The organism is Legionella antarctica (genome assembly GCF_011764505.1).
Taxonomy (GTDB): domain Bacteria; phylum Pseudomonadota; class Gammaproteobacteria; order Legionellales; family Legionellaceae; genus Legionella; species Legionella antarctica.
On record NZ_AP022839.1, the window covers coordinates 3,615,686 to 3,673,356 of the forward strand.

The window sequence follows — 57,671 nt, forward strand, 5'->3', positions numbered from 1 at the left end:
GTGAAGACGATATCGACCCCTCATTCTTGAATAATGGGCTAACTGGATAGTTTTCTTGTAGCGCTTCCTCTGTTGGGAGTTAGTGAATCAAATGCTCGGCGGGGCGCCCCACTGCACCGTATCTATTTGTAGCTTAAGGCTTAATACGTCACACAGTGAAAGGCCAGCCCTATCGTTGGATTACCTTTACCCAATTCAGGGTAACGAATATTCCAAACATGCCAGGAAGGTACCTTGTTGTCACGTAACTGTTGAATTTTCTTGCACTATTCATTGGGAGAATTGCCAAAAAAAGTGTATAATTGCTCTTTTTGTTACACAATTACTGGTCAGCCATGAATCTAGAAAAGTTATATGATGTCATTGTAGTAGGTGGTGGACATGCGGGTACCGAAGCAGCTCTTGCTGCGGCTCGTATGGGGGTACAAACCCTATTACTCACACATAATATGGACTTGCTCGGTCAAATGTCCTGTAACCCTGCCATTGGCGGAATCGGTAAAGGGCACTTGGTTAAGGAAATTGATGCTTTGGATGGAGCGATGGCCAAAGCCGCTGATCTGGCAGGGATTCAGTTTCGCATCCTTAATGCCTCAAAAGGCCCTGCCGTACGCGCAACCCGTGCCCAGGCTGACAGAGTCCTCTATCGTCAAGCCATTAGATCGCAATTACAAGCACAGACAAATCTTGATATTTTTCAACAAGCTGTAGATGACCTACACATTGAAAACGGTCGTGTTACTGGTGTCGTAACTCAGATGGGATTTACCCTGAGAGCACGAGCCGTGGTCCTTACTGTTGGTACCTTCCTTGGTGGTAAAATTCACGTAGGCATGAATCAATTTGCCGGGGGGCGAGCAGGTGATCCCCCCTCCATTGCTCTTGCAAACAGTTTGCGCGATCTGGAATTACCTGTAGGTCGTTTAAAAACGGGAACTCCTCCACGAATCGATAAACGCAGCCTGGATTTCAGCCAGATGACCGTACAACCAGGAGACACACCCCTACCTGTATTTTCCTACATGGGTACAGTCACTGATCATCCTCTGCAAGTGCCCTGCCATATTACCCATACAACTGAAGCCACTCATGATATTATCCGTACTAATCTGCATCAATCGCCTATGTATGCTGGCGCAATCGAGGGAGTAGGTCCACGTTATTGTCCCTCTATAGAAGATAAAGTAGTTCGATTTGCTGATAAGCTTTCCCACCAAATCTTCGTAGAGCCTGAGGGCTTAACTACAGAAGAAATTTACCCTAATGGTATATCTACGAGTCTGCCTTTTGATGTGCAAGTACAATTTGTACGCACCATCAAGGGTTTTGAAAACGCTCATATAACCAGACCAGGCTATGCCATAGAATACGATTATTTTGACCCACGCGGACTTACCTCCTTTTTACAAACCAAAACCATTCTTAATTTATTTTTTGCCGGACAAATAAATGGCACCACAGGATATGAAGAAGCAGCAGCGCAAGGGATCATTGCTGGAATGAACGCAGCATTACAAGTTCAAGAAAAACAGTTATGGTCTCCACGTCGCGATGAAGCATACATAGGGGTACTAATTGATGATTTAATTACCTGTGGTACCCAGGAACCATATAGAATGTTTACTTCTCGCGCTGAATATCGATTGTTATTGCGTGAAGATAACGCCGATCTGCGCTTAACAGCTAAAGGAAGAGAATTAGGCTTGGTAGGTGACGCGCGATGGAGTATGTTTTCAACCAAACGTGAGGCGATAGAAGCAACCCAGTCGCTACTGCACAATTCCTGGGTCCGAGTCGGTCACAATGATGCATTTAAAGATATTCTTGCCAATCCAATGTTGCATGATAATCGGGCTTCAGAATTTTTAAAACGTCCCGAAATTAACTACCAACATTTATTGATGCTTAACGACTTGAATCTGCCTGATTTACCCCTTGATGTTACCGAGCAGGTAGAAATTCAAACTAAATACGCTGGCTACATAGACCGCCAACAACAAGACATTGAAAAATTGCAAAAATACGAAAATACCCTGTTGCCTGAAAGCCTGGAGTACTCCCAAGTGACTGGCTTATCCAGCGAAGTGATGCAAAAATTAACTAAAATTAAACCAACCACTTTGGCTCAGGCAGGTCGAATTTCAGGAGTAACACCTGCAGCTTTGTCTTTGCTTTTAGTCCATTTAAAAAAAAATCGGCTTAACGCATGAGTGATGAAAGAAACATTAAATTGCTCTTAAGGCAAGGACTGGAACAATTTGAGCTGACCGCGCTTTGTGAACCGCTATTAAACTATTTACTCTTACTCAATAAATGGAATGCAGCTTATAATCTCACCGCAGTTCGTCAGCTGGATTCTATGGTCAGTAAACACATCCTGGACAGCCTGGCTATTGTACGATGGCTTAAAGGCACTAGAATTCTGGATGTAGGAACAGGGGCTGGATTACCAGGAATTCCTCTGGCTATTGCCAAACCAGACCTTCAGCTTGTCTTATTGGACAGTAATGGAAAAAAAATTCGCTTCCTTAATGAAGTCAAACGTCAACTTAACTTAAAAAACCTTGAAGTTGTACAATTTCGAGTCGAAAACTACCACCCAGCCCAAGGTTTTGATACAGTAATAAGTCGAGCATTTAGCAGTCTTGAACAAATGATTCATTGGACCAAACATCTTATCGTCAAAAATGGAATGTGGTTAGCAATGAAAGGGCGTTATCCTGATACTGAATTGAATATGATCCATCAACCATGTCGTGTCGAAAGTTATACCGTTGAAGGTGTTGAGGGTGAGCGCTGCTGTGTCCTGATCGATAACCCAACTAAGGAATAATTATGGCGAAAGTCATAGCCATTGCTAATCAAAAAGGGGGCGTGGGCAAAACCACTACTGCCATTAATTTAGCTGCATCCCTTGCAGCAAATCGTCAACGAGTATTGCTCATTGATTTAGATCCCCAAGGCAATGCAACAATGGGTAGTGGGGTTGATAAAAATCAACTGGTACATACTACCAACGATGTGTTACTTCGTGATTGCCTTGCTGAACAGGCTTGTCTTTCCACCACCTGCGGCTATGATTTGATCCCCGGAAATAGCGATTTGACTGTTGCCGAAGTCAGTTTGATGGAACGCAATCATCGCGAAACTTTTTTATATAAGGCGCTGCAGCCATTACAAAATATCTATGATTTTATTCTGGTTGATTGCCCTCCGGCGTTAAACACTCTGACCATTAACGCTTTTGTTGCTGCTGACTCCGTTTTAATTCCCATGCAGTGTGAGTACTATGCCCTGGAAGGTTTGGCGGCCCTCTTATCGACCATCGAACAGGTTAAATCCTCAGTGAATCCGCGTTTAACTATTGAAGGGGTTCTACGCACCATGTACGATGCCCGAAACCGGCTGTGTGCGGATGTATCCAAACAACTGTTAGAGCATTTCCCGGCAAAAGTATATCGAACAGTGATACCCCGGAATGTCAGACTGGCTGAAGCGCCCAGCCATGGATTACCGGCTTTGCATTATGATAAAACATCACCAGGTGCCGCCGCTTATATGGTGCTGGCTTCTGAAGTAATCAGTAAACAAACAGTAGCAGGCTAATTAGGGGTAATTATGACAGTAAAACGCAGTGGTTTAGGCCGTAATTTATCCGCCTTATTGAGTCAATCTGGCAGTACTTTATTAAATGAAAAACCTCAGACAGATCCTCTTAATTTAGCTGTTGGTTGTTTGCAGCCAGGCAAATACCAACCGCGTGGTGAAATGGAGGAGGCCCCTTTACATGAGCTTGCCCAATCCATCAAAAAACAAGGTTTGTTACAGCCTCTTTTAGTAAGGGAGCTAGACAGTGGCCGCTATGAAATCATAGCTGGTGAACGGCGCTGGCGGGCCAGTCAAATGGCAGGTCTTACCGAAGTCCCGGTAATTGTAAAACAAGTTGATGATGAAACAGCGATGGCCATGGCCTTGGTTGAAAATTTGCAGCGAGAAGATTTAAATGCCATGGATCAAGCACGTGCCATGCACCGCCTTACCAGTGAATTTGCGCTGACTCATCAACAGGTTGCTGATCTTCTTTGTAAATCCAGAACCGCTGTAAGCAATTTCTTACGCTTGCTTACCTTGGCACCAGCGGTAAAAAAACTTCTGGAGCACGGTGATTTGGATATGGGGCATGCTCGGGCGCTGCTGATGCTCGAAGAGGAGCAACAAAGCCAGGTAGCCTTGTTAGTTATAGCCAAGAATCTGTCAGTTCGTGAAACCGAAAAATTAGTAGAACGGGTAAAAGCGGGTAGAATTGAAGAATCGCCTGATGAGGAACCAACCCCTCTTTATCACGATAAATTAAGTACTTTGGCGCAACAGCTCCAAACTAAAGTAAGATTAAAACCAGGAAAGGCTGGCAAAGGATCACTTGTTATTCATTATGATAATACTGATATCTTACAGAAGATTATTGACCAACTAATGAATTAATCAGGTCATCCAGGCATCAGCTATAGATCTCTCCAATACTCGAAATGACGACAAAATCAGCTTGATTGAATCATGGGTTGCATTTAATGTGAATCCAATCGTAAGCACTATGCATGTGTACATGTGCACATTATGCATGTATAATTGCACACTAAGATCAAATATAAACCATATAAATGAGTTAAACCCAATGAAATATAAAATAAAAGAAGTTCGTTTCACTCATACATTTTATCATGCAACAGCAGAAGCTAATGTTGCCTCTATTCTTGAAAGAGGCTTATTAATATCACAGCGTGGAACAAATCCCTTCGGTTTAGATTACGATATCGATTATAAAAAAATATATGGTTCAGAAAAGGCGATGCAACACGACAAACCACCATCGATTCATCTTACTGAGGATTTTAAAATTGCAATAGATTATCAACAACGAATTCAGCAAAGTCATAATCAACCCGCCCTTATTTTAAAAATCACTACAGATTCCAGAAAGGACATCCTAAAGCCTGATAGTGAAGATGCTAAAGCTTATATTTGTCTTAACAATATTGAACGAGAGCGTATATCTGTTTCAGATAACCAAAACTCTTTAGCGAATGACAGTGATGCAAGTGAATACCCCGATGAAGAAGAAGTTTTGGACAATTGCAGCTCTACTATGAGCTTTTAATAGTTAACAATTTTTCTCTTGATCAATTTGTTTTTGCTAGCTTGTTGAATCTTTTAAACCCGCAGAATTTCACTCAAAAAAGTGTATTTCCTTGCACTTAAATCTTTCTCCTGAAACTAATTAGTCATTCTTGAGCTAGAATTATATAAAGGGATAGATTAAAACTAATTAGATTCTTCTTTAAATTAGGGATAATTTAACTCTCCAATAGAATAGTGAAATTAAGAGAGCTTATAGTTGTAATTAGATCGCGGAGGTTGTCGTGTTAATTCAACCGGTTCAACCTGTGATGGTAACTATCAAAATTGGTGAGAATAAGTATGAATGCCAAATGATCAGTTTATCTGAAACTGAGTTAGAATTAAGCAGCTCTGAATATTTAGAAAAAGAAACCCAGGTATTATTTTTTGCTAAATATTTTCGGGGCAATGCAACCATACGGGAAATTAATTTTGCTCAATATTGCTTTACCTACAAAATGGATATAGAGAAGATTCAATTTCAGCCAGGATTAATTATCAATACCCGGCTGTAAAAAATAATTATAGCCAATATACAAATAGAAATAAGAACAGCCAGACCACATCTACAAAATGCCAGTACCAAGCCACACCTTCAAATGCAAAATGCCGCTCAGGAGTAAAATGACCGCGTTTGCAACGAATTAAAATAACGATCAGCATGATTGTACCAAGGGTAACATGCAATCCGTGAAAACCTGTGAGCATAAAAAAAGTCGTACCATAGATGCCTGCCGCAAGGGTTAGGTTCATATCAATATAAGCTTCATGATACTCATAGGCTTGTAAAGTCAAAAAAAGCACCCCCAAGGCAATAGTTAATGACATACCAACTAATAATTGAGTGCGTTTATTTAATTTTAAAGCCCAGTGTGCCCAAGTAATGGTGACCCCTGATGTCAATAAGATCACGGTATTGATCGCAGCTAAGCCCCATGCGCCCATAGCCTCATGAGCGCCGGCAAAAACCTGATTATTTGGATTATCTAATAAAGGCCACGCCGCTTTAAATTCAGGCCATAAGGTGATGTGAGTCATGGGATGAATTTCCCCGCCCAATAGGGGTATCGACCAAAATCGGCTGAAAAACAGGGCACCAAAAAAAGCCCCGAAAAAACAAACTTCAGAAAAAATAAACCAGCACATTCCCCAGCGAAATGATTTATCGACCTGAAGATCATATAGACCTTTACCATTTTCATAAATAACCTGGCCAAACCAGCCAAACATCATGCCGATAAGAATACATAGACCTAATGTAAAAATATAAGGTCCATACCAGTCATTATGAAGCCAGGAAGCAGCCCCTACTAACGTAGTGGTTAATCCCAATGATCCAACCAAAGGCCAATGACTAGGCTTGGGGACATAATAAGTACCTTGCGCTCCCATTGTGTTTTAATCTCCTGTGTCAATAATACATTCAGCTCGTTGCTTTAATTACTTACTCTGCTGCTCACATCAAATAAGGTATAAGACAAGGTTACGGTATTTACGTTTGCTGGCAAAGCCGTATCCAGGTGAAATAATAAAGGCATATTCATTGCTTCATGCCCATTTAATGTTTGTTGAGTAAAACAAAAGCACTCGGTTTTTTTTAAATACTTGGCTGCTATTCCTGGTGTCACGCTGGGAATGGCTTGAACTGTCATGCGATGGTCCGTTTTATTTTCGGCATAAAATGCCAACTTAACGATTTCACCAGGATGTACCTTGATTTTTTTGGTTTTTGGATAAAAAGCCCAAGGGACGCCACTATTGTTAGTCGCAACAAACTCAACCATAACCTCTCGATCTGCCGCAACAGTAACTTTGCTTGCGTCATACGCAATGGCCTCAGGATTCGTTTTACCATTAATACCTAAAGTCTTACACAAGCTATTGTAAATGGGAACTAATGCAAAGCCGAAAGCAAACATTCCCAGTACAATCAGTGACAATATAAGTAGCAGTTTCTGCTGTTTTTTTTCAATACTCATCAACTTCCGCCTTTAGTCAATAACAGGTGGCGTTGTGAAGGTGTGATAGGGTGGGGGTGAAGGTAAGGTCCACTCAAGACCATGTGATCCTTCCCAAACCTTATCTGTTACCAAATCTTTGTTTGTTCCTCTTTTTCTTACGGTTGCTATTACATTATATAAAAACAAGAGCTGCGAAAAGCCAAAGATAAAGGCACCTATCGATATCATCACGTTAAAATTTGTAAATTGTAAGGCATAATCAGGAATTCTTCGTGGCATTCCAGCAAGGCCTAAAAAATGCATGGGGAAGAAAGTGATGTTTACGGAGATAACCGATAACCAAAAATGCCATTTGCCCACTGTTTCGCTGTACATATGTCCAGTCCATTTAGGCAACCAGTAATAGGTCGCTGCCATTAGGGAAAATATAACCCCGGGAACGAGTACATAATGGAAATGGCCAACTACAAAATAACTGTCTTGATATTGATAATCTGCAGGAACCAGAGCAAGCATCAAACCTGTAAAACCACCAATGGTAAATAAAAACACAAAAGCCACAGCAAATAACATTGGGGTTTCAAAGGTCATAGCACCTTTAAACATAGTACTTACCCAGTTAAATACTTTAATCCCGGTAGGTACGGCAATCAACATCGTGGTGTACATGAAGAACAACTCAGCGCCAAGCGGTACTCCCGTTGTAAACATATGATGCACCCATACAACAAACGACAGGATAGCGATACTAACAGTCGCATAAACCATAAAATGATAACCAAATAGCGGTTTGCGGCAAAAAGTAGGAATGATTTCTGAAATAACTCCGAATGCAGGAAGAACTAAAACATACACTTCAGGATGGCCGAAGAACCAGAATATATGCTGGAACAATATAGGATCACCGCCCCCAGCTGCATTAAAGAAACTGGTACCAAAATGTCTATCAGCTAACATCATGGTTACTGCACCCGCTAGTACCGGCATAATGGCAATCAGTAAAAAAGCAGTGATAAGCCAAGTCCATACGAACATGGGCATTTTCATTAACGTCATGCCAGGGGCTCTTAGATTGAGTATGGTCGCAATGATATTAATTGAACCCATAATGGATGAAAGTCCCATCATATGAATAGAAAAAATCATAAAATCAGTGCTGGGTGGAGCATAGGTCGTTGACAACGGTGCATACATAGTCCAACCAAAGTTTGGACCTCCACCTGCATGAAACATAGTCGAAAACAACAGGCAAAATGCAAAAGGTAAAATCCAGAAGCTCCAGTTGTTTAGGCGTGGTAACGCCATATCAGGAGCACCTATCATCATAGGTATCTGCCAATTGGCCATCCCGGTAAATGCAGGCATCACCACGCCAAAGAGCATCACCAACCCATGCAGGGTAGTCATCTGATTAAAGAAGTTAGGATCGATAAAGCGATGCCCTGGTTGAAATAGCTCAACTCGGATGACTAAAGCCATAGCTCCAGCTACGAAGAAACTGATCATTGCTAACCATAAGTAAAGGCTTCCAATGTCTTTATGGTTCGTTGTAAATAGCCAACGCTTTGCAAAGCCCCAAAAACCTTTACCTTGTTCCGGACCATGATCATCATGGGACTCGTCTGTATGTGATAATGCGTGATTCATTGCAAACCTCCAGCTTTAACTTTATTAACCAGGGTTGGTTGTTGATTCGTACTTTGTCTCAAAGCAGCAACCTCCTCAGGTTGAATCTCATCTTCTGTATCATTGCCCCAGGCATTACGCTCATAAGTCGTAATTGCTGCAATTTCCTCATCTGTTAATTGATCTTTATAGGCTTGCATTGCAGATCCGGGGATTCCATTAAGGATTAAATCGATATGACGGGAGATAGGTCTGCCCACTGCTACAGAACTGCTTCTAAGCGCAGGATACATGGGTGGAAGGCCCATACCATCTGCCTTATGGCAGGCAATGCACAATTGTTCATATTTCTGTTTACCTAGGCTCATCAAGTCATAACGGGTCAATATTTTTGGGGTGACTGGCAGGCGTTCTGATTGTCCAATTTGTTCATCCGGTTTCGTTTGATGGGCAACCCATTGCTCAAACTCATCCTGGCTTACTGCCTCTACCACTATAGGCATAAATCCATGATTAATTCCGCAAAGCTCAGCACATTGGCCTCGATATATACCCGGTTTTTCAATGTTTGCCCAAGCTTCATACATGAATCCTGGAATTGCATCACGTTTAATTCCTAATTCCGGAACCCACCAGGAATGAATCACATCGTTTGAGGTCACCAGAAAACGAATTTTTTTATTAACTGGCAGAACCAAAGGTTTATCTACCTCCAGTAAATACCACGGACCTTTTTCCTGTTTATTTTGAATTTGAGCATAAGGGGTCGATAGATTGCTAAAAAAACTGATCCCCTCATTCAAATATTGGTATTGCCATCGCCATTGGTGGCCCACTATTTTGATAGTGACTTCAGATTGGTTGCTATCATCCATACGAATCAATACTCTGGTCGCAGGTACAGCGAGCCCTACCAGGATTAAGAAGGGGATAATAGACCAGACAATTTCCAATCTTGGGTTATCGTGAAATGTTGCGGGTTTATATCCTTTGGATTTTCTATGATGCACTAGGGAATAAATCATCACACCAAACACAACAATACCTATAATGGCACATACCACCATACCGACCATGTGCAGATAGTACATATCCTTACTTAAAGGAGTTACTCCTTTATGCATATTTAACTGCCAGTAATCCGCAGCAGCCAGCACTGATTGTGTGGCAAACAAAGCACAAAGGATTACCACTAATTTACAGATCTTTAACCTGTTTAACATCCCAATCCCTCTTCTCTTCAAGAAGTCAGGTCAACCTGACTCATGTTTAATCGATTGAATAATTTTATGTTTTTACCACAAGGAGTAATTTCCTTCAGTTTTAGACTTATTTATTATGTACTTAATGGCTTCAATGATTTCATTAGTAGTACATTTATCACAGCCTCCATTTTTTGGATGGTCTTTTCCCTTAATTGTATTTTCGATCAAGACATCCATATTTTTGGCAATTAAAGGCTTCCATACCGCTTTATCACCAATCTTGGGCGCACTGCCAGATTTACCCTCATTATGGCAAACAGCACAATTTTCATTATAAATATTAATACCACTGGCAGGGAATTTTACTTCGCCTCCTGACGATAGGTCTCTCCATTGAGAACGAGTCAGCGACTCGTTAAGAATGTAGTCTACGGCAGAAATAATATCGTTATCAGAACAGGTGACACAGGCTCCTTTAATTGGCATGGAGTTAAATCCATGAATCACATGCCGATATAATCCGGTTAGACCGCTGCTTTTGAGACGCATATACCAGTTTGCTGAATTACCGATGAGTGGCGCACTCATTTCGCCATTTTGATGGCAAATGACGCAAACTTTAGTATAAACCTGTCTGCCGCGAGACAACGAAGGAGCCTTATTTGAGGGTTCAATTGCTAAAGGATCTGGAGTCGTAACAGTCTTGATATAGGTTGCAATAGCAAGCAAATCAGCATCATTTAAGTGGCTTAAACTGTCACGATTTACTTCCGCCATGGGTCCCGCTACCGGTCCAGCATTATTCAGTAACTCACTATTTTTGAATACATTAGCAATTTGCTCATGAGTTGCGGGTTCCAGGCCAAATTTGGTGATATTGGGGGCCCAGTACCCATCAACAAAAGCTCCAGTTAGATAATATTGAGTTTTTGGTCCACCAAAGACATTAAGTGGCGTATGGCACATGCTGCAATGCCCTAATCCATCAACGATATATTTTCCACGGTTCCACTCAGGAGATTGATCCGCCTCATATTTTATTTCGGTATTTTCGGGGAAGAAGAATAGCAAGTTCCACCCCCATAGAGTAAATCGGGCACCAGGTACCCCAAAAGGGAATGGCAAGGATTTGTTCTTTAATTTTACAGGAGGAATACTCATAAAATAGGCGTATAAAGCACGCGCATCATCATCAGTAATTTTAGAAAAGTAGATATATGGAAATACTGGGAAATAATTTCTTCCTTGTGGATCGCGCCCCTCTTTAAGTGCCCTGATAAAATCTTGCTCTGTCCAGTTACCTATTCCAGTCTCTTTATCCGGTGTAATGTTAGGACTATAAAATGTTCCAAAAGGAGTGGCTATAGGCAATCCTCCAGCATAAGCAGGTGTACCACTTTTCAAGTCAGTATGGCAGGCTATACAGTCACCCATCTTTGCCAAATACTCTCCACGCTGAATCAATTCTGGCGGTATCCCTTTTACAGCAGCCGTAGGAGGATAGGTTGGCGTTACAGGAGTCGTATGAGGACTCATTGGAGAATTGGTATTGACGGCTGGTTCAACGGGCTTGGTGCTCACGTTTTCAGCATATAAAGTTTGACTAATAACACTGAGCATTGCCAAAGCGACGGTGACAATCAACTTTTTTCTTAACAAAGAGCCCACGCTCCCTCCTATTTGTTCTTATTTTTTACTTTTCTCTTGAGGAGACAGAATAATTGTCACATTTTATACTCCACAATAGATAAGTTGCAATGTTATTCAAGGTTTTACTTATAAATATACCGTTTTGGTAAATATGCTTTATCCGGAGGGCAACGACTATGAAAATTATTCCTAACAGATTAAAACTATCGCTGATATAATGCACTTCTAATCAGTTCAAGAGAGATAACCATGGCGTTCACACCTGCAGTTGAATTAACGAAGTTACAGCAAGAAAACAGATATGTAACCCTTATTGATGGTAAAAAAATACTCTTCATTTGGCATAAGGAACAGGTCTATGCTATTGAATCTCAGTGTCCTCATTTAAAATTACCTTTAGCGAAAGGGAAAATTACCGACAATGGCTCCATAATATGCCCATTTCACAAGAGCGAATTTAATTTAACTAATGGTGAGAGTTTATGCTGGTCCACATGGCCTCCTGTTGTAGGCAACCTATTGGGTAAAATTAGTAAGGAAAAAAACCTTAAAGTTTATCCTACACAAATTGAAAATGGACAAATCTTAGTTGAACTAAGTTAAGTATTTTTTGTGGATATCTAACTAATGGCGACAACTAATGAATAAAGTATGTTCTATATGTCACATTAATGCCATACTGGTTTATATATGTTATCCTTAACGCTTAGCTCATTTGATTCGTTTTTTTATGCCTATCTACTTTAATGGACTGATTCTTGGCTTATCCTTAATAATGGCTTTAGGCCCACAAAACATCTTTATTATTAAGCAAGGTGCAAGAAGAAATCATGCTGCTTTATCTGCAGCAATCTGTTTTATTTGTGACATTATTTTAGTCGGAGCCAGTGTGGCCGGGTTACATCAACTCCTGTTAAAGCATCCTGCTCTGAAAATCTGGATGGTTTTGTTAGGCTCTGCATTTCTGCTCTATTACGCGATAAAAACTTTGCGTAGCGCTTTTTCGGGGGAGCAGCCCGAAGCAGCCCCTTCCCATCAACCCCATAATAGAATCCAGGTTATTCTTTTTGCGTTGGGGTTTAGTTTGCTAAATCCTCACGCCATTATTGATACTCTGGTTATTATTGGCAGTGGAAGCAGCCAATTTCCAGATCATCAACTTGTTTTTTTACTGGGCGTCATTACTTCAAGCCTGCTCTGGTTCAGTTCTTTATTTTTTACTACACGTTACTTTGCAAATATTTTAACTAAAGCAAAGATATGGCAAAGCATTGAATTATTCAGTGGTTTATTGATGGCTTTTATAGGCATTCGACTAGCGTTGAGTACGATATAAACTTTACTTTTTAATCGTCATGATTATTTTATAAATCCACAACATCTATATTGATTCAACGAATCATACAAGTAAATTTATATCAATTGTAGATAGAGACAATAGTAACCTGGCTCGAGATTAAAATAGATTAAAATAGAAAGGGCCAATCAGTGTGTCGCCAATTGACCCAGTGGAATGACACATAGCAAGTCCAACCTCGCAAAGCCAATATCTCATAAGTTACCCATCAGTGTCAACATTTTTACCATATTTGCCTTTGTGCATGATAGATATTTTTTTATATCCGGAGATAATTGCAGATGGACTATTTACACATAGTAGATTGTTGTTCTAATTTTCTTCGGTTACACTGCTTTTATTTATGATGTCAGGTAATTATGTTTTACGGGGATACTATCCAAGATACAAGGCAATTGTTTTTCACCAGTTGGGATAAATATCAACACAAGAAACCACTATTGCCCTTAGAAAATGAAATTGTCCAAGTGATACTGGCCCATCCTGAATACCATATGATTATTGAAAATACCAATAAATTTCAACAACATACCTATTATCCTGAACTAGGTGAAACAAACCCTTTTCTTCATATGGGGCTACATCTTGCAGTCAGAGAACAAGTAGCAACAAACCGTCCTGCCGGAATTAATACGATCTACAAAAACTTAGTGAGCAAATATACTGACTCATTAACAGTTGAACATTTAATCATGGATCAGTTGGCTGAATGCTTATGGCTTGCTCAAAAAAATAACGTCCCTCCTGACGAACAACATTATTTGAATACTTTAGCTGCTTTATATAAACAGTACCCATCTGAAGAATAACGAATAGGAGCATTTCAAACCCTGAGGAAACCATTTAACTAAAGTACTACATGAACAACCTGATAGCATTCGCTGCTAGCATTACCAGTCAGGATCTGCATAGATCTAGTCTATAATTAAAAAAAATGAATTGAGCAGATACTATGGATGAACACAAATACGATTTTCGCATTCTCATCATTGACGATAATATTGAAATTCATAAAGATTTTTTAAAGATTTTAACAATCAACGCCAGCACGGAGCTGGATGATATTGCACAAAAATTATTTGATACACCAACTGTTGAGAATAATAATCCTGCTTTACCTCAATTTAGAATCGATACAGCAACACAAGGGCAAGAAGGCGTGGCTCTTATTGCCAAAGCAATAGAGGAAAACGAACCTTATGCTTTAGCCTTTGTGGATATCCGTATGCCTCCGGGGTGGGATGGTATTGAAACGGTTAAAAATATTTGGGCAATTGATATCGATGTTCATGCAGTGATTTGTACCGCATATTCCGATTACAGCTGGGAAGATACTATTGCAGAATTAGGTCACAGCGATAATTTTCTCATTTTAAAAAAGCCCTTTGATCATATTGCAGTTAGACAATTAGCCTATGCTTTGACTCGGAAATGGAAACTTATACGTGAATCTCGCATTTATACTAAATCACTAGAACTGGCAGTTGAACAACGTACCGAAGAATTAAAATATCAAGTGACACACGATGCGCTAACAGGATTAGCAAATAGAGTGCTGTTATACGACAGGATGCAACAAGCTATTGCAGCGCATAAACGCCACCATATCGGTTTTGCTGTTTTATTTTTTGATTTAGATCGCTTCAAGCTAGTAAATGATAGCTTAGGTCATACTGCAGGTGACGAATTGCTGGTGTGTATAGCCAAGCGGTTGTTACACGCGGTGCGTGCTTTTGATACCCTATCCAGATTAGGTGGTGATGAATTTGTATTGATTGTTACTGAATTAAAAGATTTAAATTACATACAAACAGTGGCTAATAAAATTCTTAATACTTTCAAAGAGCCTTTAATCATTGCGGATCATACTTTTAATCTGACCAGTAGCATGGGAATAGCTATTTATCCTCAGGATGGAACAGATATAGATGTACTTTTAGGTAACGCAGATGCGGCAATGTATCATGCCAAGAAATTAGGGGGAGCTCAATTTCAATTTTATTCACAGCAGATGAATGAAAAAATCCTGGAGCAGCTTGAACTTGAATCTCAATTATACCAGGCAGTAGCTAATCAAGAATTCTCTATATGGTATCAGCCGCAACTCCATATTCAAAATCGCCGGTTAGAAGCTGTTGAAGCATTAATCCGCTGGAATCATCCTCAAAGAGGACTGTTATTGCCTATTGATTTTATTCCGCTTGCCGAACGAATAGGTTTAATGATTTCTATAGGGGATTGGGTCATAAAGGAAGCTTGCTTACAAAATAAAAGATGGCAGGAACAGGGCATACCACCACTACGGCTATCTGTTAATATATCGGCTCAGCAATTAGCCCAAAGTGATTTCGTTGAAAAAATAAAAAATATTCTCTCAGAAACAGAATTAGCCCCACAATACTTAGAGTTGGAAATAAGTGAGAGTACAATCATTAGCGATACTATTATAGAAAAAATTAGTGTTTTAAAAGCGTTTGGCATTGAAATTGCGCTAGATGGTTTTGGTACAGGCTACTCTAATTTACGCCGCTTACCGAGTCTTTCATTAAACCGATTAAAAATTGACAGTTCATTTATTCATAATATCCAATGCAATCGCAGCAACGAAGTCATTATTCATGCCATTATTGCTATGGCTCATAGTTTAAATTTAGAAGTCATTGCAGAAGGCGTAGAAACCCAAAAACAACTTGATTTTCTAAAAGAGAACGATTGTACACAAATACAGGGTTTATATTTTAGTAAACCTCTGCCGGCTGAAGAGTTAACGAAGTTATTAAAAAATCCTTCGGCAGTTGACAATATATTAAAAAATTTAAGGAAGGAATAACATGCGAAAGCTATGGATGGTAATTATTATCCTTTTAATTATTTCTATATTGGTAGGAATATATGCATTTACTACGCCTAAAATAACGAGTTTACCCACTTATTTTACTTATAAAGGTGAGCAAGCGGCCTTAAATAATTTACATTCCAGTCAAAAAATGACAGCACATACTACAAAAAAATGGGATGGTATAATGTTTGACCTAGTCAAATCCCATAAATTAGGCGATGCAACAGCTTCGCGAATATATGCTTATCTCTACACCGCTCAGCGTGATGCTGCGTTCTTGTCTCATAACAATAAACATCGTTTTATGGGCAGCCTTGATCCTATCTCTGCTGAGGTTCTATGTCTGTTTTTTCCAAAAAATTGCCCGCACATTAAATTCCAAGTTAAAACAGACCCTTATTCAAACGAGCTTGCAAAAATTGTCCTAAAGAAAATAAAATTGCACATGATATTAGACACGAAACAGCAAAAATTATCTGCAGAAAAACCAGGTGGTGATCATTGGGCTGGTAGTAAACCGTATTTTGGACAAGAGGTTGGCTCTTGGAAACCATGGATAATCGACTCACCGCAGCAATTTTTAGCACCAAAACCCAATGCTCAATTATGGCAGGACGAACTCAGACAAACCGAACAGGCATTACAAAATATTACTCCCAACCAAACAAAAGCAGTTGTATTTTGGGCAGGTAACCCCTCAACAATAACACCTCCAGGTATCTGGTTAACATTTGCTAATGAATATATTGAAGAAGAGCACGTTTCGTTCTCAAAAGCATTATTTGTTCGATCTGTATTAGCTATGGGCATTGCCGATTCAGTCATCGCCGTGTTTTATTCAAAATATACCTATTGGATAAAGCGCCCATTTATGTTAAATCCAAATATATATACCGTAATGCCTACACCTAATCATCCAAGTTATCCAGCAGGCCACTCCACTATATCGGCAACAGCTGCAGTCATTTTGTCTTATTTTTTTCCTAAAAATACGCAAAACTGGTGGGAAAAAGCTGATGAAGCGAGTTCAAGCCGCGTTTGGGGTGGCATTCATTTTCCCGTTGATGCTAAAGAGGGGTTAATTTTGGGGAGAAAAGTAGGGAATACTGTTATTCAAGCTCAGCCCCCTTTTGCTTTAGAATTAGATAAAAAATGAGTATTCGCTATAAAATATTACTCAGTATGCTGATTGTGGCACTCCTTTTTATTCCAGTAAATATTTACTTATTGAATCGCTATTTACTTGTTAAACAAGATTTTTTGAGTATTGTTGATGGTACTGTTCCGCGATTAGAAGCGTTATTAAGTATGCAGAATTTAACAACCCGCATTCATTTATTCATTAATGATTCTAATTTTCAATTACTGAATGAAACAGCTAATGGCAATACCTCAACTAGAAATGATGCGAGAAAAGACGAATTATTAGCTTTTCTAGGGGAGTTGGGCGAGCAACAAAAATTATATCAAAAACATCACCTGTCCACAGTCAATAAAAATGCACAAATATTAGATCAATTACGAGATAACGTCATTTTAAAAGCTTTAGATGTATTTTCTGCTAAGGAAAGAGGACTAACTTTGCCAGAGTTGGAAAAAAAAACCAGGGAACTTAAATCGGCGGAGTTTAATCTGAATAAGTTTATCAAAAATTTGCTGCTACAAGAAACAACCATTTTAGATGAAGAAAGGATAAAAACAATTAAAAAAGCGGTTGAGTTAAAAAACTTGCTGATACTGTTAAACGGTCTAATTGTCTTAATTACTTTTGCTCTAAGTTTGTTTCTTATGAAAATTATTTCAAGACCTATTATTCAGCTTAGTGACTTTGCAGGTAAAATTGATTATGGAAATTTGACCCCCCTCTTACCTATTCTTACTAAAGATGAAATTGGTCAGTTACAAACTCATTTAAATGAAATGTTAATCAAGCTGAGCAAAGCCAAGACAAAATTAATAGAAACATCTCGTTCAGCTGGCGTTGCTGAGATTGCAACCAGTATCCTACACAACGTTGGTAATGTTTTGAACAGTATCAATACATCGGTGGCATTACTTTCAGAAAACAGTAAAAAATCTTCTTTAAGCCAATTACCTAAACTGTTAACTATCATTGAACAAAATAAAAGTAACTTCGATCATTATCTTGAACAAGATGAGCGCGGTAAATTATTTGTTCCTTTTTTTAAGGGGCTAATTAAGCAGTTAGAGCATGAACAATCCTTAACACAAGAGGAACTGAGTCATCTTGATAAGAACTTAACCCATGTCAATCAAGTCATTGCAGCACAACAAATTTCGGGTCAGCCAAATAGACATGTTGTTGAAGCCATTGAATTAGAAGAATTAATTGAAGATATACTTCTTTTATATGCCAATAGACTGCGCAAATTATCTATTAATGTAGATCGCCGATACAATCATATTCCTGAATTTTTATCGATAAAAACAAAAATTCAACAAATTTTAATTAACTTAATTAAAAATGCAATTGATGCCTTAACTGATAATGATCTACAAGAAAAGAGATTAATTATTGAGGCGATATCTTTAAATGATGCTCTCGGTATTCAAATTATTGTGAGAGATAATGGTATTGGAATTGCTAAAGAAAATTTAAAGAAGATTTTTTCTTTTGGATTTACTACAAAAAATGAAGGTCATGGTTACGGCTTACATAATTGTGCTTTATTAGCACAAGAAATAGGCGGAGAGATTTCTGTACAATCAGATGGATTACAGCAAGGGAGTACCTTCACGTTGTCTATATTTTATATGCAGAACTCAACTAAGGGGCCCGATAGCGAAGCTACTCAAACTTAAAAATCAAAGTTTATGTAGCTTTTACGTGATTGTTGCTCCTGGGTTATGTCTCCTTTGGTACCATGAATTGTGATGCAACTCGGGAACCAGTTGACCTTAATCAGACCACATAGTATAATTATAAATCATTGCTGATTGCAATTAAAATTCAGTCAGACATCGCGACCTATCTTCTCCCAAAGGACTAATGGAGAACTGGTACTACCTGGTTTTAATTATTAAACGGGTTCGTCGCTGAGGTAAAGACTAGTGAAGACGGGTGTGTTTGAGACATCCTCACTCATTGAGCTTTGGTTCAGCGAAACTGGTTTTTCTAGTCCCTGGCATTACCTAACTCATCAAGTCTTGTTTATTTATCTTATTGATGCTGGATACACAGGTTAATCCCCTATCGAAAGTAAATAAACGCCCTCAGTGTCGATTGAATTATCGTTTAGATAATTGAGGAGAATAGTTATGTCAGGCGATACTACAGAAACTTGAGTACAAAAATCTAAAAACGAAAATGAGCATGCTCAGGTAGCGTTGGGAGAACGTTATGTCAATGGTAACGGAGTTGCCAAAAACCTATCAGCAGCAGTGGTGCAATTTCGCCTTGCAGCAAAACAAGGCTATGTACCTGCTCAATACAGCCTGGGAGTCATGCTCGCTAATGGCCTATGGGATTGTTCGCAACAGGGGCTTATAAAAAGAGCCAAACAATAGATGAAGAACAATTGGATACAAACGGGCGACTGTTCAATAAACTGTAGACTTAGTTTAGTCTGAAAAGAAGATTGAAAAGAACGCTATTTTCGGGAAGCTGAGGGGATTTCAAGCCACTGAGAACAACATGATCATAGTTATTTACCTTTGCTAAGTTATTTTCATGGCAGTAACTCAATCTATATGTTTTTAAATACCTTCACTACCGATTGCTATTTTAACTGGGTATCCTGAGAATTATCAGTTAAGATAAGTAATTTAATCGAGCGTGTACGTTATTTATGACCAACCAGGAAAAAACCACTCATTTTGGCTTCGAATCTGTTGCCTGGGATGAAAAAGAAAAAAAAGTAGCAGAGGTTTTTCATTCTGTTGCCAAAAGCTATGATCTAATGAATGACTTAATGTCTCTGGGTATTCATCATCTATGGAAACGATTTACTGTTGCGCTTAGCCAAGTTCGCTCCGGACAATCTGTCCTCGATTTGGCTGGGGGAAGTGGTGATTTAACTCGATTACTATCAAAAAAAGTTGGGGATACGGGCCAGGTTATTCTTGCTGATATTAACGCGGCCATGCTCAATGTTGGTCGAGACCGTTTGCTTGATGAGGGTCTCTACAAAAACATCGGTTTTGTGCAGGGAAATGCTCAATGCTTGCCCTTTGCTGATAATAGTTTTCATTGCGTTACTATGGGTTTTGGTTTAAGGAATGTAACCGATAAAGAAGAGGCATTGCGCTCAATGTATCGAGTCTGTAAACCCGGAGGTAAACTCATGATTCTTGAGTTTTCGACCCCATCATATCCAGGCTTAAAGCCAATATATGACTGGTATTCTTTTAATATTTTACCTAAAGTAGGTAAATTATTTGCCCAGGACGAGGCCAGTTATCAATATCTCGCAGAGTCCATACGCATGCATCCGAATCAGATTGCCTTACAGGAAATGATTGAGCGTTCGGGATTTGAAGATTGTCACTTTCATAATTTAAGTGGCGGCATAGTTGCCTTGCACATTGCCTACAAATATTGAGTTGATTATGCTAAAAAAATATTCTTTAAAAGCACTACAAAAAGCAATTAATCAGGCTATGAATCTGGATGAGCAGATGTCCATCAAACTAAAAGCACTCAACGGCAAAGTGCTTGAAATGATTATTACGCCTTTAAATGTCAATTTTTTTATCCAGTTTAACGAAAGTGACATACTGCTGCTTGGACATTACGACAGTCATCCCGATACCATTATCCATAGTAATCCTATAGGTTTAATAAGGCTGAGTTTATTACCCGCATCTAAGGCGCGCTCATTATTTAATGATAAAGTGCGCATGTCAGGTGATATTGAATTGGGACAGAATGTTAAAAAACTATTTGATGAAATGGATATCGATTGGGAAGGACACTTGGCTCATTTCACTGGCGATGTAGTGGCTCATCAAATAGGGTCTCTGGTACGCAAAGGAATCGAGTTTAAAAAACAGTTTAGTCAGAACATGCGTCAAAATGTCACAGAATACCTCCAGGAGGAGTTGCGTGTTTTTCCATCACGCAATGAGTTGGATGACTTTTATAATGATATAGATGAACTATCATTAAACGTTGAGCGCTTGCAAGTTCATCTGAATCAGTTGCTGAGTGATCATGAAACGGATTAAAAAACTGTTACTCTGCATGCGTATTTACTTTATCGTGGCAAAATATGGGCTCAATAGCGCGGCCCTGTTTCTTAAGATACTCATCCCATTGCGTTTTTTAAACTCTCTTAATCCCCGTAATTGGTTTCGAAAAAAAACAACAGCCTCTTATGAAACATCGTCACTATCTTTAAGGGACTTTAAACCTCTATTTAGTGAATTTGGTAGCCTATTATCGAACCGCCAGGATCTAAATCTTGAAGCTGTAACGCAAGAATTTAACAAATTGAAAAATAAAATATCACCTGATTTCAGTACAAAAGGAGTTATTATTGAGCACACCAATGATCCGCCATGTGACGCCTCCCCCTTCTCTAAACCCGAAGCTCCAGATGCAATTCCTTTCAAAAATGAAGACATAAGGCAGCAGGTTAAAAAATTATGGAATGAGCTTAATAATGCCCAGATCTCTGGCGAGAGCGTAGTCCAGCAAATAGGATCGTTAGTCAGCAACAGGAACGAACTCAAGAAGTGCTTTCGTGAATCGATACACCACAATATAGTGGCGTATCTTGAAAAAGAATTGCGTATTTTTCCCTCACGAGATGAGCTAAATGATTTTTTTAATGAGCTGGATGATTTATCATTAAGCGTTGAGCGATTACAAGCTCATATCAATCAACTAGTGAGCGCTCATGAAACCAATTAGACAACTAATACGCCTCATCCATATCAACTACATCCTGGCGAGCAATGGACTGGATAATGTGGTCGTTACATTAAGAGTATTCGCTCCCATTCGATTTATAGTTTATTTAAATCCATGGAACTGGTTTCGCAAGGTACCATTAACAAGAGGAGAGGCGCTGCGCAAATCTTTAGAAGAGCTGGGTCCTATATTTATTAAATTTGGCCAGGCACTATCAACCAGACCCGATATTTTACCAGAAGACATTGCAATAGAATTAAGCAAGCTACAAGATAAAGTTCCCCCCATCCCCAGCATTTTAGCGATGGCACTTATAGAGAGAGCCTACGGACAATCCCCTTACGATGTTTTTGCCCAATTTGAACCCGTTGCCCTGGCCTCAGCCTCCATGGCCCAGGTTCATGCAGCAACATTAAAAACAGGGGAGGATGTGGTAGTTAAAATACTCAGACCTAATATGCGTCGGATTATTGAACAAGACTTAAGTATTATGTATACCATTGCACGATTGGCGGATCGGTATTGGCCTGAAGGAAAGCGACTAAAACCTATTGAAATAGTCTCCGAATTTGAACATACCTTACTGGATGAACTTGATCTACTCCGAGAGGCAGCTAATGCAGCGCAATTGCGCCGTAACTTTAATCACTCGCCTTTATTGTATATTCCCGAGATATACTGGGACTATTCACATAAAAATATAATGGTCATGGAGCGTATTCATGGGATACCTGTGTCTGATATAGAACAGTTACATGAGCATGGTATTAATATAAAAAAACTGGCAGAACGCGGGGTTGAAATCTTTTTCACTCAAGTGTTTCGCGACTGTTTCTTTCATGCCGACATGCATCCAGGTAATATATTTGTGTCGTATGACCATCCCCAGGAACCCAAATATATTTGCATTGATTTTGGAATCATCGGAACATTGAATGACAATGACAAACGCTACCTGGCAGAAAACCTGCTGGCCTTTTTTAACCGCGACTATCGACGTGTTGCCCAGCTCCATGTTGAAAGTGGCTGGGTGGCGCGGAATACCCGTATTGAAGAATTCGAAAGTGCAATCCGGACGGTGTGTGAACCCATATTTGAAAAACCTTTAAAAGATATTTCATTTGCTCAGGTGGTACTGCGTCTTTTTCAAGTAGCACGACGGTTCCATATGATAGTTCAGCCCCAGCTTATTTTATTACAAAAAACCTTGTTAGCTATAGAAGGTCTGGGACGCCAGCTTTATCCTGAATTAGATTTGTGGGCAACAGCCAAACCCTTTTTAGAAAAATGGGTAAAACAACAAATTGGACCAAAGGCTTTTTTACATCAATTAAAACTAAATTTACCTTTTATGGCTGAGCAGCTGCCTCATTTGCCTAAACTGGTCTTTGATGTCCTGGAGCTGAAAAAAGAACAATTAATATTAAATAAAGAAATTGTACTTTCAGATCTCAAAAATAGATCTCAAATTATCCAGTGGAGGAATATCACTATAGGGATATCTGTCTCTCTGCTAACCATTGGCATCATTAATTACTTCCAATTAATAAACTACGAAAACCTCACCCCCATAGTCTTAACTGGAGCTGGGTTAGCAGGTTTTTTTGCTCTTATTAACCGTAAAGAAAGGAGTTAACATGGGATTAAGTGGCATCAGTCCATTATCTTTATTACTCATACTGGCTATTATTTTTGCTTTTTTTGGAACGTCCAAATTAAAAGCTCTAGGTTCTGATCTGGGTGAGGCGATAAAAAACTTCCGCCGTGCTATGAATGATGATCGGGTAAATGACTCAAAAAATGACGATCACAAACCATCATGAGTAGTGGCGAATTGTTACTGATATTTATCGTGGCTTTAATCGTCTTTGGACCATCAAAACTGCCCATGCTCGCAAATCATCTTGGTTTATGGATGCGTAAAATCAACCAAATTAAAGAGCAAGTCTCTTTATTCTGGCAACAACAACTCAATGAACTGCAGTTAAAGGAAAATCAACTCAAAGCCGAACAAGGGGATATAAAATATAAAAATAATCCTCCTGAAATAGGAGATTAGTAGACCAACGCAAGCGATTAAGATTAAAGGTACTATATAGTATCCAATGTATCCGGGATTAGCCCACAGCACTACACGAATGCATCGTTGAAGGCAGCAAAATTCAGGATTACGGGGTGCCATTCCAAACCACATAAGTTAAACAATAGGCTCGATACGCGCCGATCAAGCTGTTTTAAGATTGCTAGCCACTACTTTATTTCTTTGTTAATTTAACTCCAAAGGTTATTTACTCATCCCGGAATAAAGAGGTAGTCTGATTAGAGCATCGTGAAGAACAATTTTAACGAATAAGGAATACCTATGTTAATAGCGGCTATTATTTTATTCATTATCGCAGCACTGTTTGGTTTAATTATTTTGACCGCACTGTTGCAAGAGACACCGAGTCATAAAAAAGTTGTATATTTACATGGAATTACCGCTGTCGCTGCATTATTACTGGTAATAATTTATATGCTTTTGAACCCCGTATCTGTACTTCTGATTACCAGCTTGACCTTATTTATCCTTGCCGCCTTGGGCGGGTTAACTCTTTTTATTATTGACATGAGAGAAGGAGCCATTCCTAAATTATTGATTGTTTTGCACCCCCTGCTTGCACTGGCTGGCTTAGTATCGTTAGTTATATATGTATTACCATAGCCAATAACCTGGTGTTACATCCTGACCTTTCATCCCTATTGCTGCCGCTCAGAATTTAGATCACAAATACAACCTGAATAACACGGTGCCTGGTAAATTTTTTTCTATCATTCAGGCCCCGGGAAATCATAATAGATGCTCCGGGGCTGGTCATGAAGGCTTATCACTCCCTGCATAATCTAACATAATGAGGTCATATCAATAACAAATCGATATTTGATATCACCCTTTTGTAACCGGAGCAATGCGGTATTAACCTCGTCAATATTGATTAACTCTATATCGGCTGTGATTTTATGTTTAGCACAAAAATCCAACATCTCTTGAGTTTCTTTTATTCCACCGATTAAAGAACCATTAATATTCAAGCGTTTAAAAATTACTGGAAACATCGAAATTTCCATTGGATCGGCAGGTAAGCCAACCTGGGTTATCGTTCCATCATGTTTTAGAAGATTTAAATATGGATTTAAATCATGTTTAGCAGACACTGTATCAAGAATAAAGTCATATTGATTGGTTAGAGCTTCCATTGCCTGTGCATCTGTAGATAGCACTACATCAGTTGCGCCTAATTGTTTGGCTGCATTTATCTTATTTGCTGAGGTGGTAAATACGGTAACATGTGCTCCAAAAGCATGAGCCAGTTTAACTGCCATATGCCCAAGCCCCCCTAAGCCAACGATACCCACTTTGCTTTCCTTACCTACCTTAGCTCGTTTCAGCGGTGAATAAGTGGTGATTCCAGCACAAAGCAACGGGGCAGCGGCAGATGCATCTAACCGTTTATCAATTTTTAATACAAAATCCTGGGTTACTACTATGTGTTTAGAAAAGCCACCATAGGTCACTCCGCCTGAATTCTTATCCTCACTGTTATATGTTTGTGTCATCCCCGACTCACAAAACTGTTCTTCGCTGACACTACAGCTGGAACATGTACCGCAGGAATCAACCATACACCCCACCCCAACTAGATCACCAGGTAAAAAGCGATCAACTGTGGCACCCACGGCAGTTATTTTTCCAATGATTTCATGCCCAGGCACCATAGGGTACTGTCCCACTCCCCAATCATTATTAATTTGGTGTAAATCTGAATGGCAAATACCACAAAATAAAATATCTATTGCAATGTCATCGGCTCCGAGCTGACGGCGTTTAAAAATGAGATTTTGTAGTGGCGCACCGGCTTTGTGAACTGCGTATCCAATAGTTTCTGTCATTGTCTATCCTTAAAGTTATAGGGAACTAATTAATCATGTTAAAGTTAAATATATCTGATGGTAGCCTATATAAGGTATTTTTAAAATTAAGCAGGGAAGTTAAGATAATAAACAGTCCTAACCATCAATTTGAATGCTGTATTTAATTCCAATTTGGGCGATCAGTACCCTTAGCGATTCTCAGAAAATATAATAGCCTAACTACTGTGCGTAAACCCATGAACTTAGGATGTGCAATTTGGTTAAGTAGAAACAATGAGTTAACTTAAATTTTCTGAGGCACTCTCAGGATCAATACGGGGCCGTATGTTAAAGATCACAAATAATATTTACATTCCAATTGCAGAGATTGAATTGATTCCAATTCGAGCACAAGGAGCCGGCGGGCAAAACGTAAATAAAGTATCTACTGCCATTCATCTTCGCTTTAATATTGAACAATCGACCTTACCTGTTGAATATAAATCCAGGTTATTACAATTAAACGATTACCGAATTTCTTCTGAAGGAATTATCATCATTAAGGCCCAACGCTATAGAAGCCAGGATAATAATAGAAATGATGCCTTGTACCGACTCGTTGAGCTCATTAAAAAAGTAAGCGTTGTACCTATCAAACGAAGGAAAACAAAACCATCCAAATCATCGGTGAAAAAAAGACTGGATAGCAAAACTCAGCGAGGTCATTTAAAAAAACTTCGCCAGCCACCGGAATAGTCAGCCATTAGAGTTGGTTTTAGTTGAAAACATCTTTTGAGAATGATGTACTGAAGTGCCGTTTTAAAATGCATACACAACAAACACATTTCGGAGGGTCTATTTCTGTGTTATGGATCAATGCACCACATCTATGGATAGCTTTTGCCGCGACCATTTTTTTAATGATGTTTCATTATCTAAGTCCATGGTTTGCTGCTCTGTTACCCGGAAATGGTCGTACTTTTGTCTCTTTTGCAGGAGGTGTTGCAGTCGCCTATGTATTTTTAGATATGTTACCTAACCTGGTGGAATACAATAAGCCAATAGGTGATTTTTTGATTAATAATCAATGGCTTACTCCATTTAATGAATTGTTAATTTATATTTTTGCTTTATTTGGTTTTCTTATCTATTTCGGATTTGATTTATTGGCTGAGCGTTATCGGGAAAAAGGACATGATGATTTTTTAGTTTACGGTTTACATCTCACTATGTTTTGTCTTTATAACTTCTTAATCACGTATACGATGTCGTTAAGGGCAATCTCCAGCCTGACCGCCACAATACTGTTTACTCTGGCAATGGCTTTACATTTTGTCTTAACGGACAGGAAGTTTTGTCGCTTCTACCAGGTACAATTCAACCATAGGGGACGTTTTTTATTGATTAGCGCTTTATTAACAGGTTGGCTATGCTCAGTTATTTTTGACCCGGTTAATGTTCTGATTGTTGCCTTAATGGTTTCTTTTTTAGCAGGCTCTGTTTTGTTGAATGTTTTTCGCGAAGAATTACCCGCAGCAGGTTTAGCAAGCTACTGTTGGTTTGCTTCTGGCGCGGTATTAATCACCCTCATCTTATCATTGAGAACATGGATTCTGGTGGTAAGTTCAGTCTGACTTTGAGAAATGAATATTGTTAAGTGCCCACTTAAACACCCAAAGCTCTTGCTGTGTTCTCCATACACACCAATCTCGATGAAATGATACTTCGGATGAGCGGCTTTAATCTCCGAAGCGATTGGTTGGCTGATGACAATACGGTGCCTTGCGATGTTTCATATAATATTCCTGATGGTACTCTTCAGCAGGCCACCAAGGTTGAACATCCAGTAAATGAGTAACGACCTGATATCCTTTGTTTTTTAGCCTTTGAATTAAAGATTCGGCTTCTTGTTTTTGCTCTTGATTAAAATAAAACACGGCACTTTGATATTGTTGTCCTAAATCCGGTCCCAGTCCTGTACGTTGAGTTGGATCATGAATTTCAAAAAACCGTTTTAAAACCCTGTGATAGTCCGTTTTAGCTCGATCATAAACCACCCTAACGGCTTCGTAGTGGCCAGTATTGCCACTACAGACCTGATTATAACCTGGATCTAAAGTGTGGCCTCCAGTGTATCCTGATTCCAGACTGATGACCCCTGGAATCTGTCGTAAAAAATGCTCCACACCCCAAAAACAACCGCCAGCGACAATAGCCTCTTCAGTATCCAAAACCTGATTATCGGCCACAAAGTCGAGAGAGGCTGAGTTCACACAATGGCGCAAATTTTTATGAGTAAACGATTCACCTGTAAATACATGCCCTAAATGAGCATTGCAACGTGCACAAAGTATTTCAGTACGCTGTCCATCCGCATCGGGCACTCTTTTTACCGCATGCACGATGTCATCATCAAAACTGGGCCACCCACAACCTGAACTAAATTGACTGGAACCGCGAAATAAAGCCAATCCGCAGCGTCGGCATAAATAAGTACCTTGAGTCATGACGATGTTATAGGCTCCCGTATTGGGATACTCAGTGGCTTTATCACAGATTACTCTTCTTGTAGCAGGAGTTAGACTGGCAGTTTTATCAAGATAATCGCTCACTTTTTTCTCCCTATGAAGAATTTGGATTGCAAGGATGCCGAGATTGAATTCAAAATAAATTATCGTAGGTTGAGTCCAGACCCATAATCATTAAGCTAAGGAACTTTTACTTATCACAAGTCCTTTAGGGATCAAAATAAAAACAAATGCGCCGTTCGGGCTGAGGAGGCGTTTTCGCCGTCTCAAAGACTCTGCGCCATGACCAAACAGGCTTCGAGACAGCGCTAAAGCGCTCCCTCAGCCCGAACGGATAGAGGATAGACACAACTACAACCCCTTAGCTTGACGACTATGTGCTAAGACCCAACCTAGATTGACCATGTTGCCTTCCCTTAACCCTATTATTTACTTTGTCTGGCAAATCTTATCAGCCATGTAGCCAATAGCTCCTGCATAATAGATAGAATTATTATAGCGCAATATCATTTTATAGTTTGGAAAGGCTAAAAATGTAGGGCCTCCCAAAGGTTTTACAACACTGGCTTGCAGATTCTGATAGGGTAATGGCTCGCCACTTTCAGTACGTACACCTAATGCATCCCATTCTCTTACAGGTTTAATAATATTTTTACCTTCCATTTTCATATCAAATTTGGCAGGAAGCTTCACCTGGATTGCCCAAGGCTCCCCAGTTTGCCATCCGTTTTGTTTCATGTAATTTGCTATAGATGCAAAAACATCCGGTTTACTTTTCCAAATGTCTTTACGACCATCGCCATCATAATCAACAGCATATCTCACCCAGCTTGAAGGTAAAAATTGAGGCTGACCTGAAGCTCCAGCCCATTCACCTTTGAAGTCCTGAAGACTGACATGACCTTCTTTTAGAATGCGCAAGGCAATAAACAGTTCTTTACGGAAAAATTCCTTTCGTTTGGAATCATATGCTAAAGTGGCGAGTGCTTTAATCACTGGGAAACTTCCCATGAAACTTCCGTAACTCGTTTCCATACCCCAGAAAGACACAATAAAACAAGGGTTAACACCGTATTGTTGAGCAATTTCCTCCAACAGCTGTCTGTTCCTTTTATATTCTTTACGCCCTATCACAATCCGGTAATTATCAGCCCGGGTAGTACGATACTTCAAAAAAGTTAGTCGATGCTCTGGTTGCGAGTGCATGAACCCTTTAATTTGTCGACTTGGCTCATGAATTCCGGCGAAGGCCTCATCAAATAAACGCGGAGGAATACCCTGTTGTAGCGCTTCCTCCCGAACTCCTGCAACCCATTGATTCCAGTTCTGGTTAGCAAAAGCAACGTGTTGTACTAGCATCAACGCCAGTATAGCGAGCCCCCATTTTTTCATAGCTCTCCCCTGTTTTTTATTTTTATCTGGTAACATCTCATGTCGACTTATTTCCATTTCTCTTTAATTTTAAACAAACTATTTTTAAAATAATAACTTAAATTTAGTCTTATAAGATAGACCATTGATGCAAAAACGCTTTATTCTGCACTCATCACTACCTGCGGTTATTAATAACCATCGCTAAAATTTCAAAGCTATTAAATTAGTTCCGGTAACTTGCAGAGATATTGATGATAACATGTCTGCTCGTGCTCTGGCTGTTATGTTTTACATAATCACTTGAATTTAAATCTTTATTTCGATATCGTGTCGTAGAAATTTACTGAATCAAAAACCTTCATCAATCTGCATAAGGATAACGCGATGCCTTTTTTCCCGAACCTATTGGATACCTACAAGAAACAATTAGCTCCTTTAGGAATCGATCTATCAGAACTTGATGATGATGAAATAGCACAGCTTGGTAAGAATATTGAATTAGTAAAACTGGGTATTGAGGTATTAGAGTTAACCGATCCTGAATCTAAAAAATTGCGTGACAATATTGAATTAGTGAAACTGGGTATTGAGGTATTAGAGTTAACCGATCCTGAATCTAAACAGTTACGTGACAATATTGACCTGATTAGAAGGGATATCGATGTGCTTGAGTGTACAACAAAAGAATTGAATGCGTGTCGTGAAAATTCAGAAAACTTCTCTGGGATGAGAATTGGCTAGAGCTGTGCTCACTACTAAACCGCTTTCATAAATTCAGTTAAATCAGATTTTTCTTCTTTACTCAGCTGTAATTGCAACCGCACATTAAAAAACTCTATTATATCGGCCAGAGTTAATAGACGACCATCATGCAAGTAAGGGGAATAATCTTTTATTCCCCGCAGTGGGAAGGTTTTGATTGGACCATCACCTACAGCCTTCATAACATAACTGAAAGAAAAAGCATTCCAGGCGAATACCGCCAGCATCAAGGATTTTTATAACATAATCAATTATATTTATCATGAGGATAACAATTTTATCATCATAAAAACTTATAAACTCATGCAATAAGTCGGTTTCCTGGTCCAGATAAATTAAAATCACTTGACTAAACGTTTATATTAGTTGAATTTAAAACTTCCTTTTCTTATTGTCGCCATTCTAAAATAGACCCTGTTTTATCCAGTACAATAATGAATGTTTTTTCTTAATTTCCTTATATGTTTTATAAAGATAACTGATGATCCATATAACAAGGACTAGTATGCCTGGAAGACTTTACTATCGCTCGGATACAAGACCCCCGCAACAGATCTTTAAGGAAGGTTTTTCTCCTCGAATAAGGGGGTATGAAGAGAAATGGTGGACAGAAGCTATTAAAAGTAGAGGGTATACCAACGATTATGGTATTGATAATCAATCTGTAGATGGAGACCCCAGCGTTTGTATCTGCATGACAACGAAACTCGAAAGTGCTCCAATTTTTCCATTAAATACTGAAACATCCTATATCTATGCTATTGCGCTACCTGAAGCGACTAAAATTGAATATTTGGGCAGGGGTAATGGTGAAGTAAAATTATCCAGAACAACTGATACACCCTGTGACTTTGAACATATTATTTTGGATTTACATAGCTTTCAAGCCCGGCAAGCACGTAATATCTGCAGATTTTTTGATTATCAAATGGCAAATCTTGGCGCCTATGCAGGTTGGCCTTTATATGCTTATGAAGCATTAGCTTATGAAGTGCCCTCACTATCGATCATATGTGCCATACAATGCCTGAGAGAGAACTCTGATAGCCCAATGGAAATTTCCTGTGACATTTCAACCCAATCTAAATTTTCTGAGGATAAAAAATTTATTCTGGAGGGGGATATTATAGAAAATTTAAATTTCTCTAATGCACATACTCTGAGAACAGGGGAAAAAAGTGGATCAAAATGGGATGAAATGGACTATAGCTTGCTCAAAGAGCAAGCTATAAAAGAAATAGGGCGGGTAAAAGAATCTGGCCAAACCACTACGCCAAATATTTATTATGGCCTGGGTGGAAAGACCTTTTAAGTTGAAATTAACGCCCATTCAATTTCATTCTTTTATAGGTTTCTTTAGAGTCTATGCTTATAGAAACTAAGGATATCATCTCTGGTTACTCACTGCGCAAGGAAACCATGGGCTCTAATTTTGCAGCACGACGAGCGGGATAAAAGCCAAAGAAAATCCCTGTTGCAGCGGATACAAAAAAACCCGCTACAGGCGGAAGCCAATAGATGGTAAAAGTCCAGTCACTAAAATAAGCGATTATCCGGGTAAAAATTAATCCTAAAATCACCCCAAGGATGCCCCCTAATAAAGAAAGCATTACCGACTCGACAAGAAATAAAGCTTGAATTTCGCTGTTTTTAGCACCAACTGCTTTTCGTATTCCAATTTCTTTTTTCCGCTCACTCACTGAAACCAGCATCACATTCATCACGCCGATTCCACCGACCAAAAGAGAAACTCCACCAATGACTGCTAATAACAAAGTGAAAATACGTCCCTGACTTTCCATACTGGCTATAATTTGTTTGGCACTGCGTGGGAAGATACTAAGCTTGGGAATTTGTGAATTGATGATTTGCTTTATCTCTTCTATTACCTCATCAATGGGGCTATTGGGTTTAAGCAGGATTACCGCATTATTAATTTTTGCATCCTTACTTACCAATGAGATACCCGCCAGAGGGATTATAGCCGCCTGATTGATGTCCTCATTAAAAAAACCATTTTCTTTCCAGGGATTGGCCACGCCAATAATAGTATATAAAGCTTGACCTATGCGTAATTGTTTCCCTATAGGCTCATCAAGACTGATTTCTTTTATTTGTCGTGCTAATCCATCTCCAATAACACAAAAGTGTTCAAAGGATTCTAAAAACGAAACAAAATGGCCTTGTGATAAACTGACATGAACAATGCTCGCTAGATTCTCATCCGCACCTATAACCACTCCTTGCATCAATTTTCCTTTAAAACTTAGTGGTTGATAAGCGGTACTGTATGGGGCAATTTTCTGAATAAAGGGAATACGTTCTGGCAGTTGTTGCCATTGATTTACTGATAATGAATCATCTCCGCTACGTGATTTACTGGGGGTTTTCTCATAAACAGCCACCGCAAGTAAATCGGTACCCAAAGCTTTGAATTGTTCCAAAGCTTTTTCGGTAGCCAACTGGCCACAGCTGATTAGTGCGACTACCGCAGCAGTTCCTACCAAAATACCTAAAACAGCCAGAAAAGAACGCATTTTGGATGAAGTTAAATTGACCAAGGCCTGCTGACAGTGATGACTAAACTTCATTACTCAGATTCTCCAATAACAACTCCATCAGCAAGAGTGATACGTCGTTTACATTGTGCAGCTACATGCTCATCATGAGTGATCATGATAATGGTACGGCCTTCTTTATGTAACGCTAGAAACAACCCCATCACCTCTGTTCCTGTTTTAGAATCGAGCGCTCCAGTAGGTTCATCTGCTAAAATCACCCGAGGTTCTGTAACTAAAGCTCTGGCGATTGCTACCCGTTGCTGTTGACCGCCTGATAGTTGTGTCGGGCGGTGATGCGCATACTGGCGCATACCTACATGCTCGAGTGCCTTTAACACCTTTTCTTTAATCTCAACTGCATTTACTCCTCTGTAGGTAAGAGGTAAGCCTACATTCTGAAGCGCGGTGAATCGAGGTAATAAATTAAACTGTTGAAAAACAAAGCCTATGCTCTGATTACGTAAAGAAGCAGACTCATCATCAGTCAAACCGGATACATTTTTATTTTTTAGGGTATAAGTGCCTGAGTCTGCTTTATCCAATAAACCAATAATGTTCATTAGCGTAGATTTCCCGGAACCGGAAGCACCTACAATAGCAAGCAGATCTCCTTCATGTACTGTCAGAGAAACCTCTTTTAAAACAGTAGTACTGACTCCTTCAAGAGAATAGGTCTTAACCAAATCGGTGAGTTTAATCAATGGACCATTAGTCATAAACCACCACATCCCCTATTTTCAAACCGGTCTCCACAACCACTGTATCCGCTTGTGCAGCACCCGTCGTGATAATCCGTTTTTCGAGGGAGCCTTGGGCTAATTGGAGAGAAACCATACTGTTGCCCTTTTCTCTTTTTACTGCGGCAATAGGAATTAATAATTGATTTTCACTTTCTACATTTAATTCAATTGCAGCACTCATACCCACCTTTATCCAGGGTTGTTGCTCGGCAGTCAACGATTTTACTTCGACTACTGCGGTAAAAGAAGGCAACCCCCCATTGTTGGTATTAGAAGCCTGGGCGTTCACAGCAACCAAAGTTCCTTTTAATTGATGCTTGCCAAAGGCAACGCCGCTAATAATCGCTTTCATTCCAGGACGTATCTTATCAATATCTATTTCAGGAACATCAATCTCGACGCTAATACCATTTAAATTGCCTACCAGGGCCAATACTTGTCCTGATTTCACCGAAGATCCCACGGTAATTCGCATAGCTTTATCTTCAGCAGATTTTGGTGGATAAAGCATGACTCCATCACTCGGGGCTTTGAGGCGGATTATATTATGATTAGAAGTCAAAATTTTTCGTACTTTATCAAAATCAGATAAACTTAAAGCGGATAAATTTTGGGTATTATTTTCATCCATTTTTTCCAGCATTTCACTAAGCTTACGCGTGGCTTGCATTAAGGTCACTCGCGCAGTATCCATACCTGATTTTTCACTTAAATAATTATTTTTAGATAACAGTCCTGAATGCCATAAATCCTGGGTACCGGAAAACTTTGCTTTTGCAATGGTAAAACTGTCCTTAGCTTTTAAATAATCAGTCAGTGTGTCATTGTATTGTTTTTGCAATTCATTAGAGTTCAAGGTTAAAACAACATCTCCTTTTTTAACCATTTTCCCGTAATGAAAATCCATTGTTTCTACTACTGCCTCCATAGGGCTGGTCAGGGTACTTTCATGCAAAGGCTGAATAGTCCCCGTAAAATGCAAGGTTTTATGCAAGGGTTTTGATTTGACCTCGTAGGTATTCAAAGTAGTGGTTTTCTGCTTGTCATGATGACCACATGATATAAGATTCAGGGCTAAAATTGCGCCCACAATTATTTTTAAATAAATATTCATCCGCCATACCTTAGTTTGATTTGCCAGTAATCCAGCGTAGTTCCTAATGTCCGTTGAAGGGCTGATAACTGATTAAGATACGCAATCTTCGCACCGATTAATCCTGATTGCGCTTGAATCAACTGATTCTGAGTATTATTAACATCCAAAGCACTTGAAATACCTGCCTGTAATTTTTTCTTTTCTAAAGCATACGATTGTTCAGCCAATTTTACTTGCTTTTGGGCCAACTCATAGCGCTTTGCAAGACTTTGAATGGTATTGATGGTGTTAGTAATGTTAGTAATTAATGCTCGCTTGGCTGCCATAAGATTAATTTTATCTTTTTCCAATCTCACTTTGGCATTAATTAATTGGCTGCGTCGATTTAAATCGTTCAAAGGTACCGTTAGGGTCAATCGTGCTGATTGATTTACATTATGACCATTGTAAAGTCCTCGCAAACCACTATTAATTCCAGTCACATCATTTACCGTACCACTTTGTACGCTTCCGGCCGCATCCAATTGCCACAACTGTTGATTTTTTGCCACTTTGTAGGCACGTTCATCGGCACGTAATGCCATTTTTTGAGCTAAATATGCGGTATTATGATTTAGAGCTATTTCAATAGATTGCTGCAGATTAGGAACAATGATTTTATCTATAGTCACATCACTGGGAACTGATAAATGCATCTCCGGATCAAGACCTATTGTTTGCAGCAAATCCTGAGCGGCTGTATTAAAGTCATTTTCTGCCTGCTCCCCCATCAGACTTAGGGATTCGATTTGGTAGGATTGCTGAATATTGCCTGTGGGTTCCAATTGTCCAGCTTCTATTTTTTTTTCATTTATCTGATACGATTTTTTAGCTTCTTTTAATTGTAAGCGTTGATTTTGTAAATTATTACCACTGAGTATCAACGAGCGATAAGCGATAATGACCTGGGTAATCTGATCCACAACGGATTGTTGCAAATTTAATTTATTCAACCACTCACTATCAATAGCATTCAACAGGCCCACTTCATTTACTGACGAACCAAAGCCACGTAGCAAGGGTTGAGTGACCGTAAAATTTAACTGAGGATTATAGCCATTATAAATTGCTACATTATTATCTACAGACAAGGAAGCCTGGGTACCTAATTTAGTTTTTAATTTGAGTTCTGGGCTACCCACGAAGGTGCGAGTTGTATCACTGCCAATTCCGTTAAAGGTATTTTTCTGTATTACGCCTGAAGCACCCAAAGCGTATTGCAATTCAAATTCGTTATAGGCCAAACGCAATTGGTATCGTTGAATAATACGATCTAATTCCACATTTTGGATATTCGGGTTATAACGTAAAGCCAAGAGGATCGCCTCTCGTATGCTCAAATGCTGAGTAACTTTATGGCGAGAAGCAGGAGAGGCAGGTAATTCTATCCAGTGTTTTAAAACATACTCCGGGTTGGCAATGGCCTCCCGAAGTCGAGCTCCAGCCTCTTCCACCTGTTGCGCTTCGGTGCCAGGATCATCTACCCAATTGTACAGAGTTTTATGTTCAGAGGATTTATTCGCTGACCAGGCATTAAATCCCATGAGACTTAACAACAGGCACATCTGAAATAAAAATCTGTTTTTCTCTAAAAAATTCACTGCTGGCATCGCCTGTTGTTCATTAAAAAATTAGTTCTCCGTAACTCATCAATAATCGTCATGGGCTTGTTTCCATCAATTCATTCCCAATCCTGGCACTGAAAATCTTTGTTTATCCTGTAAGCGCAATGCGGTCAATGTCCCGCCCCAAAGACATCCTGTGTCTATTGCGTGAATTTTAGGATTAGGACTTTTTCCCTTCAAGGCCGCCCAGTGTCCAAAAACAATATCGACCTCAATTTCTTTACGTCCTGGCACCGCATACCAAGGATAAAGATTAGCAGGAGCCTTATCAATAGTACTTTTATAACCCAGTTCTAATCTGCCCTGTCCATCACAAAACCGCATCCGGGTAAAATAATTAGTAATTGCTCTTTGTCTATCCAATCCTATTAACTCATCAGACCAAAGATCAGGTTTATTACCGTACATGTGCGTTAAAAATTCTTGATAACGGTCTCCTGAAAGTACCATTTCCAATTCTTGAGCCAGACATTGGGCTTGAGGCAAATCCCAAACCGGAGCTATCCCGGCATGTGTCATCACCACCTTTAGCTCAGGTGAATAGTAAAGAATAGATTGCTTCCTAAGCCAATGTCCCAAATGCTCTCTATCTGGCGCTTTGAGAACGGTTTGAATGGTATCATCATGTCCTTTCCACGGTTTTTCACCAAATAAAGATCCTAATAAATGTAAATCATGGTTCCCCAAGGTAATGATTGGCGTAATAGGTAAGGCACTAGTAAAGCGTAAAACAGCTAATGACTCAGGACCACGATTCACCAAATCACCAACAAACCACAAACGATCTTCTTTTTCATCAAAGTCAATTAAGTGCAGCAATCGCTGTAGTGGCTCATAACATCCTTGCACATCCCCTATAGCATAATCAGACACCTCGCTTTACTCCAGGAGTCAAAAAAGATACTTCTTTTTCAATATTCTGCCATTGGCCTGTGGCAGATAGCTTTTGTAAAGGTGTTACAACCAATACATTTTGTTGCTGGGTAAACTGACTGGGGTATTGCGCTCTGTGCACTAACTCAGTTGCAGAAATAGACTCAATTTTTCCGGTATTCAATTGGACTACTTTTACTGATCCGGGTAAGGCAACAGCATACTCTGAGAACACGATGCCATTATGCATTTGTTGATTGTGTGCCTGTTCAAAACGACTCATAACAGAGCCATCCGCATTTCGACGATGGAGACCCAAAGATAAAAATCCGTTTTTAACTGCTTGCCAGTTTTTGTATTCTGGATGTTCGCGCACAAATAATTGGAACATCTCCTGGCACATCAACATACCGCCAGGCACCATAAATAAGGGGGCCTTATTTATCATAATTAAGCCTTCACCCAGAGCCTTAACCATCCACTGGATGAATTCAACGCCCATTGTTTGCTCTTTTTCGACCAGGGTCTCAGGCACACCGCCTGAAAAAGTACCTGATCGTCCATACCGTCCAGCACGTGTTCCAGCACTTTTACCCATAAATTCGGTAAGGTAACGTTGAAGGGCTATAGCATCAGCACGAATTAAAATAGCCCCCAAAGTGCCTGCAGATCGTAGATCTTCATTTAATAAAGCCAGCCAGACTGCTAATACTTGCGGATTAGATGCAATCCAGGCAAAGCCGCTAGCCGGCATTAAAGCTCTTGCGATCAATAAATTTAAGCGACGACGAAACTCGATATCCGATTCTTTCTGAAACTCATAATTATAATAACTACCGGTACTGTTGAGACTTTCTAATAAGGGATTCCATTGGTTTAATAATTGACCATTACTAGCAAATACATTAATCCGATAATCAACAAATAATTTACCTATTCCTTGTAAAATTGCCGCTGAATAAAGAGCATATTGCCATTGTTTTTGTTCTTCGGATATTAAATCCGCAGAATCCTGAACCATAAACTCCTGAAACAAACTTAATGCAGCTTCAGTGCGATTTAAAGCATGATCCACCAGACCGCCTGCCTGTGAATAATAACTGTTGGTTGTTTCAGGAAGACTTTGACAATAGTTCACCAGATTCTCAATCAGAACAGCGCACAAGCTCTCATAGCGAGATGGCTCAAGACAAGTCAGCTCTTGCATTTTCTGCAATAATCCTTGTCTTTTATTTTCAGCTAAAAACTGCGGAGCAACGACATGACGCACTAAATCTTTTAAAGATTTAGACTGTGCCGACAAGGGATTTTTTCGTTGACGATGAAACAAGACAACCTCCACATTCAGTTATTATTTAATTTTACACTAATTGGAAAGAAATTTCGCTAGTTGGACATATTCAGCGACCGAAATTTGTTCTGGTCTTTTACCACCATCTACTCCCAAATCGGTTAATTGAGCAAAAGATATGATTCCTTTCAAATTGTTAGTCAGCGTTTTTCGCCGCATAGCAAAGGCACTTGCAACTAGTCGCTCCAATTGCTCTACTGCGACTTGTTCAAACGGAGAGGTTTGAAAAGGAATAAGACGTACTACCGCAGAATCCACTTTAGGTGGCGGTTCAAAAGCTTCGGGCGGTACATCAAATAAATGCGCTACATCACAATGATATTGTAACATCACACTTAACCGTCCATAGGCCTTGCATCCAGGTGCTGCCGCCATCCGATCAACAACCTCTTTTTGCAACATAAAGTACATATCTTTTATAAATGGGGCAAATTGCAATAAATGGATCAGTATTGGAGTTGAAATATTATAGGGTAAATTACCAACAACTCTTAAATCAGAACCAAACTGACTGTAGTCAATGGTTAAGGCATCAGCTGAAATTAGCTGCAGTTTACCTTGAGTGATGGGTAGCTGAGCTAAATATTGGTATAAATCAGTATCAATTTCGACAGCAGTTAAATGCTCCAGTTTGCGCAATAAAGGTTGGGTTAATGCCCCTAAGCCAGGACCTATTTCCAGCATATTATCTTTTGGCTGAGGATCAATAGCACGTAAAATCCCATCTATAGTATGGCGGTTTTGTAAAAAATTCTGACCAAAACGCTTACGCGGGCTGTGCCTCACTATATCACCTGCAAAAAATCAAAAATGAATTATAACGTGCTTAAGGAGGTTATACTAATTACTCATCATAATAAGTAATAGATAATTAAATCCGGGTAATTTAATCCCGAAAAGAGATACTCACTTTGATGAAAAGACAGTAAAAACCAGATTATTTTCTGGTGATCAATTCAGTTTGAAGGATAATGTAATCAACAATCCGCTGCGCTGTTTCTTTTTCCACCCGGACGGGATCATAAATCAGACCTAAATAATCGCCTTGATCTGTACTGCGAATCATTAAATTCAACCGCTCTGGACACGGGTAATTCCAAAGAGGAAAATGGGTTAAATGAGTCAAACTCATTTCCAGAATGGATTCTGCCGACTTAAACAGTCCCTGGCCTGACAGAGGCTGGTAATAATTAAATATAAAATCCGGCTGTGTATAACCACTTGTGCTCATATCATGATATCTTAAAGGACGCTGAATTTTTTTTATCGTTTCCAGGATAGAAAATTGAGTCATTTTAGCTGACTCGATAAAACCCTTTAAACCTGTTGATACTAATAACGGAACGTTGTCTGCAAAATAACCAATTATATCTGATTGAGGCAACATGGAACGATTGGATTTAACAATGCTGATGTAGACGGAGTCAACGTTATATTCCATGGCGATTGCTTCACACAATAATTGCAAGTAAATTGCATAGGGAGTGAATTGATGCCGGTGACAGAACTCATTTAAGAGCTTTACCTGCTCTGCATTTATTTTTTCATAACATAATTCTCCAAACGAGCCGCTTTTTTGTAATGACTCGGGCAGGAGATGATGTGCTTGGGCTGAGATTTTTTGATAATAATCTCTGTTCAGGCTTTGTGTCTGTAAATAACATCTCTCCTCTTCATTGTATAGAGATAAGTACTCTTCATTATCATTTAGATTAATTATTTTTTCTTTTTGTAAGTGCTGAAAATACCGGACTTCCAGTTGCTTCATAAAATATTCCGCAGATAAACCATCCATGATTAAATGATGAATTTTCACCAATAATAAATCTGGCTCATTTTTTGCCTGGATAATCCAGCAATGAAGTAATGGCGCTCTATCTGTAGCTATTGGTGTGCCTAATACTTCATTAATCGCCTCAAAAATCTGCTCTGTTTTAATTATCGAAATGAGGCTGTATTTTTTATGGGACAGAACATAATTTAAACCATCATCCTTAATCTCAAAATGAGTGCGTAATGCTGCTATCTCATCAATAGAGGATGAAAGGGCTTGTTGCAAAACGTCAGTGCTGTACTGATTATTCAGAATTTTAAACAAAGGAATACTATAAGGGCTTTCATCAGGACATTTTTTTAACAACTCCCAAAGATTTTGTTGTAAAACTGAAGCGGGGCGCTGAGTAATCACATATTCATCAGGTTTGGCGTTCGAAGCTATCAATGGTTGAATTGTTTTTATTCTCCACTGCTCTAAAAGAGACCGGGCATGTTCTTCACTGATTTTATCGGCGCGGTATTTCAACGATAAGCGCAGGCCTTCCTCTGTTTGCAGTACTTTAAATGAGAGTAATCTGGGCTCATCACCCCATAGAGAAGATTGCACGTTAGAGCAACTTGTCTGGGTAGCCGTCAACTCATCATTAGCAAAAATATTTTTATTGATCTTTTGAAAATCAAAAGATATTTGAGGTAACAACGCACACGTTTTTAATAGTTGGACTCTAAAATATTGGTGTTCAACAAGCTCCATTAGTTGTTTTTGCAATGCTTTTAAATAAAGTAGCGGGTCTATGCCGTCTGCCTGCTCCAGACACACAATAACATCATTGGATAAGTCTCCAAACACATTGGTAAATTCACCACTCTCTCTCCCTGAGAAAAACACCACCAAACCTTGTCTTCTTCGATTAAATGCATTTTGCAGAGTATGAGAAAGCGTCATTAATAAGAAATTACTTAAGGTAAGCTGATTTTGACCTAATAGACTTTTATTATTTTCTATCAAATTAACTGGAATCGAGCAGTTTATTACCACAGCTTTCTGTGGAAGATTAGTATCATAAGCCAATGGTACGTCAACAGGTATGGTGCTTAGTAACGGTTGCCATTTGTCACACAATAGAGGTACTTGATTGTGAAAATGATTCTCTCGTTGCCAAAGGATGTATTCCTGATAGGATTTAGCTGAAACGGGCTGAGAACCCTTTACATAATGAGTAACCACCTCATGGAGAAACTGATTGGCGGAGAGACCATCGGCGATTAAATGATGTAAAACAGTTAACCATAAATACTCGTTTTCTTTCTCTTTAATTATGAGACATCGAGCCAGTGGACCTATTTTTAGATTGAATGGTTTTCTGAAAAACAGTTTGACTTCATTCTCATTTGGCGAGTCGGAATAACTCACTTCAATTTGAGGCTGTGTCAAATTATTAATACTAACCTGAGTCAACACCTCATCAAATTGAAAGAAAAATACATCGTGACTTGCCGCAACAAAGTTAATCGATTTTTTAAAACGCTCATACGAGATGTTTGCCTTCAGACTTACCTGCATTGGTATGTAATAGGCTTTCGGATCTTGGGTAGTCTGGAGATAATTCCATACCTCTTGCTGTTGCAATGAAATTGACAGTTGGTTCCTAGCTGTTGCAACAGATAAAGGAGCATGATTAAGTGGTTCTAATTTAGGAATCACAAAATCAGTAAGCTCTTCACTGGACGCATGCTGAAAAATATCTTTGGATGTTACTTTTGCCTCGGGATAGATTCTGTTGATTGAGTAGGCGAGTTGACTTGCCATAATAGAATCCATACCTATTTCAAACCAGTTTTGACTGGTTTTTAAGAGAAGATCTACTTTTAATACCTTTTGAGCAAGTTGATTGATGGTTTCTTTAACTGATGAGACCTCCGCTCTCAGAGGCTCACTTCCAACAGTGGTAAATGAGTTGGTTTGATTCGATGGGGTCAAACGCTCAAGATTAATATCAGCATAAATGATCTCACCAGGACTGGATGATAATTGCAGCGGAATAAAGGTATTTTTTTTCTCAATAGCATAGATACCTTGTGATGCCAAGGCCTCAGTAATTGATAACTCACTTTTTTTAAACAGTCCAGTGTTTTTTATTGGACCGTAATTAATTACAACGGAAGGAAGTTTTTGCTCTAGTCGAAATCGATTTAATGCATTGAGAAAACCATTAGCTGCAGTATAGAGTGCCTGGCCCTGATTACCCAATATTGATGCAAGAGAGGAAATTAAAATAAAGTCCTCCAGGTTCATTGCTTTGGTAGCCAGGTGAAGATTCCAGGCACCTAAAGCTTTTCCTTTGAGCAGGGGATCCAACTCTTCCAAAGAGGTCTCTAACCAGAACTTATCATTTAATTCTCCAGCAGCGTGAATGATGCTTGTGATCGGTGGAAACGATTGATTTAACTCCTCAAAAAGTGCCTGCACCTCAGCATAATTACTTAAATCGCATGAGCGATAACTCAGAGTTTTATCTTCCCCGAGTAGTTTTTTAATGCTATTACTCCAGCGGTTCCCGCTACCAGTTTCTCCCCACCGATAGGTAATAGAATATTCCCTATCTATTCCTCATGGGCAGCAACAAGCAATTCACAAATCATCTGATTGCAAAACAAGCACTAATCGTTATCAAAACTCAAAAACTCATTTAAAACCAAAACAATAGCCGTGTTCAAAAATAAGATGCTATGAGGTATTAATGGGATTAAGTTTGATTTTCTCCTGCCCATGAATAATTGCGTTAAATAAATCATTCCAATTATCAACAAAATATTCACTGAATAGGCGTTTCATTTTATCCCAGAGACCAATTTTTGATTGGCGCATTTTTAGTGCTTTTTGGAACATATTACAACAAAGCTCCTGAACCTGATCAACAAAGAAAGCGAGCATCATCAATAAGGCTAGCATGGTCGAGAGATTTTTATATCCATGTCCAAAATTATGACCAAAGTGGTAGTTTAGGTTTTTGAGTGTATTAAATATGGGATTTTCTATTTTCCAGTTCGCACGTCCTCCTCGCATAATGTCATAAGCATTGTTATTGGTAATCGTTATGTCAGTGACCCAGCTAAAATGTTGCTTGCCACCCTTTTTATTTGTTTCCCAGTACTCCATGAAATTTACTTTAAAATCATAATGGCTTGTATTGAGTGGTGCGCCATTAATATAACGGTAACTGTGCGTCACCCCGTCTTCTGTTTTGTGCTCATAAGTAATACACTCATGTTCGTTGAGCCATTTAAATAGTGCTTTGTGATCCCCTTCTTTAGCACCCGTTATGAACTGCATATCCAGGTTTTTAAGCTCATTGAGGTGAGGGTAATTTGAAGCCAAGCTGTCTTCAACGACAATGACTTTTAAGTGTGGGTGTTCTCGTTTCAAATCCCTATATAACCGTTTGGAAGCGTTGCGTTCACAGTCGTTTTTAGTATCGCCATCTTCTTTCATGATAAGTTCTGGTACAAATGGAATAACCACTTTTTTATCCGGGTGAACTATGGCTGCGCAATACATATTGTGGTAATACGAGACCTTCTCGTCAGGAAATCGAGCATAATGATAGGATTTGATGGCCAGCTCTATTTCCGCCTTAACTTCTTTTGATAATTCCTTATACATTTTTTTATCATGCAGCAATGTAGGCAAACTATCGATATCTTTAATTGGAATCAAAGTAATTTTTTTGTGGTCATCTATATACCATAATGCAAAATATGTTCGTAGTGGATTAGCTAAAATATAACTACGTGCTTTCAGAGATAGGTCGGTAATAGATTGCTTTGTGGTTAAAACTACAGATAATTTGTGATCATGCTTAATACAACATTGGTCGCAATGAATTACATTGGATGCAAAAAATCCAGTTCCATCCCCAGCCAGTAAATAACGACCGTTTAGGTAACGATAAGATTCCAGGGATTTCCCTCTTTGAAGAAAGGCAAATAACCGCTTATAGACTTTACGCAGAGTAGATGGGGCTCCTTCATCCAATCGCTCGCGCATGTACGTATCACTAGGGATCTGTTCAATGCCATAAAGAGTTCCTAAATTATGTTGAACTTGGGGATCCAGTCGGTGACTCCTATCAAATTGGAGTAATGAAGGGTACTTGAGATTAAACATCGCAAAGGCAGACATCAAACAATCCGTCAACGAAATAACATTTTTCCCTGGCGCAGCATCACGGGGAGATTTGATTTTCTGAAACTCTTTACGAACTACAGTGATCAACCCAACTGCAGACAAAAATTTTCTTATTGGTAACATCTTTGGACATTCTATCATTCAGTTTTAAATTAAAGATAAAATAGCAAAAAAGTTTACGAAATAAAATAGTTGGGATGCAGTACTGGCGCACTGTTGAGTAGGTTACGGGAACTGCTGCTATTACTCCAAGGCTTAGGATTTCTGTTACGACCCACACTTATGATTGTTTTTACTTTGCTTTTTAAAAGTTGCTCAATAAAGTATTGCCCTAAATCACCAGTTCCACCGGTAATAAGATAAACTTTGTTTGCTAGCGATTTTTTCCTGGAAATTGCGTTTTTTTGTGGCGCGAAGGGTACTATAGCTTCAGATAGTACCTGCTGTTCATCGACACGCAGGCGAGTTTCTCTAAATAAGTGAGGGTTTGTAACGGTATGCCACAATAACGGATTTCTTATGTCCGTTGCATCAATGATATTCAGATGCCATTCCGGTTGTTCTTTATGTATTGATTTCAATGCAGCAATTAAGGTTTGTCCAACTACTGAATCGGCATGGGTAACATAAATAAATTGCTTCTCATGCGCTTTAGATAATAGATAGTGGCTTAAACGGTAAAAACAGGATAGTTCAACTATAAGATTTTCGGTTTCTGTCTGACAAAAATAAACAATAACCTCATGCTTGGCAATTAATGGTAACTGTTCTTCGGTTAAAATAACGGGAAGGGTTGTATTGGTCTCGGGTTTTAGCAATGATTCAATATATTGCGGCAACTTGTTGGTAGTTGAATCTGAAGAAATCAAAAGGGTCTTTAATTTTTTAGCTGGTTTGTCAGTTGGTACAGCTGATGCGTTAAACCAGGCGGTTTGATAAAGCATTTGCGTCCAATCTTCTCGTAAGGGGAGATTATTTTTTATTTTCAGCCAATATTCTCTACCCTGAAAAGGATAATAGGGTAACTGGACTGACGTGAATGTATTTTGATTGTATAAAATTTGCCAATTGAAATCCCAGCCCAAGAGATAAAACTGCCCGGTTGTATTCAAAAGATCGGTGAAGCCCTGTTCGGTATCCAGTATTGAGGGAATGCTGATGAACTTATGGTGCAATAGCGCAAGATCGCTTAGAACCGGTGAGGGTCCAATTTCCTGTATCATGCCAATTTCTCGCTCTACAAGCGTTTCAACGCCAGCTAAAAACGCTACCGTTTTGAGTATATGCTGACACCAATAGGTGGCATTATATGTATCTTCCATGGCCAATTTACCGGTCAAATTAGTGATCATTGGTATGGAGGGTGGATGGTAAATGATGGTGTTTGCTTTTAAATAAAATGCCTCAATCATTGGCTGCATCATTGGGGAGTGAAAAGCATGTGATGTAGGCAATTTTTTTGAATGAATGTTGTGTTTGCCACAAAAAATCGCCACCAAATCAATTGACTTATCAGGACCTGACAGCACTGTCTGCTCGGATCCATTATGTGCCGCGATAGATAAATCCGGAATATTCTTCTGTATCAAATCAACAACGTCCATTGCACTATGAATAGCAATCATCCCTCCATTGCCCGGTAACTCTGACATCAGTTGAGCACGAGCACAAACCAACATCAATGCATCAGATAACGACATTACTCCTGCAAGAGTTGCAGCAACGTACTCGCCAAGACTATGCCCCAAAAGTACGGTGGGTTTAATACCTAATTCCAACCACCAACGTGCCAATACATACTCAAAAACGAAAAGAGCTGGCTGAGCATATAAAGTGTCATTAATATCAATATCATCAGGAGTATCGATTAATATCGTTTTTAACGAATACGGCAGATAATTATCGGCAACCCCGCAGCAATCATCAACAAGTTTATTGAATAACATGGAATGAGAATTTAAGTCTCTGGCCATATTATTTTTTAATGACCCCTGGCCAGTAAATAACCAGGCTAACTGGTGACTTCCATGTTTTAATCCTCTCTGTGGGTTCTGGTGGAGTTCCCGGAGCCATTGTTCTTTATTATTCGCCACAATAAAACATCGATAAGGAAAATGATTCCGACCGGTTTGTAATTGATAACACATAGTTACAAATTCCTGAGCAGAAATTTTTTCTCCAAAATGCTTGTAATGCTGCAGGTACTCATCGAGGGCTACCTCGTCTTTAGCACTCAATGTCCATAAACAAGGATGTTCTTTTTCCGATGAGGCGGCGCACTCTTGCTTTGGCGCTGCTCCTAAAATTAAATGAGCGTTGGTCCCGCTAAAACCGAAAGAACTTATCCCCGCATAGAGCGACTCTTCGGAGGAGACATCAACTGATGTCGTTGGAACAATCATGTTGTCCTGAGTGTGAATTTTTGCATTGAACTTTTTAAAATGAAGGTGTGAAGGAATTGTTTTATAATAAAGGGATAATGTCGCTTTGATTAATCCTGCAATACCTGATGCCGCTTCAAGGTGGCCAATTCTTGTTTTCAAGGAAGTGATGTAAAGAGGCGAGTTGCGCTCTTCACCATAGACTTGACGAATCCCTTCCCATTCAATGGGATCACCTAATGGGGTTCCTGTTCCGTGGGCCTCTATGTGACATATTGCCCCCGCAGACAAGCAAGCAGTTGTCAACGCAGTCTGCATTACTTTGATTTGTGCAGCAAGGTTTGGAGCTGTCATTCCATTACTTGCTCCATCCTGGTTTACGGCACTACCGTGGATTACCGCATAAATTTTATTTCCATCCCGTAATGCATCATCCAGACGTTTCAATACGATCATGCCACAACCTTCTCCACGAACATAGCCGTCGGCTTCTTCATCAAAAGTATGACAATGATTAGTCGGAGAAAGCATTCCACTTTTAGAAAAAATAATATTATTTTCAGGAGATAAAATCAGATTGACCCCCCCTGCAATTGCCATATCGCACTCGTACTCATGCAATGCTCTGGCTGCTTGGTGGACTGCAACAAGCGAGGAAGAACAGGCCGTATCAATTGCCATACAAGGCCCTTCTGTGCCCAGAAAATAAGCCAGACGTCCGGCAGCAGTTGAGAAACTGGTTCCCGTTGCCTGATAAGTGCCTAACTCCTCCAATGCAGTATTTTTTTGAATCAACGTATCATAATCATGCGTACTGATTCCGAGAAATACTCCTGTGTTGCTATATTTTAGGCTTGAAGGAGGAATATTGGCATCTTCCAGTGCATGCCAAGATGTTTCAAGACTCAGTCGTTGCTGCGGATCAAGGTATTCCGCTTCTCGGGGTGAAATATTAAAAAAAAGAGCATCAAATTTTTTGATGTTATTTAAAAAACCACCTGCTGTTGCATAAGTTTTTCCTTCCTGTTGCTGATTTTCACTAAAATAAAGCCGATTATCCCACCGCTCCATTGGTATGGAACTAATCGCATCATTTTGGGTCATTAAGTGCTGCCAAAACTCACTTATATCGTTAACGTCTTGCTGCAATACTCCTGGAAAACGGGCATCCATTCCAACAATAGCAATTGGAGTATAAGGGATAACGGGGTGGTTTTTCTGGGCTGATTTTTCTTGATTGGTTAAACCCAAGACCAGCTCCTGTATATTTGGATATTGCCAAACAAGCCATGGTTCTAGTGTTTTTTTTGTATATTCTTCTAATTCATGAAGAAACTGAGCCTGAGCAACCGAGTCCAAATTATAGTCTAAAAAAGGACGTGTACTTTCAATTTTATTAATAGCAACAGCGCAGTGTTGCGCGATCCAGTTTTTTATCCAATTTTCCAATGAGTTTGCTGAAATAGACGAAGTTTTAATGGCGTCAGGTTTAGCGCTCAATAAGCGGGCGATTATTTTTAACTGGTTTTCTTGATAATTTTTCTTACACATACTGCGTTGAATTTTACCACTGCTTGTCTTGGAGATGTGGCGCGGTGGGATTAGAATGATGTCGTAAGGAAAAATACCGGACTCTTCAAAAATAGCCTTTTTTATTCCTTGTAATATTTCTTCATAAACAGCAGGTTTTAAATGTTCCTCCACCTCAGCAATGATGAGTATTTTTTCTTCATTACCTAGTGCAGCAGCAAATGCAGCAGCACTATTTTTTATAAGTTGATCATGTGAATCATAAGTTATTCGCTCTATATCCTGAGGATAAATATTTCGCCCATTGATAATAATTAAATCCTTTAGCCGTCCACAAATGATAAGATGATTTTCTTCATCAAAAACCCCCAAATCCCCTGTGCGTAAAAAAGGCCCCTCACCCGTATCACTTATATAGTTGTCAAAGATTTCTTTTGTTTTATTCTGATTCTGGTAGTAGCCAGCAGCTACAGAGTCGCCTTTCAACCAAATTTCGCCTACTTGCTTATTAGTTAATCTTTTATACGTTTCGGGACATACAATACGAACCTGATAATGAGAGTCCTTAATCATACCACAACGAACTAAATCGATTACTTCCTCACTGTTCTTGGCCAATACCAGTTTTCTTTCATGTAAGCCATTTTTAGATACCGATATAACACGCTCGGCTAAACTAGTATTAATCGAAATAGCCAATGTTGTTTCTGCCATGCCATAAGCGGGTTTCATGGTATTTGGTTTCAGGCCAAAACATGCTAATTTTTTTTCAAAATTTTCAATAGTGCTGGTTTTAACTGGTTCCGCCCCATTAACTAAATGACACATATTGGACAAATCGAGATTGGATTGATCATTCACAAAATTTAATGCCAGCTCATAAGCAAAATTGGGAGCCATGGTGAAAGTAGCTTTATGCTCACTCATGGCTTCTAACCAGAAGCAGGGTTTTTTCAAAAAGGTTAAAGGAGCCATGAATACTACTGTATTGCCATAATACAGAGGCAGTAAAGTGCAGCCGATCAAACCCATATCATGAAAAATAGGCAACCAGGATACAGCCACCTTTAAATTTTCCTCACCCAGCACTTGTGCCATTAAACGAACATTCGCAACAATATTTTGATGTCTGACAACAACACCTTTAGGGGCTCCTGTAGATCCAGAAGTATACTGCAAAAAAGCGATATCCTCACTGTCAACTGGGGTAGGCATAAATTGTGTGGTGGTTTTTACCAGAACGTCGGTACAGATAATTTCTGCTTGTTCCGGAAAAGAAAAGTGATTCTGATCACAATGAGCTTTAATCGTACTTTGAGTTAGAATTACATCGATTTTGGAGTCATCAAGAATACCTAATAATCGTTCAAGATGCCTTGTTTTTCTGGGAGGGTAAGCTGTAACCGCTATTTTACCTGCAAGCAAAGTAGCAAGAAAAGCAACAACGTAATCAAGCCCTGAATCAAACAGCAGTAAAATAGGGCTATCGCTTTTCGTACTCTGGATTCTAATTGCCAAATTAGTCATCTTGTCACATAACTGCTTGTAAGTTAACTGTGCGGAAGTCTGATAATCAGCGTTAAGAAATTTCAGAGCTATTTTATCTGGTGCTTGATGAGCATTTTTAAAAATGGAATTGATTAACAGATCGCCAGGGCCGAAGTTCATTTCTACCTCTCGTCAAACGTTCTAATGAAAAATAGTTCACATCCCTGAAACATATACTTACAACTCTTTTAAAATTAGACCACTACTGAGAGTATATCAATTGGTTAGTTGTGCTTCTCTTCATATGAATTGGAATACAAAAAAAATAATTCATATAAATCAAAGTGGTAACAATAATAATGGCCTCAAAGAACCCGCAAATAAAATTAAAAGATTTATCGAAAAAATTACCCGTCTCCTCACTAAACTAGGCGTGTCATCAATTAAATGGATTGCCCTGGCACTCGCACCATTACTTTTCTGTTTTAACTTTAACCTTAAATATTGACCAAAACTTTATAACTATAACTTACAGAAATCCGTTTAAAATTTAGTGTTTCTGGATTAAAAACATCGATAAAAAGGATGGTCCGCTAATGCCAGAATTTCTTTATCGCCACGACTGTCTCCATAAGCATAAATCTCAGTATTGTGGTTAATCCAGGGTTGTACCTTTTTTGCTTTTTCCAAACCATAACAACTGGCTCCAGATAGATGCCCTGTAAACTGATTGTTAGTTCCCACCTCAAGTACGGTGCATACCACTGCGTCAAAACCATAAAATTCCGCCCAGGATTTGATATAAATATCGTAAGCAGCGGTAGCCAAGATACAGTAATGACCGTCTTCTTGATGTTTTTTCAATTTATTAATTGCTTCACTCTTGAGCAGAGGAGGTATTTGAGTGCAGGCAAACATATCACCCCAAGAAAGTATTGTCTCTCTGGGTTTATTTTTAAAAAAGAGCCAGCAAATAAAGATGTTCAAGTTATCTATAGATATTAATCTGCAGGAAAAAAAAACTAAGACAGGGAATAAAAATGGCATTAGAAGTATAAATTGCCAGGGAAAAACAAATCGCAAAAAAGGTAACGTGGTCGATTTATTTGTGAAAGTCCCATCAAAATCAAAAATGGCAACTGTATCAATTTTATCCTGATTTTTTAAGCTCATCAATAATCTCCACTTATTCCCTAGTAGCTAAAAAATCCAGATCTCTTTTACTGATAAGTAAATTCAGATAACCCAAGGCTATTTTTGCATGATAAGCATAATGCGGTACTCTCATTGGATGTTGCATCCCTTTTGATAGACAAAAATAAAACCAAAAACACCATTTCAAAATGACAATATTCATTGCATGATGCAACTCTTCCGGGGCAATATAATATGGACCTTGAAAAGCAATTACTTTATCTGGATTTATCCTAAAGTTCCCCGCACTCTCCTCGATACACCATGCTAATAGGGTATCAAGATAATCTGCGCGGTGGTCAAAATCACAGGCAGCCTCCCAATCAATAACCCAAAAATCCTTATTTTCATTCCAAAGTACGTTTTTAGGCTTCAAATCATTATGACAAACTGAATCCAAAGACAGCGCATCTATCGATTGCACCAAATCGTGTTTATTATCCAGGATGAAACGGGATATTTTTTTTAATTTTTCAAAAAAAGTAAGATATTTGAGAGCCCAATCCAATTTTGCCCAGTGGGGATTTTCCACAAGCATGTGCGCCACCTGGATGTAATGAGCATTTTTTTGTTTGGAGAAATCCCGGTCGTAGCTTATGGTTCCATGATGCATTTGAAACAGCTTATGACTAATTCGGTCAATCATTTCATTATCAATTGCCAGATTTTCTACAACAGCGCCATTAACGAAAGGAAAAAGCATGTAAGCGAAATTATTATTTTCCAAGAAAACACCTGATTTTCCTTCTATTGCAGGAACTACATTTCCAAATCGTTGTTGCTCTCTACAAATACCTTCAACAAAAGATAACGATGTTTTTATCTCATTTTGAGTGGCTTTATATACTCGCTCGTACTCACTCAACTCTATTTTTTTAAGCAGGTAAGCGCTTGTTGTTGACTGAACTTGATAAGCTTGATTAACATCGCCCCCGGCCATATAGGTTATCTTCTTGGGAAGAAGCACAAGGGAGTAGTTTTCTTCAATTAAAATCAGCTCGTCTCTTGTTAACATAATATTCACTACGTTTAACGGAACGTATCTAATTATGGTTTACAATTGATCAATTATCAAAGAATAACCAGCTATATACCTTATAGCTCAAGAAGTTTACTGAACAGTATTTAGAAAAGAGGAATAAGCCCCTAACCGAAACCACAAGAAGAACTAGTCAACCTGGAACGGTCACCTGATTGTTTTGAAATAACGACGATTGGATGCACCTGCAATTAAGGCTCCAGCAAATCAAATTACATTCTGTCAAGGTCTAATGATTAATTAAAATGGCAAGTCAAGATAAGGGTTAATTCTCGTAATTAACTCACGAAACAACAATTTAATTTGTTGTAAATCGCCCTCCGTATTCGCCTCAAAACGCAGGGTTAACCAAGGGCCTGTATTTGAAGGTCTGATTAGGCCCCAAGACGTAGCAAAATTCACCCTTAACCCATCAATACAGATGATCGTTCCTCCAAGGAATTGTGGTGCCTGCTCTAACAATTGCCTCATAAAAGCTTCTTTCTTATGCTCAGAAATGGGAATTTTTAATTCACTGGTATTAATGGAGTTTGGAAATTGTTTGAAGTATGTGTGGGCATCATTCACTTGTTTAGATAACATTTCCAAGGTACGGGCTGCGGCATAAATACCGTCATTATAACCAAGCCAGCGATCTTTAAAATAAAAATGGCCACAATATTCACCACCAAGAAGAGCCTGATGTTCTGACATGCTAGACATAATGTTGGCCATTCCTGTTTTAGTCATTACTGGAATACCTTCACGAGCTAAAATGTAGTCGTTTAAATGCTGTGTGCATTTGACATCGAATACAATCCTTGGATTGTTTTTTTGGGTAAGTACTGCATGAGAAAAAGCAAGAAGCAGGCGATCGGAAGGAATAATACAACCTTTATTGTCAACAACGCCTAATCTATCTCCGTCACCATCAAATGCTACACCAAGGTCAGCCTTATGCTCCTGAACGTGGCAACATAAATCGTGCAAATTTTCTTCAACCGCAGGATCAGGATTATGGTTGGTAAAGGTTTCTTGAACATCACAATATAAAGGGATAACCTCACACCCTAATGCTGTTAATAATGGAGGTACCACAGTACCAGCAACAGCATTACCACAGTCGACAACAACACGCAGTTTTAGTGACAGCGAAAGATCGGTTTTAATAGCCTGAATATATTGAGTAACCATCTGCTCCGATGGATAATGAATGTGAACCTCATCATTTTTTTCAGTAATTCTGAGTTGATTTTGAATAATTCGATAGTGCAATGATCTCAGAAGCGCACCATGATAATTTTTTCCTGCAAGATTTATCTTTAATCCATTGTAGTTAATGGGATTATGGCTGGCTGTTACCATCAAACTTGATGGACAATGAAGAAAACGCATGGCAAAATGAAGGACCGGTGTAGGTAAACAACCAATATCAATGACGTCAATTCCGCTGAGTAATAGGCCTTGAGCCAAGGCTTTCGTAAAGGCTTTGCTACTTCCACGACTGTCTCGGCAAATCAGGATCATTTTTATGGTTTCTGTGTCTTGCAGCTCATTTCCAATAGCAACGCCAAGGGTGTAATAAGTGTCTCTGTTCAGCTCCGCGCCAATCAAACCGCGGACATCGTATTCGTTAAATAATGCCAAAACAGCTTTTGCCAAGCTTAACTTACTCATATTCTTCTCCTGACAAAGCAATAACTAAGTCACGGCTTTTTGTTCCGGATTTGCAATTATTTGATTCGGCCTTACAGTTAGGGTGCCAGGTACCTCAATAACTCTTGGTTTCTGCTGGCCGGGGGCTTTATGCCCAAACTGGGGTTGAATTTTAGGATAGATTACATCGTGGCAGAACTGGAAGGTTGTATTAAAACTACAACGCAAAATGACATATTGTCTAACAATGTGTTGAATCCTTTTTTCTAAAGTGAGCTCTTTTTCAGCCAATAAATTATCAACAGTGTGCTGAGAAGATAATTCGGTATTATTACTTAAAATACGGATTAATGTTCCTGTTGTATCAACAGAAGATTTCATTGGAGCTCCTCTCTTACAGACTAAAGACCGCTTCCCTTATCTTTCCATTGATAAAAAAATCAGCGGACCTTTGCCGAGGGGCCCACTTCACGTCTCCTTCCTTGGAAAAATCAATATAAACACCTCAATATAATACTGTAGCAATTGATTTATTAAAAATCAAGTTGATCTATTTGGTCACAACTGCCGTTCTTTTTCTGTAAAAGTTAACTATTAAACAGTTTACGATATGATCCATATTCTACAAAATACACACCCATCTGTTCCAGTGTGTAATGGGCAAGCAAGTGTTCGGCACAGTTATTTTTAAAATTTTTGTAGCATACATTTCCAATCATGGTGTAAAATTAAAACACAGTCAAAATGGACGAACTTCCATTAAGCCTTGTCCATTCACAATGCAAATTTAGGAAAAAATAATGGCTTATAGAAAAATGCTTAAATCAAAAATTCATCGTGGCTGTGTCACTCAAGCTGATTTGGAGTATGAAGGAAGTATCACCATTTCTCCCGAGCTTCTTAAAGCCGCTAATATACTGCCTTACGAAGCAGTGAATGTTTGGAATGTCACTGCAGGTACCCGATTTGAGACCTATACCATTACTGGAGAAAAGGGCTCCACTGATATCTGCGTTAATGGAGCTGCTGCCCATTTAGTTACCCCGGGAGATCTGATAATTATCGCATCCTTTACGCAAGTATTAGAAGAAGAGTGTACTACTTTAATTCCTACTGTAGTTTTTGTGGATCAATTTAATCGTTTAAAAGAAATTAGGCCTGAGCGCGTTGGCAGTAAACATAACATGACTTCTACGGTTTAATTTGTTTTCCAGGCATAATAATCTGCATCGGCTCTTTGTTCTTTTGAAAGAGGGCCAAGCTAATCAACAGGACTTATGCGAACTTTGGAGATGAGCTAGTTTGGTAGCATTGAATGGAGATAAATTTTGTATTTTTTCGTTTATAACCTTAAACCTTAACTTATGTTAACTCACTTACTTGAATTACGTCGTCGTGCACTCTATATCCTCTACTTTTTTAGCGCCCTTTTTTTAATATTTTTTTTCATGGCAGGGGATTTTTTTCATGCCGTGATGAGCCCTTTGTTGTCTGCTCTTCCCGGTCAAAGTGAATTAATTGCGACCCAAATTACCTCACCAATAATGACCCCCCTTAAACTTGCTGCTGACGCCGCATTATTGTTGAGCGCCCCATTTGCTTTATTTCACCTGTGGCGTTTTATCAGTCCAGGACTCCATAAAAATGAACAAGAACAATTTCGTGGCGCCATCTTCATGAGTGTATTGCTTTTCTTTGCAGGATTAACGTTTTGCTTTTACCTGATCCTTCCTTTTATGTTTCAGTTTTTTAGCCATGCGCTGCCTAGAGGGGTACATTTTATGCCTGATATGGCCTATGCCTTAGATTTCATTACGCGTATGTTGCTACTGTTCGGCTTGGTCTTTCAAATACCACTAATCACTATAGTGCTGGTCCGTTTAAAAACTATAGAGGTAGCAACTCTTAAAAAAATAAGACCCTATATTATTGTAGGGGCATTCATCGTTGGAATGCTATTGACTCCTCCTGACGTGTTTTCCCAAATAATGCTCGCCCTGCCCCTGTGCATCCTTTATGAACTAGGGATTATTTTAGCTCTTTGTTTTGCTTAACCCTTAAGCTATTCCTGTAGCCTGAACTTTATTTTCCGAGGGGTTTTGGACTTATCTTGTGATCCTGCCCCCTTGCGGACATATGATTTCTTGCGATCCGGATTTAGATCTCAGATAATGAAGAGCTTGGCACATGGAGTCGTGTCTTAAATTTAAGGATTGAATTATGAATAAATTTTCTCTGCTAAAAAAATTGTTATTGCTTTGCTCGGCTTTATTACTAATTCCAATACCAGAAACGTTAGCGTGCACACGAGCGGTCTATTTAGGATCAGATGATCTAATCATCACTGGCCGCTCTATGGACTGGATGGAAAACATGCATTCCAGCATCTGGGTATTTCCCAAAGGGATGAAACGTGATGGCTTAGCAGGTCCTGACTCCCCTAAGTGGACATCTAAATACGGTTCTGTGATTACCTCTGTGTATGATATTGCTACCGCGGATGGCATGAATGAACGAGGTCTGGTAATGAATATGCTTTATCTGGCCGAATCAGATTTTGGCAGTGCCAAAAAGGGCAACCCTCCTTTATCTGTAAGCGTTTGGGGGCAGTATGCCTTAGATAATTTTGCTACCGTGAGTGAAGCGGTTGATGCTATGTCGCAAACAATCTTCCAAATTATTGCACCCAACCTACCGAATGGAACACCGAGCCAAGTGCATTTATCATTATCTGATTCAAGCGGAGATTCCGCCATTTTTGAATATGTTGGTGGTGAGCTCGTTATTCATCACGGCAAACAGTATCAAGTCATGACTAACTCACCAATATACAGCAAACAGTTGGCCTTAAACGAATATTGGCAAGAAATTAATGGTGATGTATTTTTACCAGGGACAAGCCGGGCTGCCGACCGATTTGCCAGAGCATCCTTCTTAATTCAATCTATTCCTAAGAAAATAAGCAGTAATTACATTCAAGGAGTCCCTGAGCAAGCTTATACTTATCAGGCTATTGCCAGTGTATTAGGAGTCATGCGTTCCGTTTCTGTGCCGCTAGGTATTACTACTCCCAATAAACCTAATATTGCATCGACTTTATACCGTACGATTTCGGATCAAAAAAATAGAGTTTATTATTTTGACTCATCAACTTACCCCAGCACCATCTGGATTGATTTAAAAAATCTAAATTTCTCCCAAGATGCTCCTGTGCTTAGCTTAGCAGTGGAGAATGGTCATGTGCACTCCGGTGAAGTATCCAGTCTGTTAAAGCCGACAAAACCATTTGATTTTTTGCCAGCAAATTAGTCGATGATGTTTAACCAACATCACGAAAAAAATGGCTTCAAATTGACTTATAGGCCGTAAAATTCATCCCCTTAAATACTTCCAGACTCGTTGCACGACAATGAGTCTGGAAACTTATCAACGCTCACGTTCCAATAATGCTTTAATAATTGGCTCAAGATCTCTTAAACAATACCGATAGATGAATTATGGTGATCAAAAACAGAGCTAATAATGAATAAAATTGCTAAATTTAATATTGGAGATTTGGTTATCCATAAACGCAGTGGCTACAGAGCTATAATTGTGGATATAGATCCTTTATTCCAAGCCTCTGGTAATTACAATCCACAAGCAAGCAAGCGGGAGTTTGCAACACGTAATCCGTGGTATAGGCTTTTAGTGGATGACAGCAGTCAAATGACTTATGTTGAAGAAAACATGTTAACTGCTGATCCCAGCCAACACCCTGTTAACAATCCCCATCTTCATAACTTTTTAAATGAAAAAGAGGGAAGTTATCAAAGTGCGAATTCGAAGCATTAATGTTTAAATCTCTTGCATAACGGCCTCTTTACAAGACCACTGAATTGCAAGAGGTCTATACCACAACCCATAGCGGA

At 39.1% G+C, this 57,671-nt stretch carries 52 protein-coding genes (1 of these 52 cut by a window edge); 29 read left to right on the plus strand and 23 right to left on the minus strand.

What is annotated here, in order from left to right:
- The 7 genes from HRS36_RS16990 to HRS36_RS17020 form a co-directional block, all read left to right on the plus strand.
- Nucleotides 1-50, plus strand: the 3' end of a protein-coding gene (locus tag HRS36_RS16990) for a hypothetical protein (RefSeq protein ID WP_173238267.1). Its footprint begins 1,999 nt before the window's first position; only the last 50 of its 2,049 coding nucleotides appear in the window; the start codon falls outside the window, past its left edge; its stop codon occupies nt 48-50.
- Between the two features lie 285 nt (nt 51-335).
- Nucleotides 336-2,210, plus strand: coding sequence for a tRNA uridine-5-carboxymethylaminomethyl(34) synthesis enzyme MnmG (mnmG, locus tag HRS36_RS16995; protein ID WP_173238268.1), 1,875 nt, complete (start codon nt 336-338; stop codon nt 2,208-2,210).
- Complete coding sequence (rsmG, locus tag HRS36_RS17000) at nt 2,207-2,833, plus strand: 16S rRNA (guanine(527)-N(7))-methyltransferase RsmG (RefSeq protein ID WP_173238269.1); 627 nt, start codon at nt 2,207-2,209, stop codon at nt 2,831-2,833. The genes mnmG and rsmG overlap by 4 nt, the downstream gene beginning before the upstream one ends.
- A 2-nt stretch (nt 2,834-2,835) precedes the next feature.
- Nucleotides 2,836-3,606, plus strand: a complete 771-nt coding sequence (locus HRS36_RS17005; RefSeq protein ID WP_173238270.1) for a ParA family protein — start codon at nt 2,836-2,838, stop codon at nt 3,604-3,606.
- A gap of 12 nt (nt 3,607-3,618) precedes the next feature.
- The gene (locus HRS36_RS17010; protein WP_173238271.1) at nt 3,619-4,482 is read left to right on the plus strand and encodes a ParB/RepB/Spo0J family partition protein; all 864 of its coding nucleotides are present in this window, start codon (nt 3,619-3,621) and stop codon (nt 4,480-4,482) included.
- Between the two features lie 190 nt (nt 4,483-4,672).
- Nucleotides 4,673-5,155, plus strand: a complete 483-nt coding sequence (locus tag HRS36_RS17015; protein WP_173238272.1) for an RNA 2'-phosphotransferase family protein — start codon at nt 4,673-4,675, stop codon at nt 5,153-5,155.
- A 262-nt stretch (nt 5,156-5,417) separates the two neighbouring features.
- Complete coding sequence (locus HRS36_RS17020; RefSeq protein ID WP_173238273.1) at nt 5,418-5,690, plus strand: hypothetical protein; 273 nt, start codon at nt 5,418-5,420, stop codon at nt 5,688-5,690.
- A 7-nt stretch (nt 5,691-5,697) separates the two neighbouring features.
- Here the strand turns inward: HRS36_RS17020 and HRS36_RS17025 are convergent, their stop codons facing one another.
- The 5 genes from HRS36_RS17025 to HRS36_RS17045 all read right to left on the minus strand — a co-directional run bounded on the left by HRS36_RS17025 (nt 5,698) and on the right by HRS36_RS17045 (nt 11,503).
- On the minus strand, nt 5,698-6,567 hold the full coding sequence (locus HRS36_RS17025; RefSeq protein ID WP_173238274.1) for a cytochrome c oxidase subunit 3: 870 nt from the start codon (nt 6,565-6,567) through the stop codon (nt 5,698-5,700).
- 44 nt (nt 6,568-6,611) lie between these two features.
- On the minus strand, nt 6,612-7,154 hold the full coding sequence (locus HRS36_RS17030) for a cytochrome c oxidase assembly protein (protein WP_173238275.1): 543 nt from the start codon (nt 7,152-7,154) through the stop codon (nt 6,612-6,614).
- 12 nt (nt 7,155-7,166) lie between these two features.
- Entirely contained in the window at nt 7,167-8,783 is a 1,617-nt protein-coding gene (gene ctaD, locus HRS36_RS17035) for a cytochrome c oxidase subunit I (protein ID WP_173238276.1), read from the minus strand.
- A complete protein-coding gene (gene coxB, locus HRS36_RS17040; RefSeq protein ID WP_173238277.1) occupies nt 8,780-9,985 on the minus strand; it encodes a cytochrome c oxidase subunit II in 1,206 nt (401 codons plus the stop codon). Before coxB ends, ctaD begins: the two co-directional genes overlap by 4 nt.
- Before the next feature lie 72 nt (nt 9,986-10,057).
- Entirely contained in the window at nt 10,058-11,503 is a 1,446-nt protein-coding gene (locus tag HRS36_RS17045) for a c-type cytochrome (protein ID WP_420814339.1), read from the minus strand.
- A 363-nt stretch (nt 11,504-11,866) separates the two neighbouring features.
- On the opposite strand from HRS36_RS17045, the gene HRS36_RS17050 reads away from it, so the two are divergent.
- The 14 genes from HRS36_RS17050 to HRS36_RS17110 all read left to right on the plus strand — a co-directional run bounded on the left by HRS36_RS17050 (nt 11,867) and on the right by HRS36_RS17110 (nt 24,392).
- The gene (locus tag HRS36_RS17050; protein WP_173238279.1) at nt 11,867-12,220 is read left to right on the plus strand and encodes a Rieske (2Fe-2S) protein; all 354 of its coding nucleotides are present in this window, start codon (nt 11,867-11,869) and stop codon (nt 12,218-12,220) included.
- Nucleotides 12,221-12,347: 127 nt separating this feature from the next.
- The gene (locus tag HRS36_RS17055) at nt 12,348-12,953 is read left to right on the plus strand and encodes a LysE/ArgO family amino acid transporter (RefSeq protein WP_173238280.1); all 606 of its coding nucleotides are present in this window, start codon (nt 12,348-12,350) and stop codon (nt 12,951-12,953) included.
- A 380-nt stretch (nt 12,954-13,333) separates the two neighbouring features.
- Nucleotides 13,334-13,783, plus strand: a complete 450-nt coding sequence (locus tag HRS36_RS17060; RefSeq protein ID WP_173238281.1) for a DUF1841 family protein — start codon at nt 13,334-13,336, stop codon at nt 13,781-13,783.
- Between the two features lie 143 nt (nt 13,784-13,926).
- Nucleotides 13,927-15,804, plus strand: coding sequence for a putative bifunctional diguanylate cyclase/phosphodiesterase (locus tag HRS36_RS17065; protein WP_173238282.1), 1,878 nt, complete (start codon nt 13,927-13,929; stop codon nt 15,802-15,804).
- A gap of 16 nt (nt 15,805-15,820) precedes the next feature.
- Nucleotides 15,821-16,969, plus strand: coding sequence for a vanadium-dependent haloperoxidase (locus HRS36_RS17070; protein WP_173238283.1), 1,149 nt, complete (start codon nt 15,821-15,823; stop codon nt 16,967-16,969).
- Complete coding sequence (locus HRS36_RS17075) at nt 16,966-18,636, plus strand: sensor histidine kinase (RefSeq protein ID WP_173238284.1); 1,671 nt, start codon at nt 16,966-16,968, stop codon at nt 18,634-18,636. The genes HRS36_RS17070 and HRS36_RS17075 overlap by 4 nt, the downstream gene beginning before the upstream one ends.
- Before the next feature lie 582 nt (nt 18,637-19,218).
- The gene (locus tag HRS36_RS18900) at nt 19,219-19,341 is read left to right on the plus strand and encodes a hypothetical protein (protein ID WP_267313913.1); all 123 of its coding nucleotides are present in this window, start codon (nt 19,219-19,221) and stop codon (nt 19,339-19,341) included.
- A gap of 281 nt (nt 19,342-19,622) precedes the next feature.
- Nucleotides 19,623-20,375: a bifunctional demethylmenaquinone methyltransferase/2-methoxy-6-polyprenyl-1,4-benzoquinol methylase UbiE gene (ubiE, locus tag HRS36_RS17080; RefSeq protein ID WP_173238285.1), complete on the plus strand. Its 753-nt coding sequence runs from the start codon at nt 19,623-19,625 to the stop codon at nt 20,373-20,375.
- A gap of 7 nt (nt 20,376-20,382) precedes the next feature.
- Nucleotides 20,383-21,000, plus strand: coding sequence for a ubiquinone biosynthesis accessory factor UbiJ (locus HRS36_RS17085; protein ID WP_173238286.1), 618 nt, complete (start codon nt 20,383-20,385; stop codon nt 20,998-21,000).
- On the plus strand, nt 20,987-21,688 hold the full coding sequence (locus HRS36_RS17090; RefSeq protein WP_173238287.1) for a hypothetical protein: 702 nt from the start codon (nt 20,987-20,989) through the stop codon (nt 21,686-21,688). The genes HRS36_RS17085 and HRS36_RS17090 overlap by 14 nt, the downstream gene beginning before the upstream one ends.
- The gene (gene ubiB / locus HRS36_RS17095; RefSeq protein ID WP_173238288.1) at nt 21,675-23,324 is read left to right on the plus strand and encodes a ubiquinone biosynthesis regulatory protein kinase UbiB; all 1,650 of its coding nucleotides are present in this window, start codon (nt 21,675-21,677) and stop codon (nt 23,322-23,324) included. The genes HRS36_RS17090 and ubiB overlap by 14 nt, the downstream gene beginning before the upstream one ends.
- A gap of 1 nt (nt 23,325) precedes the next feature.
- Nucleotides 23,326-23,511, plus strand: coding sequence for a twin-arginine translocase TatA/TatE family subunit (tatA, locus tag HRS36_RS17100; protein ID WP_173238289.1), 186 nt, complete (start codon nt 23,326-23,328; stop codon nt 23,509-23,511).
- Nucleotides 23,508-23,747, plus strand: coding sequence for a Sec-independent protein translocase subunit TatA/TatB (locus tag HRS36_RS17105; protein WP_173238290.1), 240 nt, complete (start codon nt 23,508-23,510; stop codon nt 23,745-23,747). The genes tatA and HRS36_RS17105 overlap by 4 nt, the downstream gene beginning before the upstream one ends.
- A gap of 303 nt (nt 23,748-24,050) precedes the next feature.
- Nucleotides 24,051-24,392 carry a hypothetical protein gene (locus HRS36_RS17110; RefSeq protein ID WP_173238291.1) on the plus strand — a complete coding sequence of 114 codons (342 nt, stop codon included), beginning with the start codon at nt 24,051-24,053 and terminating at the stop codon, nt 24,390-24,392.
- A gap of 179 nt (nt 24,393-24,571) precedes the next feature.
- Here the strand turns inward: HRS36_RS17110 and HRS36_RS17115 are convergent, their stop codons facing one another.
- Nucleotides 24,572-25,618 (minus strand): NAD(P)-dependent alcohol dehydrogenase, encoded by a 1,047-nt coding sequence (locus HRS36_RS17115; protein ID WP_173238292.1) that lies wholly within the window; start codon nt 25,616-25,618, stop codon nt 24,572-24,574.
- A gap of 306 nt (nt 25,619-25,924) precedes the next feature.
- Between HRS36_RS17115 and arfB the strand changes: the two genes are divergently transcribed.
- Complete coding sequence (gene arfB / locus HRS36_RS17120) at nt 25,925-26,335, plus strand: alternative ribosome rescue aminoacyl-tRNA hydrolase ArfB (RefSeq protein ID WP_173238293.1); 411 nt, start codon at nt 25,925-25,927, stop codon at nt 26,333-26,335.
- A 107-nt stretch (nt 26,336-26,442) separates the two neighbouring features.
- The gene (locus HRS36_RS17125; protein WP_173238294.1) at nt 26,443-27,213 is read left to right on the plus strand and encodes a hypothetical protein; all 771 of its coding nucleotides are present in this window, start codon (nt 26,443-26,445) and stop codon (nt 27,211-27,213) included.
- A 105-nt stretch (nt 27,214-27,318) separates the two neighbouring features.
- On the opposite strand, the gene HRS36_RS17130 is transcribed toward HRS36_RS17125, so the two are convergent.
- Together HRS36_RS17130 and HRS36_RS17135 are read right to left on the minus strand one after the other, a co-directional pair.
- A complete protein-coding gene (locus tag HRS36_RS17130; RefSeq protein ID WP_173238295.1) occupies nt 27,319-28,191 on the minus strand; it encodes a bifunctional methionine sulfoxide reductase B/A protein in 873 nt (290 codons plus the stop codon).
- A 345-nt stretch (nt 28,192-28,536) separates the two neighbouring features.
- Nucleotides 28,537-29,499, minus strand: a complete 963-nt coding sequence (locus HRS36_RS17135; protein ID WP_173238583.1) for a lytic murein transglycosylase — start codon at nt 29,497-29,499, stop codon at nt 28,537-28,539.
- 366 nt (nt 29,500-29,865) lie between these two features.
- Here HRS36_RS17135 and HRS36_RS17140 point away from each other — a divergent pair, with 366 nt between their 5' ends.
- Nucleotides 29,866-30,222: a hypothetical protein gene (locus HRS36_RS17140; RefSeq protein ID WP_173238296.1), complete on the plus strand. Its 357-nt coding sequence runs from the start codon at nt 29,866-29,868 to the stop codon at nt 30,220-30,222.
- A gap of 14 nt (nt 30,223-30,236) precedes the next feature.
- Here the strand turns inward: HRS36_RS17140 and HRS36_RS17145 are convergent, their stop codons facing one another.
- Nucleotides 30,237-30,470, minus strand: a complete 234-nt coding sequence (locus HRS36_RS17145; RefSeq protein WP_226905514.1) for a hypothetical protein — start codon at nt 30,468-30,470, stop codon at nt 30,237-30,239.
- 278 nt (nt 30,471-30,748) lie between these two features.
- On the opposite strand from HRS36_RS17145, the gene HRS36_RS17150 reads away from it, so the two are divergent.
- Entirely contained in the window at nt 30,749-31,555 is an 807-nt protein-coding gene (locus HRS36_RS17150; RefSeq protein WP_226905515.1) for a hypothetical protein, read from the plus strand.
- Between the two features lie 85 nt (nt 31,556-31,640).
- Here the strand turns inward: HRS36_RS17150 and HRS36_RS17155 are convergent, their stop codons facing one another.
- The 14 genes from HRS36_RS17155 to HRS36_RS17220 all read right to left on the minus strand — a co-directional run bounded on the left by HRS36_RS17155 (nt 31,641) and on the right by HRS36_RS17220 (nt 54,141).
- On the minus strand, nt 31,641-32,834 hold the full coding sequence (locus HRS36_RS17155; RefSeq protein ID WP_173238298.1) for an ABC transporter permease: 1,194 nt from the start codon (nt 32,832-32,834) through the stop codon (nt 31,641-31,643).
- Nucleotides 32,834-33,520: an ABC transporter ATP-binding protein gene (locus tag HRS36_RS17160; protein ID WP_173238299.1), complete on the minus strand. Its 687-nt coding sequence runs from the start codon at nt 33,518-33,520 to the stop codon at nt 32,834-32,836. The genes HRS36_RS17155 and HRS36_RS17160 overlap by 1 nt, the downstream gene beginning before the upstream one ends.
- Nucleotides 33,513-34,658, minus strand: a complete 1,146-nt coding sequence (locus HRS36_RS17165) for an efflux RND transporter periplasmic adaptor subunit (RefSeq protein ID WP_173238300.1) — start codon at nt 34,656-34,658, stop codon at nt 33,513-33,515. The genes HRS36_RS17160 and HRS36_RS17165 overlap by 8 nt, the downstream gene beginning before the upstream one ends.
- Nucleotides 34,655-36,280: a TolC family protein gene (locus tag HRS36_RS17170; protein WP_173238584.1), complete on the minus strand. Its 1,626-nt coding sequence runs from the start codon at nt 36,278-36,280 to the stop codon at nt 34,655-34,657. Before HRS36_RS17170 ends, HRS36_RS17165 begins: the two co-directional genes overlap by 4 nt.
- 75 nt (nt 36,281-36,355) lie before the next feature.
- On the minus strand, nt 36,356-37,177 hold the full coding sequence (locus HRS36_RS17175; protein WP_173238301.1) for a symmetrical bis(5'-nucleosyl)-tetraphosphatase: 822 nt from the start codon (nt 37,175-37,177) through the stop codon (nt 36,356-36,358).
- Complete coding sequence (locus tag HRS36_RS17180; protein ID WP_173238302.1) at nt 37,170-38,507, minus strand: conjugal transfer nickase/helicase domain-containing protein; 1,338 nt, start codon at nt 38,505-38,507, stop codon at nt 37,170-37,172. Before HRS36_RS17180 ends, HRS36_RS17175 begins: the two co-directional genes overlap by 8 nt.
- A gap of 36 nt (nt 38,508-38,543) precedes the next feature.
- Nucleotides 38,544-39,314 (minus strand): 16S rRNA (adenine(1518)-N(6)/adenine(1519)-N(6))-dimethyltransferase RsmA, encoded by a 771-nt coding sequence (gene rsmA, locus HRS36_RS17185; protein WP_173238303.1) that lies wholly within the window; start codon nt 39,312-39,314, stop codon nt 38,544-38,546.
- Between the two features lie 151 nt (nt 39,315-39,465).
- Entirely contained in the window at nt 39,466-42,912 is a 3,447-nt protein-coding gene (locus HRS36_RS17190) for a condensation domain-containing protein (protein ID WP_338033754.1), read from the minus strand.
- A 120-nt stretch (nt 42,913-43,032) separates the two neighbouring features.
- Nucleotides 43,033-44,616: a hypothetical protein gene (locus tag HRS36_RS17195; protein ID WP_173235428.1), complete on the minus strand. Its 1,584-nt coding sequence runs from the start codon at nt 44,614-44,616 to the stop codon at nt 43,033-43,035.
- 53 nt (nt 44,617-44,669) lie between these two features.
- A complete protein-coding gene (locus HRS36_RS17200) occupies nt 44,670-50,072 on the minus strand; it encodes a type I polyketide synthase (RefSeq protein ID WP_173238305.1) in 5,403 nt (1,800 codons plus the stop codon).
- A gap of 384 nt (nt 50,073-50,456) precedes the next feature.
- Nucleotides 50,457-51,065: an HAD-IB family hydrolase gene (locus HRS36_RS17205; RefSeq protein ID WP_173238306.1), complete on the minus strand. Its 609-nt coding sequence runs from the start codon at nt 51,063-51,065 to the stop codon at nt 50,457-50,459.
- Between the two features lie 13 nt (nt 51,066-51,078).
- The gene (locus tag HRS36_RS17210; RefSeq protein WP_173238307.1) at nt 51,079-52,101 is read right to left on the minus strand and encodes a phosphotransferase; all 1,023 of its coding nucleotides are present in this window, start codon (nt 52,099-52,101) and stop codon (nt 51,079-51,081) included.
- 264 nt (nt 52,102-52,365) lie between these two features.
- The gene (locus tag HRS36_RS17215; RefSeq protein WP_173238308.1) at nt 52,366-53,781 is read right to left on the minus strand and encodes a phosphomannomutase/phosphoglucomutase; all 1,416 of its coding nucleotides are present in this window, start codon (nt 53,779-53,781) and stop codon (nt 52,366-52,368) included.
- Nucleotides 53,782-53,805: 24 nt separating this feature from the next.
- Complete coding sequence (locus HRS36_RS17220) at nt 53,806-54,141, minus strand: hypothetical protein (RefSeq protein ID WP_173238309.1); 336 nt, start codon at nt 54,139-54,141, stop codon at nt 53,806-53,808.
- A gap of 419 nt (nt 54,142-54,560) precedes the next feature.
- On the opposite strand from HRS36_RS17220, the gene panD reads away from it, so the two are divergent.
- From panD to hspQ, 4 genes are all read left to right on the plus strand, one after another.
- Nucleotides 54,561-54,962, plus strand: a complete 402-nt coding sequence (gene panD / locus HRS36_RS17225) for an aspartate 1-decarboxylase (protein ID WP_173238310.1) — start codon at nt 54,561-54,563, stop codon at nt 54,960-54,962.
- 162 nt (nt 54,963-55,124) lie between these two features.
- Nucleotides 55,125-55,814, plus strand: a complete 690-nt coding sequence (gene tatC, locus HRS36_RS17230) for a twin-arginine translocase subunit TatC (protein WP_173238311.1) — start codon at nt 55,125-55,127, stop codon at nt 55,812-55,814.
- Nucleotides 55,815-55,980: 166 nt separating this feature from the next.
- On the plus strand, nt 55,981-57,069 hold the full coding sequence (locus HRS36_RS17235; protein WP_173238312.1) for a linear amide C-N hydrolase: 1,089 nt from the start codon (nt 55,981-55,983) through the stop codon (nt 57,067-57,069).
- A 213-nt stretch (nt 57,070-57,282) separates the two neighbouring features.
- On the plus strand, nt 57,283-57,594 hold the full coding sequence (hspQ, locus tag HRS36_RS17240) for a heat shock protein HspQ (protein ID WP_173238313.1): 312 nt from the start codon (nt 57,283-57,285) through the stop codon (nt 57,592-57,594).
- The last annotated feature ends 77 nt before the right edge of the window (nt 57,595-57,671 follow it).

Excerpts from the sequence above, each read along its gene's own strand:
- arfB (WP_173238293.1), top strand. The coding sequence starts at position 25,925 with ATGTTAAAGATCACAAATAATATTTACATTCCAATTGCAGAGATTGAA.
- HRS36_RS17145 (WP_226905514.1), bottom strand. The coding sequence starts at position 30,470 with ATGCTGGCGGTATTCGCCTGGAATGCTTTTTCTTTCAGTTATGTTATG.
- HRS36_RS17065 (WP_173238282.1), top strand. The coding sequence starts at position 13,927 with ATGGATGAACACAAATACGATTTTCGCATTCTCATCATTGACGATAAT.
- ctaD (WP_173238276.1), bottom strand. The coding sequence starts at position 8,783 with ATGAATCACGCATTATCACATACAGACGAGTCCCATGATGATCATGGT.
- HRS36_RS17205 (WP_173238306.1), bottom strand. The coding sequence starts at position 51,065 with ATGAGCTTAAAAAATCAGGATAAAATTGATACAGTTGCCATTTTTGAT.
- HRS36_RS17105 (WP_173238290.1), top strand. The coding sequence starts at position 23,508 with ATGAGTAGTGGCGAATTGTTACTGATATTTATCGTGGCTTTAATCGTC.
- HRS36_RS17200 (WP_173238305.1), bottom strand. The coding sequence starts at position 50,072 with ATGAACTTCGGCCCTGGCGATCTGTTAATCAATTCCATTTTTAAAAAT.
- coxB (WP_173238277.1), bottom strand. The coding sequence starts at position 9,985 with ATGTTAAACAGGTTAAAGATCTGTAAATTAGTGGTAATCCTTTGTGCT.
- HRS36_RS17015 (WP_173238272.1), top strand. The coding sequence starts at position 4,673 with ATGAAATATAAAATAAAAGAAGTTCGTTTCACTCATACATTTTATCAT.
- ubiB (WP_173238288.1), top strand. The coding sequence starts at position 21,675 with ATGAAACCAATTAGACAACTAATACGCCTCATCCATATCAACTACATC.
- HRS36_RS17010 (WP_173238271.1), top strand. The coding sequence starts at position 3,619 with ATGACAGTAAAACGCAGTGGTTTAGGCCGTAATTTATCCGCCTTATTG.
- HRS36_RS17215 (WP_173238308.1), bottom strand. The coding sequence starts at position 53,781 with ATGAGTAAGTTAAGCTTGGCAAAAGCTGTTTTGGCATTATTTAACGAA.
- HRS36_RS17150 (WP_226905515.1), top strand. The coding sequence starts at position 30,749 with ATGCCTGGAAGACTTTACTATCGCTCGGATACAAGACCCCCGCAACAG.
- HRS36_RS17075 (WP_173238284.1), top strand. The coding sequence starts at position 16,966 with ATGAGTATTCGCTATAAAATATTACTCAGTATGCTGATTGTGGCACTC.
- HRS36_RS17235 (WP_173238312.1), top strand. The coding sequence starts at position 55,981 with ATGAATAAATTTTCTCTGCTAAAAAAATTGTTATTGCTTTGCTCGGCT.
- HRS36_RS17005 (WP_173238270.1), top strand. The coding sequence starts at position 2,836 with ATGGCGAAAGTCATAGCCATTGCTAATCAAAAAGGGGGCGTGGGCAAA.
- HRS36_RS17060 (WP_173238281.1), top strand. The coding sequence starts at position 13,334 with ATGTTTTACGGGGATACTATCCAAGATACAAGGCAATTGTTTTTCACC.
- tatC (WP_173238311.1), top strand. The coding sequence starts at position 55,125 with ATGTTAACTCACTTACTTGAATTACGTCGTCGTGCACTCTATATCCTC.
- HRS36_RS17155 (WP_173238298.1), bottom strand. The coding sequence starts at position 32,834 with ATGAAGTTTAGTCATCACTGTCAGCAGGCCTTGGTCAATTTAACTTCA.
- hspQ (WP_173238313.1), top strand. The coding sequence starts at position 57,283 with ATGAATAAAATTGCTAAATTTAATATTGGAGATTTGGTTATCCATAAA.
- rsmG (WP_173238269.1), top strand. The coding sequence starts at position 2,207 with ATGAGTGATGAAAGAAACATTAAATTGCTCTTAAGGCAAGGACTGGAA.
- panD (WP_173238310.1), top strand. The coding sequence starts at position 54,561 with ATGGCTTATAGAAAAATGCTTAAATCAAAAATTCATCGTGGCTGTGTC.
- HRS36_RS17220 (WP_173238309.1), bottom strand. The coding sequence starts at position 54,141 with ATGAAATCTTCTGTTGATACAACAGGAACATTAATCCGTATTTTAAGT.
- HRS36_RS17195 (WP_173235428.1), bottom strand. The coding sequence starts at position 44,616 with ATGTTACCAATAAGAAAATTTTTGTCTGCAGTTGGGTTGATCACTGTA.
- HRS36_RS17135 (WP_173238583.1), bottom strand. The coding sequence starts at position 29,499 with ATGAAAAAATGGGGGCTCGCTATACTGGCGTTGATGCTAGTACAACAC.
- HRS36_RS17110 (WP_173238291.1), top strand. The coding sequence starts at position 24,051 with ATGTTAATAGCGGCTATTATTTTATTCATTATCGCAGCACTGTTTGGT.
- HRS36_RS17070 (WP_173238283.1), top strand. The coding sequence starts at position 15,821 with ATGGTAATTATTATCCTTTTAATTATTTCTATATTGGTAGGAATATAT.
- tatA (WP_173238289.1), top strand. The coding sequence starts at position 23,326 with ATGGGATTAAGTGGCATCAGTCCATTATCTTTATTACTCATACTGGCT.
- HRS36_RS17050 (WP_173238279.1), top strand. The coding sequence starts at position 11,867 with ATGGCGTTCACACCTGCAGTTGAATTAACGAAGTTACAGCAAGAAAAC.
- HRS36_RS17210 (WP_173238307.1), bottom strand. The coding sequence starts at position 52,101 with ATGTTAACAAGAGACGAGCTGATTTTAATTGAAGAAAACTACTCCCTT.
- HRS36_RS17160 (WP_173238299.1), bottom strand. The coding sequence starts at position 33,520 with ATGACTAATGGTCCATTGATTAAACTCACCGATTTGGTTAAGACCTAT.
- HRS36_RS17140 (WP_173238296.1), top strand. The coding sequence starts at position 29,866 with ATGCCTTTTTTCCCGAACCTATTGGATACCTACAAGAAACAATTAGCT.
- HRS36_RS17090 (WP_173238287.1), top strand. The coding sequence starts at position 20,987 with ATGAAACGGATTAAAAAACTGTTACTCTGCATGCGTATTTACTTTATC.
- HRS36_RS17085 (WP_173238286.1), top strand. The coding sequence starts at position 20,383 with ATGCTAAAAAAATATTCTTTAAAAGCACTACAAAAAGCAATTAATCAG.
- HRS36_RS17055 (WP_173238280.1), top strand. The coding sequence starts at position 12,348 with ATGCCTATCTACTTTAATGGACTGATTCTTGGCTTATCCTTAATAATG.
- ubiE (WP_173238285.1), top strand. The coding sequence starts at position 19,623 with ATGACCAACCAGGAAAAAACCACTCATTTTGGCTTCGAATCTGTTGCC.
- mnmG (WP_173238268.1), top strand. The coding sequence starts at position 336 with ATGAATCTAGAAAAGTTATATGATGTCATTGTAGTAGGTGGTGGACAT.
- HRS36_RS17045 (WP_420814339.1), bottom strand. The coding sequence starts at position 11,503 with ATGAGTCCTCATACGACTCCTGTAACGCCAACCTATCCTCCTACGGCT.
- HRS36_RS17030 (WP_173238275.1), bottom strand. The coding sequence starts at position 7,154 with ATGAGTATTGAAAAAAAACAGCAGAAACTGCTACTTATATTGTCACTG.
- HRS36_RS17165 (WP_173238300.1), bottom strand. The coding sequence starts at position 34,658 with ATGAATATTTATTTAAAAATAATTGTGGGCGCAATTTTAGCCCTGAAT.
- HRS36_RS17025 (WP_173238274.1), bottom strand. The coding sequence starts at position 6,567 with ATGGGAGCGCAAGGTACTTATTATGTCCCCAAGCCTAGTCATTGGCCT.
- HRS36_RS17115 (WP_173238292.1), bottom strand. The coding sequence starts at position 25,618 with ATGACAGAAACTATTGGATACGCAGTTCACAAAGCCGGTGCGCCACTA.